This window comes from Gilliamella sp. Pra-s60 (assembly GCF_009795755.1).
Taxonomy (GTDB): domain Bacteria; phylum Pseudomonadota; class Gammaproteobacteria; order Enterobacterales; family Orbaceae; genus Gilliamella.
In genome coordinates this window covers 1-51,821 of record NZ_WTFA01000012.1, presented here as the reverse complement: position 1 = coordinate 51,821, position 51,821 = coordinate 1, and the positions used below count along the sequence as shown (strand labels likewise).

Sequence of the window (51,821 nt, the reverse complement as noted above, 5' to 3'; positions counted from 1 at the left end):
TTGTTCCAGACAAATTTGTCCGACGCCGTAACAAGACAACAACATAACCTTAAGTGGCTTTTATGAGTCACTTTTTTATAAAAAAAACTGCAAAAACCCCAAAAAATCGGTCAGGAAAGGTATTGATTTTATTGAAGTTTTTATTTGGCTATTTTTAAATAAAATCAAATAGTTACATACCATGTTAAAAGTTTCTTAAAACTTAGCAATGAATAAATTAAGCTAAGTATAAATAAAAGCTTACAATTCTTAAAAAAAAAAGTAGTGATTTAATCTTTAACAAACTATATGCTTTAAGCACTTTATAAACACTCACTAAAATAAGTGGCTTTTTATAAAAAACAAATAAAACAACAAGTTAATTGACGGAACAACTATTATGTGTTATTATACGGCAACCGGCAACCGCGTGGCATTGAAAGCCCTATTTCTAAATCTTATTCAATGTGTTGGTAATCAGAAACAAACTTCACTCCTATTTTCATCATTGAAGCGATTAAGCTTAGCTAAATCACCAAATTTATCGACAAGGTCTAAGTTTTTACCTAAATCTGCTTTGTTGTTTGTACCATTGCTATTATTGTTATATATGCAAGAAGCAATGGCGTTGTCGGCAAAAACATCTCATACCATTAAGGGTAGTGCACCATATTTAACGTTTGATAGTGGACAAACAAAGATAACTGATACAAATGAGTTGTTGTCTATAACGTTGCCAGACGGCACAAAAATATCACCATTGACAAATACAAGTGCAATAACTCCAATATGGATGCCATATGCAGGAAATAAATTGGGTGATATAACGATGGCGGTACCATCAGACACCAATTTAATTGATATAAAGGATTTGGTTGATCAAGGTTATTGGGGAGATGATGATGGCGATGGACAGGGTACAGATGGCATTACGGCTACGGGATCGATATTGGTAGATTTTACGGATAAAAACGGTAATCCCGTTAGTCGTAGTGATTCATTAAGTATATGTTATGCGCCTTATAGGATAAAGTTGAAGGCTTATGGAGGCTATTTGAAAACAAATCATGGTGTACCAAATAAAACTTACTTCAATAATGATACTGTGAATTATTATATCAATCCGTATTCAATGCAACCTCAAGTTTGTTCGGTTATGCCAAATCTACACGGTGGTTCTCTAGGTCCAGCTAATATATGGGATCGTGATAAAGGATTTTTAACCGAATTTCCAAATCCATCTTTCCCATCTTCTTATGCTCTTAATTTTCCAACTACAGGAGCTGATGGTTTATATTTTGATTTAGATATCGGTGGATTTGATGCAGGCCATTTGAGGTGGTCTGTAATCACAAGTGGTAGTATAAGAGCAACAGTGAGTAGGACAAGACCACATTCAGGGACATTCATAAACCCGCAAGGACGTACTATAGAAGCTGATGAATGGATTCTTGATAAATCAAAATATGTAACACGGGTAACGTTAAATGGTCCTAGGGCTACTGATAGTCAGATAAATTCAAGTAATCCTAGTCCACTTAATAAGCCAATTTTGCCACAGACATTTGAGTTGGAGGGAAGGGATAGTAATGATAATGTGATAGTGAGGTATGGATTTGTCTTAAAGCAGTGGTTTGTCTATCGTAGTAAACGTGAACGTCATAATGAACAGTCAGCATGGTGTAGTAGTTTGGGGTATCGCACGCCACAGGTAAGTGATTTAACTAATGCTACCAGAACGATGAATCCTCCTTTTTCGGGCGCCATACCATCGTCACCTTATAACAATTATCAACGACGAATAGGGGCTGGTTTTTTTACAGAGTGGGGCATCATGGGAGAATATCTCGATGCGAATTTTACGAGCGACTACGTCTTTACGATAGACACCTCTTTGGGTGGCCACAAGTTCGTTGTCAGTGCTCACAACGGTGCTATTGCTGATGGCGGTAATCTCATTTTTTATGCTGTTTGCATACCTTAACGTCTTCCCCTTAATCTTTAGGAGGCTGAGCAGGTAAGACCTATAATCCTTGTGGTTTAAAACTGTGGTCTATTTTATTACGGCAAGATTTCGGACGTTTTGGCTGTGGTGAATAAAATAACTGTTGTGATCACGTCCGATTTAGGGGATTTTTTGCGAAATCCCTAAAAACCCCTCGCAAGGCTGTATAATGTGTAATAGTTTTTATTTTGCTATTTTCAAAATATCTTCCTTTTAAGGGAGGCAATCAAGTTTTTTTTAACATCTATCAACAAAATAACGCATAATTCGATTATCTTTACTTAATTCAGGATGAAAAGCACATACTAAAATATTACCTTGTTGCGCCATAATGCAACGTTGCTGAACAAATGCAAGTTGCTCTACATTTTTTCCTGCATTGGCAATATAAGGAGCACGAATAAATATCGCAGGAATTTGTTGACCAATCGTTGGTATGTCTAACGTTGTTTCAAAGCTGTTAATTTGCCGCCCAAAACCGTTGCGTTCAACACAAATATCCATTAAATCCAGTAATTCAACCTCGTTATGAGTTGTGCTATTACCGCAAAGTACCAATCCTGCACACGTACCAAAAATACCTTTACCCTGCTCGGCAAATTGTTTTATTGGCTCGACAAGCCCATTTTGTTTGATTAAACGACTAATGGCGGTCGATTCGCCGCCGGGAATAATTAAACCGTTTAGCTTGGTTAATTGTTCAGGGCGTTTAACTAGCGTTGCTTGTACATTGTTGATGCTATTAAGCATTGTTATATGCTCACTGACTGCGCCTTGCAAATTGAGCACTCCAATGTGTTTAATATTGTTATGAGCAGAAGCCATCATTACCAACCTCGATCTTGCATTCTTTCAAACTGAGCAAGTGTACTGATTTCAATCCCTTTCATTGCGTTCCCCAAACCTTTTGAAAGCTCGGCTAAACGTGGATAGTCGTCAAAATAGGTGGTCGCTTGTACAATTGCTTTGGCAAACTTTTCAGGATTTTGGGATTTGAATATGCCAGATCCAACAAAAACACCATCAGCACCCAGTTGCATCATCAGTGCTGCATCGGCAGGGGTTGCTATGCCACCAGCGGCAAAATTAACAACAGGAAGTTTTTTTAACTGTTTGATTTGTAATACTAATTCATAAGGAGCACCTATCTCTTTGGCAAAGGTCATTAATTCATCTTTTGATTTATTAGCAACTTGGCGAATTTGTTCGTTGACTTTACGCATATGGCGTACGGCTTCAACAATATTACCAGTGCCGGGTTCGCCTTTGGTGCGTAACATCGATGCGCCTTCACCGATTCGGCGCAACGCTTCGCCCAGATCACGACAACCGCAAACAAATGGCACGGTAAATTCATCTTTAAGCAAATGATACTGTTCATCAGCAGGTGTTAATACTTCACTTTCATCAATATAATCAACGCCCATTGATTCTAAAATACGAGCTTCAACAATGTGTCCAATACGGGCTTTAGCCATAACAGGTATGGTGACTGCTTTCATAACTTGTTCAACAATGGTTGGATCAGCCATTCGTGCAACACCACCCGCGGCACGAATATCCGAGGGAACTCTTTCTAAAGCCATAACTGCAACAGCACCTGCTTGTTCAGCAATTTTGGCTTGTTCTGCGTTAACCACGTCCATAATCACGCCACCTTTTTGCATTTGTGCCATGCCGCGTTTAACGGTTTGTGTGCCTGTTATTTGGTTCATTTTTGCTCCTAATTGAATTGATAATGATGATATTGTTTTAACTGTGTTTACTTTTTTTATTATTCAAAAATTAAGCACAACAAAAAACAGCCAATTGGACTATAATAATGCCATCCAATTTTGTGGGGTGTTAACAAACATTTTTTAAACATCCCTCAAACAACTAATAACACCAGTTAGAGCAAGATCACTATGTGGGATCAACAAAAACTAGCCAACTTGTCTGGCGCGCTTTTTAAGAAAGTAGCACAATTGATTGAAGATTATATTGAGCAAGGCATGCTAATAGCTGGCGAAAGACTACCTTCGGAACGTGAACTGGCAAAAAAACTGTGTATTAATCGCTCAACGGTTGTTCATGCGCTAGATCTGTTAACTGAACGCGGTGTGCTTGTTCGGCGTCAAGGAAGTGGTACTTATGTTAATAATCAAAAATGGGGAATGCAGACATATTCATCGATTCATTGGCGCTTACCTGCACATTTTTATCAAAATAGGCAATCAGTTTATCAACAAAAAGTGACACAAATGCGTATGCAACGAGCAGATATTTGTGATCTGGCTAATGGTGATTTGCCAACGTATTTGATACCTAAATTTCAATTACCAAATATGTCGTTAAATGAATTAATTATGCACGAAAAAAACAGCGATATATTACAACTAGGGTTACCATCACTTAAGATGCAAATTGCTATTTACATGCAAAAACAATTTGCGATGCAAGTTGATACTGAGGAGATTTTAATTACATCAGGCACACAACAATCGTTATTTTTGATTACGCAGGGATTGCTTAAACCAGGGGATTCGGTGGGGATTGAGTCGCCATCTTATTTTTATTCGTTGCCACTATTTCAAGCAGCGGGATTGCGTTTATATGGTATTGAGTGCGATAACGAAGGTATCACGCTTGAAAGTCTTGCTAGTTGTGTACAACAACATCACATTAAATGGTTGTTTTTAAATCCTGTTTTTCAAAATCCGATGGGTTTTGTTATGAGCAATGAGCGTAAACAGGCAATATTGGCATTTTGTCGATCACGTTGCATAGGAATTGTTGAAGATGATGCTTATAGTAGTTTAGCTTTTAAGTGTGATTTACCCATATCGCCCATTAAAAAGTTTGAACAGTCTAATCAAGTTATCTATTTAGGGTCGTTATCAAAATATATTGGGCGCAATATTCGTGTTGGTTGGATGGTTGCACCTCGGGATATTATCGAAAACCTAGCCAAAATTCGACAACATATCGATTCTGGGTTAAGCATTTTGCCACAATTATTAGCTCAAGAGTATTTGCAACATCATCATGCAAGTCATCAACAACAATTACGACAAACGTTACAAAGTAAAGCCAAACAGTTGATGCTATGGTTAAAAAGCTATTTTGGTGATCAAATTACCTATCAAGCCCCATTAGGCGGTTTACATTTGTATGCCCATTTACCAGTAAACACAGTAGCGCAAGAATCAACCTTACTTAATCAACTGTTATTAGACGGCGTGATTGTGTCACAAGGTAGCCGTTTTGGCGATAAGCTAGGGTCAATTAGGTTAAGTTATGGGCATTTTGAAAGGTAACTAATATAAAATTTTGTTACATCCGTTTAATATTTGATCTTAATTAAAATTTGTTAATAATTATTATGTTACAGAGTTATCAACAGGCTTATTCAATACTTATTAAGTCATATAGTGAATAACTGTAGTAAATTTTTTAATAAAAATTAATTTTTATGTTGCCATTATCGATAAATTGTTAGTGACCAAAATAAATGGTATTAAAATAATTAACAAACTGTTAATAAATATTAAATGATTAACCAATTATTGAAATTAGTGGCACCTTGTAATTTGTTATTATGCAGTAAAATTTTATTTATTAACCATTTAATTAATAATAATTATTTTAAATTTGTTTCGTGCGCAATGATAGTTAACTTAATAAGTTTTTTTATTTTAACTCAATTTACAGTACGAGCCTTTAAACAGTGGATTGCTGGTGGTATTTTAACTCGCTATAATTGACCATCATAAGATGATAAATTATAAATAATATTGGAGGCAATTTTGCATCTTTCATCAAAGGCTTTTCGTATTTTAGGGATTATCGCTACGATAGCATCATTAGGGATGTATGTTTCTTATATTCCACAAATCATCGATAATTTAAATGGATTTAAATCGAATCCTACTCAACCATTAGCCGCAGCTATTAACTGTACTCTTTGGGTCTGTTATGGATTATTAAGAGAAAAGAAAGACTGGCCAATTGCGATAGCCAATTCACCAGGTGTCTTTTTTGGGTTAATTGCCTTTTTTACTGCTCTATAATTTGTGAAATATTATTAAAAGGGCTAATTAGTTATCTGTTTATAGTTTGTTTTATCGGCATTTTTGTTATTAATGACAATCAAATTCTTTTAATAAAATTAAAAAAAGAATTGCTATTTTTAGCAAAATAAAGTTGAAAATAACGTAGCTTAATATTTAACCTATAGCAAAAGCAATTATTAATTATGATGTTATTGAGTTATTAACAGGTTTGTTAAACAGTTATCAAATTGTACGGTGTATAAATCTAAATCAGGGAGTAATATTATCCAAAAAGTCACAGTTGGGTTGGTGATATAATGATACTAGTCGATTGTTTTGAATATATTAAAGGAAGATATACAGTTGAATGGATAGTTTTATAATGCATTTAATAATCAAAATCACATATAAAAGGGAAAGAAAATGAAAAAATTAATCGGTGTTTTTTTACTTAGTTTGCCAATGTTGGCTACAGCGTCAAATTGTGACGAAATTAGTGCCAAAATTGCCGAAAAAATCAAAAATAACGGTGTTGATCCGGCTCATTTCCAGCTTAAACTTGAATCAGCCGACAAATCAGAACAACAAATAGAAGGTAAAATAGTGGGGTCATGTGATCGAGGTCAACAACATATTGTATATGTTCGTTTAGATGGCGTAATCAAGGAACCATCACAGCCAACCCAACCAATGCAGCAACAAGAACCAGAACCAGAACAAACAACGCCAGTGCAGAGCGATGAATCAACTACAAATTAACTTCATCATAAATTAATTTAACACCACATTAATTAAAACCGTTTTTTAAACCAAAATAGGGCATAATGCCCTATTTTAGTTGGTGTTGGATTATAGCAAATCGCTGTAATTTGCTTTGATATCATCACTCCAAACACTGGCTTGTACTTGACCTATGTGTTTTTGCTTTAAAAGCAACATAGTCAAACGTGATTGCCCAATGCCACCGCCAATTGTTTGTAATAAATCGCCATTAATTAATGCTTTATGCCAATCTAATTGTAAGCGATCTTCATCATTAGTTAGTTTTAATTGACGTTTTAATGTTTCGGCATCAACTCGAATTCCCATTGATGAAATTTCAAATGCACTATTTAATATTGGATTCCACACTAAGATGTCGCCATTTAATCCTTTAGAACCCAAATCATTAGTGCTACTCCAATCATCATAGTCAGGAGCACGCACATCATGTTTTTCATTATTTGATAATTGACCACCAATACCGATTAAAAACACAGCGCCAAGCTCTTTGGTTATTGCGTTTTCACGCTCTTTAGGGGATAAATTTGGGTAACGCTTTAGTAACTGCTCGCTGTCAATAAAGGTGATCGATTCAGGTAAAAAACGGGAAATATGATACTGCTGTGACACTGCCTTTTCGGTCGCTTTAATGGCGGCATAAATATTTTCAACCGTTTGTTTTAAATAAGTTAAATTGCGATCTTCAGGACGAATCACCTTTTCCCAATCCCACTGATCAACATAAACTGAATGAATGGGCGAAAGCTGATCTTCGTCTGGACGTAAGGCTTTCATGTTAGCATAAATTCCTTCACCAGCTTGAAAATGGTGAACGCTCAAAATTTTACGCTTCCATTTTGCAAGCGAATGCACTACTTCATATTGTGCATTAGGAATTGCTTTTACCTTAACTTGCACAGCATGTTCAGTGCCAGACAAATTATCTTGAATACCATCACCAACTTGACTTAGCAATGGCGCTTGTACTTCAATTAGTGACAAATGCTCGGCAAGTTGATTGGCAAAAAATTGCTTAACAAAACTGATTCGTTGTTGCTGCTCTTTAAATGATATCGTCATGTTTACGCTCTAGTTATTTATCCTATTTTAGATAAGTAAAGTAAACTAGATGCACAAATTTTGCAAGATGAAGATAAAAAGCAATACATAGTAAAGAAAGTACCTGTGTTTGTTATGATTTTTTACAATATATTGTGGAGTGATGCATTTTATTGCGTCATTTTTATAAAAAACAAGTTATTACTCAAAAAATAGGTCAGGAAAGATATTGATTTTATTGTTTTTTTTACACCGAAAAACATTTCTCCAAAATCCCCCTACCAAAGCTAAACAAGCTTTAACTCTCATTGATAACAATTATTTACAATGAATTAACAAAGAACTGGCATATTATTCACCATCAAGTTATAATTTTTGGTCTTTTAGATGCAGGAGAATGCTTATTTTTTGAGTGGATATTTATAAAAATATAAAATAATAAACAAACTAATAGGGTGATCGAGATGCGTTATTTTTATTGGCATCTAATATGCAAAAACTGTGTCCTAAATATTTTCCAACACTATAGTAGTCGAAGTCAGACTGAATTCCTATTTTTATCACCAAAGTCATTAAGCTTAGCAAAATTGCAGTTGGTTTTTATACCATTACTATTATTGTTGTATTCGCATTGTTTACAGGCATTGTCGGCAAAAACATCAAAAGCTATAGAGGGAAATTCGCCTTATTTAACATTTGATGGTGGCATCACCAAATTAACTACAACTGATGATTTATTAAGTATTAAATTATCGGACGGTGAAGTGTTCACTCCGCAAAACAATAACTCAGCGATGACACCAATTCGGTTACTTAATGCCGGCGATACTCTTGCTAATATTGAAATGATCGTCCCTTCATCGACTGACTCGGTGAGTATAAGTAGCTTGGTAACTCAAGGTAATTGGGGAGATGATGATGGCGACGGGCAGGGAGCTAATGGTATTATTGCCACGGGGAGTATATCAGTATCGTTTATGGATAAAAACGGTAATGCTGTTAGTCGTGGTGATATACTAGATATTTGTAAGGCACCTTATAAAGTAACATTAAGTAGTTTAGGTGGTAGTTTAGCTACAGCGTATGGTGTGCCAAATAAACGTATTTTCAGCGGAAGTACGGTGTCGTATCATATCAATCCGCATTCGCAACAACCTAAAGTTTGTTATGCAAGACCTCGTTTGATATTTGGTGGCACTAATTCCTCTGGAGATAATCCTCGCTTCGCAGGTCCATCTAGTATATGGGATCCTACTAAAGGGTTTTTAACGCAGTCAATTAATCCATCTTTTTATCGCCTCAATTTTCCGACTACGGGTGCTGATGGATTGTATTTTGATTTAGATGTTGGTGGCGTGAATGCAAGTCAGTTAACTTGGTCTACTGTCACCAATGGTAGTGATATAACCGCAACGGTAAGTTGGGTAAGGCCACGTTCAGACTCATTCTCTATCCCGTGCCGATGGTGCTCGGGTACTACTACATACGATGATTGGATTTCTGATAAATCCCAAAATGTAACGAGGGTAACGTTAAATGGTCCTAGGGCAGATAATACTCAAATACAATCAAGTAATCCTAGTCGACTTATAGCCCCATCTTTGCCACAACTATTTGAATTACAAGGTAAGGATAGTAGTGGTAATGTGGTTGTTAAGTATGGATTTGAGTTAAGGCAGTGGTTTGTTCATCGGGGAGAGAAATATACTACTGTTCCTGAGCAAGCAACTTGGTGTAGTAGTTTGGGGTATCGTTTTTCTCGAGTAAGAGATTTAAGCAATGCGAAATGTGGTGTAAATAATACTGATTTTCCATGTATAGGTGATATAGATGGTTCTATGCCATCGTCAGGTACTCTATATTACCAACGTCGGATAGGCGCTGGATTTTTAAGTGAGTGGAGCGATGCGTCTTATTATGGTGATGTGGCAGGTTTTGGTCGTGGTGATATTTGGACAAGTGATGCAGTATCAAATACAAATCACTTCTATATTCACCGTAATGGTTATGTGGGTCAGTGGGGGAGCTATGGAGGGGGCTATGCTGTTTGTACCATGCCTTAGTTTTTAGCGTTTAGTTTCTAATTATTAAAGCGTGATGAAGTATGGTGCAAATAAAATAATAAATTAAATATCAAAATCCGGCATTAGTTTGAGCTTTCTAAACGATATCGTTATGTTTACGCTCTAGTTATTTATCCTATTTTAGATAAGTAAAGTAAACTAGATGCACAAATTTTGCAAAATGAAGATAAAAAACAATATATAGTAAAGAAAGTACCTATGTTTGTTATGATTTTTCACAATATATTGTGGAATGATGCATTTTATTGAGTTATTTTTATAAAAAGCAAATTATTACCCCAAAAAATCAGTCAGGAAAGGTATTGATTTTATTGAAGTTTTTTGAAATCCTTACATGAAAAAACAGCAGCCAAGTAGCTGCTGTTTTTTGTAGCTTTTACTATTATTTAATTGCTTTAGCCACGATTTGTTGGGCTTCTTGCTGTAGTGTATTTAAATGTTCGTTGCTTATAAAGCTTTCTGCATAGATTTTATAGGCGTCTTCTGTTCCTGATGGGCGAGCAGCAAACCAGCCGTTTTCTGCAATCACTTTAAGCCCACCAATTGCGGCATTGTTAGCTGGTGCAGTGGTTAGGCATTGGGTGATTTTTTCACCTGCTAAGCTGTCGGTCGTTAGTTGGCTAGCATCAAGTTTGGCTAGTTTTTGTTTTTCACTAAACGATGCAGGTGCTTGAATTCGTCCGTAATAAGATACGCCAAATTTCGCTTCAAGCTCTTGATATTGTTCTTGTGGGTTTTTGCCCACTTTTGCAGTCATTTCAGCAGCAAGTAGGCATAGGATTATGCCGTCTTTGTCGGTTGTCCAAACTTTGCCGTTGGTTCTTAAAAATGATGCGCCTGCGCTTTCTTCGCCTGCAAAGCCGAGTTTGCCGTTGTATAGACCATCTGCATACCATTTAAAACCAACAGGGTATTCTAGGTATTGTTTGTTTAGGCTATTTGCTACACGGTCGATCATTGAGCTTGTAACTAGTGTTTTTCCAATAGCGATATCTTTGTGCCATTGTGGGCGGTTTTGGAATAGGTAATTGACACAAGTTGATAGGTAGGCATTGGGGTTCATTAGTCCTTTTGGAGTGACAATGCCATGACGGTCAAAGTCAGTGTCGTTACCAAAAGCTAAATCAAATTGGTCTTTTAATGTTAACAATCCCGCCATTGCCCAACGGCTTGAGCAGTCCATTCGAATGATTTCATCATGATCTAGGTGCATAAAGCTGAATGTCGGATCGATTTTGTTGTTAACAATATTAAGATTGATACCGTATTTTTCAGCAATTCTAGGCCAATAAGTAATGCCTGCACCACCAAGTGGGTCAACCCCAATTTTTAGTGACGATGATTTGATCAGCGCAAGATCTAAGATGTTTTCAAGGTCGTTGATGTAGTCGGTTTCGTACTCTTTGGTATGAACGTAATTTGAATTTATAGCCTTGTCTAAGCTGATACGTTTTACGCCATTGAGTTTATTTTTTAGTAGTTCGTTAGCACGGTTTTCAATTTGTTTGGTGATGTCAGTATCCGCCGGCCCGCCATTAGTTGGGTTGTATTTTATGCCGCCATCTTCTGGTGGATTATGGGATGGGGTAATGACAATACCGTCGGCTAGCTGGGTTTGTTTGCCTTGGTTGTAGGTTAAAATTGCATGTGATATGACAGGCGTTGGGGTATATCCCCAATTTTGTGCGATAACAACGGTTTGTTCGTTAGCAGCAAAAACTTCAAGCACTGATTTTAATGCAAGTTCTGATAGGGCATGGGTGTCTTGACCAATAAAACATGGCCCTGTAATTTTGTTGGCTTTGCGGTATTCCGCAATGGCTTGAGCAACGGCTAATATGTGTGCTTCGTTGAATGTGCCTTTGTTTGAACTGCCCCGATGGCCCGATGTGCCAAATATGACTAGTTGGCTAGCGTTATCCGTATCAGGTTGAATTTGGTAATAGTTATTGCGTAATGTTTCAACATTAATGAGATCTGATGGTTGAGCTAACATTCCTGCACGGCTTTGCTTGGCCATTTTTTTATCCTCTTTCATTAAATATGTCTTTTTATAATAGCTAAAATGTGAACATGTTGTGTGTTGTCACATTTTAGCTTTATTTGTTTTTGTTTTTTCTGTTAAGGTAAGAATGCGTTAGTAACTTGGTTTATCATAGTTTCAGATATGCCCATGTCACTCATAATCGATTCTACAATATATTGTTTTCTAGCTGTATTTGTGTTGCTAATTACCCAATAAGGTGTGCCAGTAATTTCGCGGGGTTTGGTGTTTTTGCCCGATGCTTCAAGAGACTGTTTGTCTTTAGCTAGGTATTGTCGTTTACTACCATGCAGTGATGTTGCTGCAATAGCAAAAAGCGCTGGATTATAGTTATATAGTGCACTGAGCAATAATATAAAACGGCTGATAATGGATTTTTCGCTTATGAACGTGTCGCTAGTTAATAAATCGTTAAAAAGAGGGTAGTGGTTTTCTTTTTTGACGATGGTATTTTGTTTTGCTGAGGTTGATTGGTTTATATTCAATAAACGTCGTAATATACTTGATGCATCTTCACCAATGTGTTTGGTTTGACCAGCAATAAATTGGTATAATTCTTCGTCGATTTCTATCGTTTTCATTGTGTTACATGTGCCTATTAAATTATTTTACGGGACATCCTAAAGCAGGAATTTTGTTAAGATGCGAATCATGAGTTGATTCGTTATTTAAACAATCATTTGATGGTTGTTTAAATTCAACGCTCTCGCTTTTTTGGGGAGCTTGGTTTGCATCATGACAAGCCGTTATCATAACCGATAATATTAATTGAAAAAATAACCGTTTCATATACTCATTGTACGCTGAATAAACTATTGTGCTGAGTATAACCTAACTTAAGCATAAATTGTATTAGCTATTGATAAAATAATGAAAATGATATTGTCGTTTTTTCTTAATAATATTATTCTAAACAAGGTATAATAAAAAGATACCGATATTATATGAGGAATTAATTATGAAAAAAATCGTCACACTAACTATTTTAGCTGCAATTCTATCTGGATGTAGCAATAGTGATATCTATTCTGGCGATGTTTATACCGCTGATCAAGCCAAACAAGTTCAGCAAGTGAGTTATGGTACAGTTGTTTCAGTTCGACCTGTTAAAATTCAAGCTAATAACACAAATGGTAAAAACGAAAATATTATAGGTAGCTTAGGTGGTGCTGTTTTAGGTGGTGTTTTAGGTAATACTATTGGTAATGGTTCTGGCCAAGTTTTAGCGACTGCAACAGGTGCTATTGGTGGTGCAATTTTGGGGGATGTCATTCAAGATAAAACTAGCCAAGCAAGTGCTGTCGAGCTAGAAATCAAACAAGAGAATGGTTCAAACATTGTGCTTGTGCAAAAAGGTTCAGCTAAAGATTTCTTTGCTGGTCAAGCGGTTCGTTTAGTTACTAATGGTAAGCAAATTAGTGCTTCGCCACGTTATAGCAATCAATCAAGATAACCGCTAATCAAAATAATAAATCAAAAGATAATACTTAATTTTGCTCACTTTGATGGTGAGCAAAATGGTTTTTTAGGTATACGATTGTTGTTAGCTTTTGATTAAGTATCATAAAATATCCAATCAATAACAAAAATTTGCCGGTCTAAGCACTAACGTATAAACTCAACAAAATTTTTATTCTATTATTTTATTTATTATATTAAAGGAACAGTAAGCCGATGCGTATTTTACATACTATGATTCGAGTTGGTGATTTGCAGCGTTCGATTGATTTTTATACCCGTGTAATGGGTATGCGAGTGCTAAGAACCAGTGAAAATACACAATACAAATATTCATTAGCCTTTGTTGGTTATGGCGATGAGACAACGAGTTCAGTGATTGAGTTAACTTATAATTGGGATACCGATAACTATGATCATGGAACGGCGTTTGGTCATATTGCTATTGGTGTTAATGATGTGGCTAAAATGTGCGATGCCGTTAAGCAAGCAGGAGGCAAGGTAACACGCGAAGCAGGACCTGTAAAAGGTGGTTCAACGATTATTGCTTTTGTTGAAGATCCTGATGGTTATAAGTTAGAGTTGATTCAAAATGATCAGGCTGATCAAGCTTTAGGAAATTAAAGGCTTTTTTATAATATCGCCGATTGAAATTTCGGCGATATGATATTATTGGTGTTTTAATTTAAATCACTACCCAATAAATCTTTTAATAATTGCGAATTAATGGTTGCCTGTTTTGCTTGCTCTAAGCTAGCAGTGGTAATAATTGCACTTAAGGCACTTAATGAGGTGTCGAAATCGTCATTGATAATAACATAATCATATTCGTTATAATGCGAAATTTCGGCTTGGGCTTTTTGCATTCTTTTGGCTATAACACTACTGTTGTCTTGTCCACGTTTTATTAGGCGGTTTTCTAACTCTTTTAGTGATGGTGGTAATATAAAGATGCTTTTTGCTTGAGGCATTTTTTGGCGTACTTGTCTTGCTCCTTGCCAATCAATATCTAAAAACACATTAATTCCTTGTGATAAGCTTTGTTCTATTTCTGCTTTAGATGTGCCGTAATAGTGGTCAAATACGTTGGCATATTCTACAAAAGAATTTTTATCAATTAAGGATTCAAAAAGTTTATGATCCACAAAATAATAATGTTCGCCATGTAATTCGCCTGGTCGTGGCTGGCGAGTTGTATGTGAAATTGATACTTTTGCTTGTTTTGGATTTTGGTTTAAATAAGCTTGAATAAGGCTTGATTTTCCTGCTCCACTCGGTGCAGAGATAATAAATAAAGTTCCTGTATACATAGATATGTTTGCCACGTTGGTTGCTATTGCGTTATTTTATTGTCATTGATATAAATTAAGCGATATTATAACAAAATTTGGTAAAAAAATGTGGTTTATTGTGAGCCAATAAAATAATTTACTGTTTAATATTTTAGGTTATAGGACAGTATGATTGGTTTGCAATATCCACAATATTAATTTATAAAATCATGTATTGTTATTGTTAAGGAATGATTATGTCTTTGACTTTTAAAGATGGTGTTTATGCTTGTATTCCAACTTTATTAGGCTATATTGGTATTGGTATTGCTGCGGGTGTTGTAGGGAAGTCAGCAAATTTATCTGTACTTGAAATTACATTATTGGCTGTGATTGTTTATGCTGGTGCAGCACAGTTTATTATTGCCGGTCTAATGATGGTGGCTACACCTGTTTCAGCCATTATTTTTACTGTTTTTTTAGTTAATTCCCGTCATTTTTTAATGAGCATGGCAACTGCCCCCGCTTTTCGTAGATTCTCGTTTTTTAATAATATGGCTATCGGTAGTTTATTAACTGACGAGAGTTTTGCCGTTGTAATGAGTGCCATAGCCAATAAAGTTCCTGTCAATGCTGTTTGGATGCATGGGCTTAATGTAACAGCTTATTTGGCTTGGATTTTATCTTGTTTTTTAGGGGCAGTAATCGGTGAATGGTTACCTGATCCAAACTTGTTTGGTTTAGATTATGCCTTGGTTGCCATGTTTATTGGTTTACTTTATTTGCAACTGATTGGTGATAAAAGCAAAAGTCTTAAAAATCGACTATTAGTAATGTTAACCGTTGCAATTATGCTAATTTTATTAATGCGTTTTGTGTCACCCGAAATGGCGATTTTAATTAGCACTTTTGGTGGATGTTTTATGGGTATGGCTATGGAGCGTGATGCGTGACAATTTATAGTTTATTGATTATTTTAGGGTGTGGTTTAGTCACTTGGTTACCAAGAGTGGTTCCTTTTATGCTGGTTCGAAAGTTTCAGTTACCGAATGTGGTAATTCGTTTTTTGTCGTATGTACCTTTGTGTATTTTGACTGCTTTATTTGTGCAAAATTTATTTGTGGCAAAAGAGGGGCAGTTTCCTGATTTTCATGTGGAATATTGTTTGGCGACCATTCCAACAGTCATTGTTGCTGTGATCACTAAAAACTTAATGTGTATTGTGGTTGCAGGTATGTGTTTTATGGCGTTGATTCGTTATTTTATTATGTAATTTGAATTTATTAATAAATTGCTTTGGTTAATTTTTTATTGTTTGTTAAAACAAAAACAGGGCAGTTGCCCTGTTTTTGTTATGTTTTATTAAGTTCTTTCTTTTTGTTCAAGTTTGTTAATGGATTTTAATAGTTTTTCAGCTTCGCTATTTTGGCCGATTTGATTAAGATAGGTTGCCATCGCTTTTTGATATGTCATATTATTCAATATAGCTCGTGGTTGCGCATACCACCATTTGGTTAGTGCTTGCGTATCACTGTCAGTTGATAATTGTTTGATTCGGGCAATATAGGCTACCTGTTTAAATTGATCTAGTTGCGATTCATTATAAGCTTTAGCTTTATACATTGCTGGTAATAGATCGATAACCGCTTGATAATCACCAGTTTCGTAATAAAGTTGATCGGCTAATCGTAGCACTTCCACATTACGTGGTTTTTCGTTTAGTAGTTGTTCTAACACGATGCGTGCGGCTGTGTACTCGTGATTTTTTAGTTGCAATCGAATTTGTACTAATTGAAAGGCAAATATCTCTTTAGGTTGACAGGTTCTAGCCGCTTGTTCTAGCGATTGGTTGGCTTGAATTAATTCATCGTTGTCAATTTGTGCTTGTGCGGCAAGTAAATACGATAAAGTGGTATTTTTTGCCCCTTTGGCACTTTTTGTAAATAACTTTGCCGCTTGTTGATAATCACCTTCTAACAATAAAAATTGTGCTTGTTCAAGACGTTTTATTGATTTTTTAGGTGATTTTAAGCGTAACCAGTTGCCAAGCGTTGTTTTAGAGTTAAATATTTTATTGAAGATACAATAAATTAAATAAAGACAAAGTAAGCCAATTAATTCAAGTATCATAAATGAATTAAATGACATGCTGACACGATAGTTGGCAAATTCAAATACTGCTGAGCCTTGGTGTCCTTGCAATAATGGGCCAAGGAAAAATCCACCTACTAGCACTAAGAAAATAATTAGTATTCTTATCATGATTATTCTCCTATTTTGCCAACATTGAACGAACACGAGTTTGCATTAATTTTTCAAGTTCGCTGATGCTAGTTAGGTTTTCCGGTACACTTTGATTGCTGATTGATTGATTTTGTAAATTATCAAGCTCATTGATAAATGCTTTGACACTTGGTGCGTTACCATCAAAATAAGCATTAACCCAAGTTGCAGTGTCGTTAAGTGCGCGTTGGTAAATTAAGTCTTGGTGTCTTGGCACTGCTTGTGCGGCAATCAATAGGCGGAAACGGATGTTTTCACGTAGGTAAAGTGATTGTTCTATGCTTAATGGTGCTTTTAATATTTGGCAATGGACAATTTGTTTTTCATCTTGACCTGCTTGTTCTAAGCATGCTTTGAAGTTGTTATCTTTATTGTCCAGCTTTTCAATGGTGATAAATTTATCCATAAAAGTCTTAGCACTACTTAATAAATTGCTAGACCAATCGCCGGCTGATGATGTTATTTCATTCTCTTTATCTTCAGTTGTATTATTTGTATGTACTTGTTGATTGTTATCTGCGTGAGAATTTTCTGTGTTAGTGTTTTCTGTGTTTATGTTCTCGACTTGGACTGCTTTGTTCTCATTTTTATTGGCTGAGTCTTCGCTATATTGTGTCATTCCAAGGTCGATTTCTTGATAATGGCCAACTAGAGGTAATTCGGTAAGGGCATCTGACAATCCAATTAAATTAATAATAATGCCATCAGTATCAACAAAACTGACTTGAGCTAGTGAGTTAATATCTTTACTAATTGCTTGTCGTGCTGGTAATAGGCTAGGATCATCAGCTTGAGCTAGGCTTTCGTCGGCATTTTTAAGTAATAGTCGTGCTGATGTGTAATCTTGGTCATTCCAAATTTTACGCCCCGCTAAATGGACTAAATAATTTGCTTGCGAAATTAACCAAACTTTATGATCTGTGGTTGACATAGCCGCTAAACGCTCGTTGATGTTTTGTAGGCTTTGTTCATTGAGCTTTAATGTGTCATTCACTTGGTTGCTTAATTGTTGTTGTACTTTTTGTTGATCACTAAGTTGACGTTCTACTTGTTGTTCTAATTTGCTGAACTGTTGATTCTGTTTATTAACAGCATCTTCAATGCTGCTGTGTAAATCATTTGTTATGCTCTGCTTGGTTGTTTGTTTTAAATTGGCCAGTTCGGTTTGTAATGTTGAGATGGCCTTTTGTTGTTTTGCAAATTGCTGTTGGCCATAATAAAAACCAAATCCACCTAAGCAAGCGGTTAATGCTATAGCTATTATCGATAATTTTGAAACTTTTGTTTTGCCTATATTGTCATTATTACTATTAATGTTTTTGGTTTGGGCTTTCGATTCTACTGCAGGATTGGGTTGAGTGGTTGTTTGATCTTTTTTGTCTTTTTTCATAGTTTCATTCGCTTCATTTTCAATCGCTGTTATTGTTGGTTGACTAAATGAAGTTGTGCTTATTGTTGAAAGTGTCGCATTGGCACCATAATATTTTAACGGCATAAATGACCTCATTTAGATTTATTCGAAATTGATGTTGGCATTATGACATAGAGTTAACATTGTTTTAAATAAAATTTGATTATTCGCCCCCGCTATTTGTAAAATATTTTGCCAATTTAATTGTTGTGCTTTTTTTAAAATTCGTTCACTAGTAACAATGAGTTGAGCTTGCTGTTTGTGTTGTTTTTGACAATAAAGCTCAAGTCGCATTAAGTGCTCAACACTGGTAATAATAATGATTTGGCTGTTTATGTTGTTAGCTAAAATATTGTCACAATAGGTTATTGGTTTACGGTAATAACATTCTAGTATTTTAACCTGAGCTTGTTGGGTTATTAATGTGTCTGCTAATAAATTTCTTCCTGAATTACCCCGTAAAATCAGTACGGTACGATGTGCTAGTGCTACGCTCTTTAGTAAGTCTAATAAACCTTCGCTATCTTCTTGTTTAGGGTGATTAACTTTGGTTGTAGTTAGTTGGCTTAATAATTCTGCTGTTTTTTTTCCTATTGCAAAATAGTGCCTATTTGCTGGAAAAGATAAGTCGGGTAAATAGGTTTTGATGGAGTGAATAACTTGTGGCGATAGTGCAATTACAATGTCTGATGGTAAAAGACAATTAAGTTGTTGCTCTAAATCAACCAGTTCAGCTCCGGGTAAAATATCAAATAAAGGAAGGTGAGCGGCTGATAAATTGGCAAGGTTTAGTTGTTTAGCTAGCTCCTCGCCTTCTGGCGAGGGTCTTGTTACATAAATCATTCGCCATTTAATTCCTGTAATATTTTGTCGGCGCCTTGATTTAATAGTTGTATTGCGAGATTGTAGCCCAGTTGTTCTGCACGGTTTGCAGAGCCTTGTAATTTAGCTTTAATTATTTGCATACCATCAATACGTCCAACAAATCCTTCTAAAGTTAAAATATCATTGCTTAGTTGGCTATAGCAAGCAATAGGCACTTGGCAGCCACCTTGTAGCGCTTTGTTCATTGCTCTTTCTGCTTGAATACAAACGCGGCTATTTTTATCATCAAGCACGGAAAGAATATCTAATATTTTTTTATCATCTGTTCGAGTTTCAATTCCAATTGCTCCTTGACCAACAGCGGGTAAAATTAAGTCCGTATCAATATATTGTTTTATTCTATTTTCTAATTCTAGGCGTTTTAAACCGACAGACGCTAAAATAATAGCATCATATTCTTGATTATCGAGTTTAGCTAGGCGAGTACCTATATTGCCTCGAAGATCTTTAATTTGTAAATGTGGATATTTAGCTCTTAATTGGCATTGACGTCGTAAACTTGATGTTCCGATAATGGCATCATCTGGGAGTTCGCTTATGCTTGAATATTTATTTGAAATAAACGCATCACGAACATCGCCTCGTTTGCAAATGGTGGCTAGAGTTAATCCTTCTGGGAACTCGGTGGGAATATCTTTTATAGAATGAACAGCAATATCCGCGTCGTTATTCAATATGGCTTGTTCAAGTTGTTTAACAAATAGCCCTTTGCCACCAATTTTTGATAGGGGGCTGTCTAGCATTATGTCGCCTTTAGTAACCATAGGAATTAATTCCACTGTTAAATGGGGGTGAGCGGCTAGCAATTGTTGCTTAACAAAATTAGCTTGCCATAGCGCTAAAGGGCTTTTTCGTGTTGCAATGCGAATGTTCAATGGAATTTTCCGTTTTATTTTTGCTTAAATGGTTTGTGTTATTGCACAATTTGTATATCGGTACTGGTTAATTTAATCACTTAAAAATCAATATAGCCAAATACAGTGTAAACTGTATTTGGCTAATTAAATTTAAGTTATTAATCTAAATCATCAACAAAACTAACTGCATAACCAATATAATTAGCTGGTGTTAATTGTTTTAGTCGTGTTTTTTCACTTTCGGGCAGATCTAATGAGTCAATAAATTCTTGCATGCCTTTTGCATCAACACGTTTACCACGGGTTAGTTCTTTGAGTTTTTCGTAGGGTTTTTCAATGCCGTAACGGCGCATTACAGTTTGGATTGGTTCGGCTAATACTTCCCAGTTACGGTTAAGCTCGTCAAGTAAATAGTCTTGGTTAACTTCAAGTTTATTTAATCCTTTTAGTGTTGATTGGTAAGCAATAATAGCATAACCAATACCTACACCTAAATTGCGTAATACTGTTGAGTCGGTTAAGTCACGTTGCCAACGAGAAATAGGTAATTTGCTACCTAAGTGGTTCATGATAGCATTAGCAATACCTAAATTTCCTTCTGAGTTTTCAAAGTCAATTGGGTTGACTTTATGTGGCATTGTTGATGAGCCAATTTCGCCAGCAATGGTTTTTTGTTTAAAGTGATTTAACGAAATATATCCCCAAACATCACGATCAAAGTCGATCATAATGGTATTAAAACGAGCCACACAATCGAAAAATTCGGCAATATAATCATGAGGTTCGATTTGAGTAGTATAAGGGTTCCAATTTAACCCTAGTGATCTAACAAATTCTTCGCTAAATTGATGCCAATTCACTTGAGGATAAGCAACCATATGTGCATTATAATTGCCTGTGGCTCCATTAATTTTACCTAGTATTTCAACCGATTGTAGTTGCTTTAATTGACGTTTTAAACGGTAAGCAACATTGGCAAATTCCTTACCTATTGTTGATGGTGTAGCAGGTTGTCCGTGCGTTCTTGAAAGTAGCGGTAAATCACGATAAGACTTGGCTTGTGAGGTGATTTTTTCGATCAGTTTATTCCAATATGGAACTAAGACGGTTTCTCTGGCTGTTTTTAGCATTAATGCATAAGATAAGTTATTAATATCTTCTGATGTACAAGCAAAATGAATAAATTCGTTAACTGCATGTAATTCTTCATTAGTGCTGACTTTTTCTTTTAAAAAATATTCTACCGCTTTGACATCGTGATTAGTGGTTTTTTCGATTTCTTTGATACGATTAGCATCTTGCTCACTAAATTGCTCAACAATTTGGTTAAGGTGGTTGATGGCTGACTGGCTTAAGGTTGGTACCTCTAAAATATCTGCTTGTAAGGCTAGCTTTTGTAACCAACGAACTTCAACTTGAACACGGTATTTTAGTAAACCATATTCGCTAAAAATGGTGCGTAATTCTGTTGTTTTCTCACCATAACGTCCATCAATTGGTGAAAGGGCAGTAAGTGCAGATAATTCCATCGGTTTAACTCCGTTATTATTTTGAAATATCAGTTATAAAGTACAAATTAGTTTATGCGATTAATTTGGTCTAATAGTTGTTGGGCTGCATCACAAATGCGTTTACGGCTAAAAAGAAACTGAAAACGACTGCCGCCAACTTGGTACCATAAAATGGCTGATCGAACACAACCCAAAAGTGCTGTTCTTACTTTTGCTTGTACTAATGAGTTTTGTAGAAATTCAATTTTGCCAATAACTTTGATTTTAGTTGATATCGGGCTAATGATATCAGAATAGATTCCCGCTAATGAATAGGATATATCATCAACATTAATACCAACGGTTTGATCATTTATATCAGAATAAAGTCCTGAAATGCGTTTTAATCGTTGGTCTATCTTATCTAATGCGTCTTTATTTTTTAATAATTTGTTTGTAATACTAAGAGAGCCAAACAGGTAACGAATAGTTTGGACGTGCTCTTTTTGTCCTGACGACAATAATTGTATTAGTGTTTGTAATCCTATTTTGATATTTTTAATACCATCATAAACATCGTCCGTTGTTTTTGGCGAGGTTTTAAATATACTTTTTATTGCTTGTTCATAAAGTGTTGCACTACAAATACCTGTGTTAGCTAGTTGTGGTACCAATATTGCACTTTGTGTTGCACCGGCAAGGGCAATGGCAATATGATGGTATTTATTATTCACTTTAGTACTCCTTACTGCTTTTTATTTGTTCTTCAATAATACCGCCACCTAAGCATACTTCGTTTTGATAAAAGACAGCTGATTGACCTGGTGTAACAGCAGCAACGGGATTATCAAATATGACTTTTATTTTATCATCAGCTAATGGTACCACTTGGCACGCTATATCTTGTTGGCGATAGCGTGTTTTAACCGTACAATTGAATGGTTCGGTGACCACTTTACGGTCAACCCAATGTAGTTGTTGAGCAATTAATCCGTGTGAAAATAGAGCAGGGTGATCGTGACCTTGTGCCACAATTAACTCGTTATTTGTTAGATCTTTGTCAACCACATACCATGGCGTATCATCGGCTTGTTTTAAACCACCAATACCCAATCCTTTACGTTGTCCTAACGTATGATACATAAGCCCTTGATGTCTGCCAATAATTTCACCGTCAACAGTGCGAATATCGCCTGCTTGTGCTGGTAAATAACGAGCCAAAAAGTCAGTGAATTTTCGTTCACCAATAAAGCAGATACCTGTAGAGTCTTTTTTCTTAGCCGTCGCTAAACCAAGTTTTTCTGCAATTTGACGCACTTGTGGTTTTTCAAGTTCACCGACGGGAAACAGGCTTTGGCTTACTTGTGTTTCACTCAAGGTATAAAGAAAGTAGCTTTGATCCTTGTTGGTGTCTATACCACGTAATAATTCAACTTTTCCATTTGTTTCGCGTTTGCGAACATAATGTCCTGTAGCAATAAAGTCAGCACCAAGATCTTCAGCTGCATATTCTAAAAAAGCTTTAAATTTTATTTCTTTATTACATAAAATATCTGGGTTTGGTGTTCGGCCTGCTTTGTATTCTGATAAAAAATGTTCAAATACATTGTCCCAATATTCGGCAGCAAAATTAACTGTATGTAATTTGATGTTTAATTTATCGCAAACGGCTTGTGCATCAGCTAAGTCAATGGCAGCTGAACAGTATTCTTCAGTGTCGTCTTCTTCCCAGTTTTTCATAAACAACCCAACAACATCATATCCTTGTTGTTGTAATAAATAAGCTGAAACAGAAGAGTCGACGCCACCTGACATACCGACAACGACTTTTTTTCGAGAGTTTATATTTGTCATAATAGCTATATTAATAGGTAAAATTAATAAAAAATTTAGTTTCAATTTTAGCATAACTAAGGCAAAAAGCATAAAGTTATGCAGATAAAGAACACTATATTCAATTGTGATTTATATTAATTTAATACCAACTTTTGCTTTAAATTTATATTCAAAGGTGCTTTTACGATTTTTTTATTTTTATTTATTAAATATTCGCATAAAAAAACGAAATCATAAAATAATAACAGCCTTATTAAACAAAACTTATAAAACTGTTATTATTTAAAGATTAAATGGAAATTAGTTAAAGTCTTTTAAAAGATAAACAACAAGTCCTATAATTTTAAAGTCTTGTTGTTCATACTTATCACCAATAATTGCTGGGTATTTAGGATTATCACAAAGTAATGCTAAGTTAGCACCTTGATTTTGTATTCGTTTTATACTAATTTGGTCCTCATACTCAACAGCATACAAATAGCCATCAATCGGTTTGTTATGAGTCTTGTTGATGATAAGAATATCATGATTTGATATTGTTGGTTCCATGCTATCACCTTTAGCCCATACTGCGGTTAAGTCTTTGTGGTTACAGCCTTGATGTTTTATTAAGGATAGATCAAACGGAATTGATTCTATTTGTGGGTAAAATTTACTTGTTTCGTTTAAATGGTGAAATGGAATGTGGACTGAACCTTGGCATTCAGATTCTGACAATAACCTACATTCTCCTTTTCCTGTTGCTAGCCACTCTATAGGAATGTTGCATTTTTGAGCAATAATTGCAAGTCTATTTAATGCTGGATAGGTTTTTCCTGATAAATAATCTCGTATAACCGCCTCTGACATACCAACTTTTTTGGCAAAGGCATTACCTGATATACCTTCTAATACTAGATTTAGTCTATTCCTAAAACCAATTACACCTGTATCAATTAAAATCTGTATTTTTTCTTTTTCATTTTGTTTTTTTACTTTGTTTTCTGTCATTTTTTATTCCATTTCGTGTGTTTTTCGTTTTTTTTATTTTAATTCGTTTTTTTATGTGCTATTCTCTGCCCATATTTTCTTATCTTATGAATATTTATTTTTAACATTGTAAGACCGATAATCTTTACAATAGCAAAACTATAACCTATAGAGGATCTCATAATGAGAGAACAAGATCAAGACTGGACACCATCTAGAGTGGTGGGAGAAATTAAAATTAGAGGCGGAAATTTAAGAGCATTATCGAGATCCAGTGGATTACAGGCTGATACTTTAAGAAATGCTTTATATCGACATTGTCCAAAGTATGAGCGAATTATTTCTGATTATTTACAAGTCCCTGTTGAGCAAATTTGGCCTTCACGTTATCAATTAAAAACTAAAAAATAATATTAGTTTGAAAATAAAAAAGACGCTTATTAGCGTCTTTTTTATTATTTGCTATGCGACAATTTATTTTTTAGCTTGTTCGGCTGCTTTAACGATCGCTGCAAAAGCATCGGCTTTTAATGATGCTCCGCCTACTAATGCACCATCAATATCAGGTTGAGTAAAGAGTTCGGCTGCATTTTTATCATTAACAGAACCACCATATTGGATAATCACTTGCTGCGCTACTTTTTCATCTTGTTTAGCAATATGATCTCGAATAAATTTATGAACAGCTTGCGCTTGTGCTGGAGTTGCTGATTTTCCAGTTCCAATTGCCCAAACTGGTTCATAAGCAATAACCGCACCATTAAATGCTTGAATGCCAAGTGCCTTAATCACAGCATCAATTTGACGAGCACAGATAGCTTGTGTTTGACCTGCTTCGTTTTCAGCTTCAGTTTCGCCAATACATAATACTGGTACTAATCCTGCTTCTTTAATGACACCAAACTTTTTAGCAATAAATTCGTCTGATTCTTTATGATACGTACGACGTTCAGAGTGTCCAATAATAATGTGAGTTACACCAACGTCTTTTAGCATTTCGATTGATACTTCTCCAGTATAAGCACCAGAAAGATTTACGCCAACATCTTGAGCACCTAAAATGATATTAGAACCATCTAATTGATGTTTTACAAAATCAAGATAGACAACCGGTGGTGCAATTGCTACATTGCACGCAGTATTATTTGATAGCTCATTTCGTAGCCCTGCAACTAGGCTTTTAGCCATGTCTTTACTACCATTGAGCTTCCAGTTCCCCATAACAAGTGGTTTACGCATAATTTTCTCCAACTTAAAGTTTAAAATAGTGTTGATTTTAGAATGAATTCGGTATAATAGTTAGCATTATACACCAAATAAATTGAGCTTGAGGAAAAATATGTCATTAGAAATATTGAATCAATTGGAAAATAAAATCCAGCATACCGTTAATACTATCACCACATTACAACAAGAGATCGCTACTTTAAAACAAGGGAATCAAGAGTTGGAACAACTGATTAATGATAGTTCTGATGAAATGAAAGCATTACGTGATGAAAACGAAAAACTCAAACAAGATCAACAAATATGGCAACAACGTATTCAAACATTATTAAGTAAAATTGGCGAAATTACACAATAATTGATTCAAATTTTTTAGCGCGACTTAGGTCGCGTTTCTTTTATTCTTAATTGTTGATAATGGTAAAGGCTAAGTTTAATGCGACAAAAGCTAAAATCACTCTGGCTGACTGAAACTATCCATTTAATTGAAGCCGAATCTGGACGGTTTGCTGACCAAGATATTAACCGACAAGTAAGAGCTGAACAAATATCGCTCACAGATCGAATTGTGATGCGAGCAACGATGTTGTCAAAGCAAAATGGCCTATATTCTTCGCAAAAAATACTAATACAGTCTGTAAAGTTTTCTTTTGTCTTATTACTGTTATTCTCTGTATTTTTAGGTGGTTCCTTAGCCTTGGGAGCAGTAAACCAGAACCCCATCAATTTGTATTGGGCGCTTTTTAGCTTATTAGGTGTGCACTTAATTACATTATCTATTTGGCTTTGTTCATTTTTTTTCTTTTCTAATTTTGGTGGTAGTTTATTAATTCATTGCTGGTTGTGGTTAGCTAAAAAACTTTCTCAAAAAAAGACCATACAACAACTTTTTCCTGCATTTATTGAATTGTTTGGAACCCGCGTGCGTTGGCTTATCGGTTTTGTGCTTAACCTGTTTTGGACTGTGATTTTAAGTAGTGCATTGCTAGTGTTAGTAGTGTTATTTTCAACTAAGTATTATAGTTTTGAATGGCAAACTACATTACTTAGTTCTGATACTATTATTCGGTTAACGCACTATTTGGGCTATTTACCTTCATTATTTGGTTTTGATATCCCTAAAGATGACATAATAAAATTAAGCGAAAATGCTTTAAACACTGGCGAAGTTCGTTCGTCATGGGCTGTTTGGCTGTTGGGGGTGTTTATTGCTTATGGGTTATTGGTAAGGGTGTTATGTATGATATTCTGCGGTGTTAACTGGTTGGTTAGTTGTCGTTATATTAAACTCAATATTACACACCCTGACTATCAAGTATTAGCAAACCAATTGCAGCCATTAATTGTTAACATTGAAGATGCCGATAGATTAGGATACAGTAACCATCAATGGTGTTCTCCTGTACATCCAATTGAAGATGGTAAGGGCTCTTTTTTGGTTGCAGTAGATGTGCACGAAAGTTGGCATCATCCTGAGTCTGTTAAATTTTTAGGTTTTTTAAATACAAGAGAACAACGTAATAATATTTTAGATTACTTTCAATTAACACCAGCTAAAAAATTGCTAATTGCAATTGATACCGATAGAGCACCCGATAGAGGGTTATTGAATTTTATTAATCAGCTGATTAACAAATCACAACAAACCCGAATTTGGTTTATTAATCAAGGCAAACAGTATCATAATTGGCAATCGCTCTCTTTACAATTAGCTGAACCTGATTGGCTAAGTGAGGATATTTAGTATGCTATCAACATTAAAATTAGCCGTAGTTGGTCACGCCAATGTTGGTAAAACGTCATTATTACGCACCTTAATTCGCAATAGCCATTTTGGTCATGTATCTGACCATCCTGGCACCACAAGACATGTTGAATCAATAACTTTGCCGCTTGAGCAAAATAAATCGATTGTTTTTTATGATACACCAGGGTTAGAAGACAGTTTGGCGCTTTATGATTATATTAACCAACTTGTTCCTGCTAATAAAAAACTTGATGGTGTTGATAAATTAACTCTTTTTTTACAAAGTCCAGAGGCTGAAAACACTTTTAATCAAGAAGCCAAAGTCATCAAACAGCTACTAAATAGTGATGTGGCTATCTATGTGATAGATGTCAGAGAGCCAATATTGGCAAAGTATCACGATGAGTTATCTATTTTATCTAATAGTGATAAACCCATATTAGCAGTTTTGAATTTTATATCGGGTAATGACCAAAATGAAAAAGAATGGAAAAGATTGCTGTCACGAGTTGGGATTCATGCTATTATTAAGTTCGACGCTATATTCCCATCTTTAGATGGTGAAGAGCGATTGTATCATAGCCTTGCTTTATTGGTTGAACCTGCTAAAGAAATATTAGATAATTGGCTAGATAAAATCTCGCAAATTCGTGATTCTCGCAATAAAACAGCTAATCGAATTATTGCAGAAACGCTTGTTGATGTTACTGCTTTTTTCAAAATGGCTAAGTTAGACGATAACCAAGCTATTACTGATATGCAAAATAAAGTCAGAAAGCGAGAACAAACAGCGATTAACGAATTATTAAAATTGTATCAATTCGATTCAACTCAAGAGAGTGAAGAGAGCTTGCCTTTAATCAAAGGTCGTTATAATGCTGACCTTTTTAATGTTGATGCACTAAAAACGGTGGGCATGCATTTGACTAAAGGCTTTGTATCAGGCGCAACAATTGGTGCAAGCATTGATTTAGCAACAGGTGGTATTTCACTTGGCTCTGCTGCGTTGGTTGGCGCTGTAGTTGGTAGTTTACTGCAAACTGCAAAACATTATGGTTCTAGAATGCGGTATCAGCTTTCTGGATATAGTAAATTAAGTGTTGATGATGTTATTATTTGTTTTCTTTCTTTACGATTAATTCGCCTTAAAGAAAGTTTAAATCATCGCAGCCATGCGGACACGAGCCCAGTTAGGTTATCTAAATTAGATAAAAATGAATGGGAAAAAGGTGTGTTACCTAAAAGTTTAAAGGTAGCTAGACGTTATTCGCATTGGTCGACGTTAAATAAAGGAACAAAAAGAAATGACAAAAAAAGACAATCGACTATTAGGAACGTTGCTCAGCAACTGCTTTAATTTTAAGAGACGTTTTTTAATAACCACATTGATCTTTTCTCTCTTTGTGTTATTTGGTTGTAGTTCTAGTCAAGGGCAAGTTTCTGCCAAAAATACTAAGCCAGATCGTGCTATGTTAGCTAAAATAGAATCCCACTATAAAAAATGGCAAAACACGCCATATCGTTATGGCGGCACAACCTTATCTGGTAGTGATTGTTCTGCTTTGGTGATGAATTTTTTCAAAAACAGACTTTCAAAAAACTTACCAAGAAGTGCTGCTGAACAAGCTCAATTAGGTGTAAAGGTAAATACGCCAAAAGCAGGTGATTTGGTATTTTTTAAAACAGGTCGCAGTCGTAGTGGTTTACATGTTGGTATTTATTATACTGATGGTAAATTTTTACATGCTTCAACGTCAAAAGGTGTTATTTATTCAAGCTTAAATGAAGATTATTGGAAAAAGCATTACTGGATGACGCGCCGTGTAACGGGTAGTTAAATTATCTCTTTTGAAGAATAATTAATAATGAAAAGCTCTTTAAATTAATTAATATTAAAGAGCTTATTTTTTATCTGTAATAAAGCTATTGTTAGATTTGTCCTTTATTTTTTAATTCGTTCATTGTATTTGCTACATAGAGCATTTCGCTCGGTGAACCAAGTGATATTCGACACCAGTTTGTTGCTGGTTCAAAATCTCTTCCAATCAATATGAAGTTATTTTTCATTAATTCACGATAATCTTTTAAATTAATCGGACTTTTATGAAACATAAAATTAGTTTGTGATTTTAAATAATGTAATCCTAAGCCTGATAGTGCTTTTTCCATGATTTGACGTGATACATCAACCGCTTTTTTAGAATAAGTTAAAAATGGTTGATCATCCATAGAAGCAAGTGCGGCACAAACACCACAATAGTTGAGCTTTTCGCCTGCTACATATTGGGCCATGTTTTGAATATTTTCAATTGAGCTGACAGCATAACCGACTCGTAATCCTGCCATTGCATGGATTTTTGAAAATGTTTTAAGTAATATAATATTGTCACAACCTTTTGCAATTAATTCATCAACTGATTTAAATGCAGGATCATTAACAAATTCAGCATAAGCTTCGTCAATAATAAAGATCGTATTTTTAGGTTTGCTTTTTATCCAAGGTTCGATTTCGTTTGTTGCAAAAACAGTCGAAGTAGGATTATTTGGATTAACCAAATAAACAATTGAAAATCCATTATAATCTTCAGCAGCTTTTTGTATACCTTTTATATCTATTTGCCAATCAGGCAAACTTGGTACTTTAGTAATTTTTAAATTAAAGATCTTTGCAAAATGTTCTCCATCACCATAAGTAAGCTCTGGAATGACTAATTGAGTATCTGGCTTAACAAAAGCGGCAATAGCGCTTCGAATACCTTCCGATGAGCCTGCAGTTAATAAAATTTGAGAATCATCAACTTTATGATGTTGAGCTAATCGTTTATTAAGCATTGGCATTTCGGCTTTGGCATAGCGATTAGCTTTTGGTACGGCATCGATTGCTGCTTGTTTTGCGAGTGGTGACATACCAAGCGCATTTTCATTGAAATTGAGTCTTATTGGATTGTTAATATCTGGTGTTGCTACATTTTCAAGCATAGGTAGCGAGAATGAAATCGAGTTTTGCGCTTCCATCGCATGGGCTTTAGATAACAATTGATTAATAGATAGCCCTGCAATTGCGGCACTCGAAAATGTGATTAATTTTCTTCTACTGACATTTAAATTGGATATCATGATTCACCTCTCGCTTAATTAATATTTATGTGGTCAATTATTAACTAAGCAAAAATAATACCAAGTTTTTAAAGATTACTAAGATTACTAAGGTTACTTATTTGTACAGTATTAGATAACAAAAAGTTAACGATAAGATGGTTGTTATTTAGGACAGATTAATCTAAATACGCACAGATTTGGTGCTTTGTTGACCAAAAATAGTATGTAAAAAGGACTGTATTAATAACAGTCCTTTATAGTGATTTGTAAATTACCGTGGGTAACTGTTTTACCGTAGGTGATCATTGTTAGCTATCTGCTGGTGTTTCGATATCCGAATAGGTTGCCAGCATTTGCAAGAATTTATACTTAGAATCTGCCATTTTAGTTGAACGTTCATGCAGAGTGTTTGCAATTACAGGTTCAAGTGTTTCTAAGCGGCGAAAACGCTGTTCTTTTAGTAAGATACTAGTTAATAAATCACTGTTTGGTGCTTTAGAATCTAGTACTAAACCTGGTTTACCTTCAGCCATACGGCGTGGATCGTAACGATATAAAGGCCAGAACCCTGATTTAACTAAATCCTTCATTTGTTCGTGTGATTTAGCCAAATCATAGCCATGTTCTTCACAAGGGCTATAAGCGATGACTAAAGATGGCCCATTATAAGCTTCGGCTTCTTGTAGGGCTTTAAGAGTTTGGTTGAGTTGTGAACCTAATGCAACTTGTGCAACATAGACATGGCCATACATCATTACACTAACACCAAGATCTTTACGCGCTTTATGCTTACCTAAATCGGCAAATTTTGATACCGCACCCATCGGCGTGGCTTTTGATTGTTGACCACCGGTATTGGAATAACATTGTGTATCTAATACTAATATATTTACGTTATCGGTTAAGCTCATCACATGATCAAGCCCACCAAATCCAATATCATAAGCCCAACCATCGCCACCAATAGCCCAAACTGATTTATCAACCAAATAATTTGCATCTTGCATCAACTCTTGTGATTGAGCCGAGTCTAGGTGTGCAAGCTGCTCACGTAATAACTCAACTTGTTGACGCTTTTCAGCTATAGAGGTTTCTGATGATTTTAAGGCGATAATTATTTCGGGCGAAATGTCGCCGGCAACATAATCAAGTAAACGTAACGCACGTTTTTTATGTTGATCATAAGTAATGCGATACCCTAATGCAAACTCAGCATTATCTTCAAATAATGAATTTGCCCAAGCCGGTCCACGCCCATCGCGATCGGTCGTATAAGGTGATGATGGCAGATTACCACCATAAATTGATGAACACCCAGTGGCATTGGCTATGGCTAAATGGTCACCATAAAGTTGTGTCAATAATTTTATGTATGGAGTTTCGCCACAGCCAGCACAAGCGCCTGAATATTCAAATAGCGGTGTAAGCAATTGTGATGTACGTACATCAATACGTTCAAGTGTATTAATATTTCGATCTGGCAATGCTGTAAAGTACTCAAAATTGGTACGTTGTGTATCAAGATTGTCGATACGTGATTGCATGTTAATTGCTTTAATTTCAAAATTATTGCGATCGCGAGCAGGGCACACTTCGACACATAAGTTACAGCCAGTGCAATCTTCTGGTGCCACTTGTAACACATAGCGTTGTCCTTTCATATCACGAGCTTTAACTTCAAGCGAGCTTAATGAATCTGGAGCGCTTAGCATATCGTCAGGATCAACAACTTTGGCGCGAATAGCCGCATGAGGGCAAGCAACCGCACAGTGGTTACATTGAGTACATAGTTCTGGTTGCCAAATCGGGATTTGCTCTGCAATATTGCGTTTTTCCCATTTTGTTGTACCGATAGGCCATGTGCCGTCGGGTGGAAATGCTGATACAGGTAAATTATCACCTAAACCAGCTAACATTGTAGCTGTCACTGCTTTAACAAAATTAGGAGCATTAGCTGGTACAATAGGAGGCATAGTTGAGCTACTTTGATCAACACAACTAAGCGGTATTTGTACTAATGAAGCAATAGCTAAATCAAGTGCTTTCCAGTTATTTTCAACCAAATTTTGCCCTTTACTACTATAACTTTTGGCAATGACCTCTTTTAATTGAGCAATACTAAAATCATTTTTAAATATTTCAGCAAGATGAAAAAATGCAGCCTGCATAACGGTATTAATTCTAGCTCCTAAATTACATTCACGAGCAATTTTTGCCGCATTTATAATGTAAAAGTGTGCACGCTTTTTAATTAATTGCACTTGCACTTCTTTTGGAAGTCTATGCCAAATTTCATCTTTGCTATATGGTGTATTAAGTAAAAAAATACCATCGTCTTTTAACTTATCAACAATTTGATATTTATCGATAAACTGATCTTGGTGGCAGCCAATAAAGTGTGCACTGGTAATTAAATAAGGGGAATCAATAGGATCTAAGCTAACTCGTAAGTGCGAAGTGGTTAAGCCGCCTGCTTTTTTCGAGTCATATACAAAATACCCTTGTACATAAAAAGGTGAACTATCACCAATAATTTTAATATTATTTTTAGTTGCTGATACAGTGCCATCACTACCAAGCCCATAAAATAGCGCTTCGAGTGAAGATTTTTGTGGAATAGATTGATCCGGCAATGGTAAAGACAGCCCTGTAATATCATCATAAATACCAACAGTAAAGCGTGGCTTTGGTTTTGCTAAGTTAAGTTCAGCAAAAATGGCAAGTACACATCTAGGATCAAACTCTTTAGAGGATAACCCATAACGTCCACCTATAATAAGTGGCATAGTTGTGCGTTCCCCTCGTGATAAGCTTTCAGAAAATGCGGTTATAATATCTAAATAAAGTGGCTCGGCTTGCGCTCCAGGTTCTTTAGTTCTATCAAGAACAGCAATTTTATTAACAGTATTAGGAATAACACTTAGTAAATGGCCGGCTGAAAAAGGACGAAATAATCGAACGTTCACAACACCAACTTTTTCATTTTGTTTAAGTAAAACATCCACAACTTCTTTGGTGGTGCTTGCTCCAGAGCCCATAATGACAATAACACGTTCAGCATCACAAGCTCCATAATATTCAAAAGGTTGATACCTTCTGCCTGTTTCTGCCGCAAAGGAATCCATAGCATCAACAACATGTTGATAAGTACTATCATAATAACTATTTATCGCTTCTCGGCATTGGAAATAGGTATCAGGGTTGGCTGATGTGCCACGAGTCACAGGTTTGTCGGGTGTTAAAGCTCGTTCACGATAAGCTTTAATCGCCTCATGCGGTAATAAATTATGAATTTGTTCATCACTTAGTGGATAGATTTTATTGACTTCGTGTGATGTCCTAAATCCATCAAAAAAGTGAACAAAAGGAACTCGGCTATTTAAGGTTGCCATTTGTGAAATTAACGCAAAATCTTGTGCTTCCTGCACTGAGCTTGAACAAAGCATTGCAAAACCAGTTTGCCTAATTGCCATCACATCAGAATGATCACCAAAAATAGAAAGTGCGTGAGTTGCAACAGTTCGAGCGGCAACATGCAAAACAAAAGGAGTAAGTTCGCCAGCTATTTTGTATAGTGATGGGATCATTAAAAGCAAACCTTGCGACGAAGTAAACGAAGTTGCTAGCGCCCCAGTCATTAATGAACCATGAACAGTTGCAATGGCTCCTGCTTCGGACTGCATTTCAATCACTCTTGGTGTATCACCAAATACATTTGGTTTATTAAACTCTGCCCAAGTGCTAGCTTGCTCGGCCATGGTTGAGCTTGGTGTGATTGGGTATATGGCAATGACTTCGTTTGCACGATAAGCGACGGATGACACCGCACTGTTAGCGTCTGATATGATCATTAAAAAACCTTGTATTTTATAGTGTTATGGCATTACAAACTTATTATAAATTTATATTATTGTATCAGAAACTAATATAGCTTTTCGTTATTTTTATGTTAAATTTTTTGTCATTACTGTTTTAGACAAAAGTATTGATAAAAAAACAAAAATAAATTAATTTAACATGTTAAGTATATTTTAGTTAAATAATAAACAGATAAAATAATACAAAAAAGTTACTAAAATAGGGTAGTTATAGAAGGACTATCTAAAGAAGGTCTGAAAAAATTTTATTGGAATCGTCTACCTCAGGATAAAATGGACAAATTTAGTAATAAACTTGAGTGAGAAAAATTTGCTGATTTATGCGAAGAATTAACCGAGAGGCATCAAGTACTACAGGAGACCTTTTAATATGTACGTTGGTGAATTTTTATTATTGTTTGGCAGTGCCATAAAAACCGAAACTCGCAAAAAATTAAAAATGGGTTATACTAGGCAATAATGATCTTCAAAGGTGCATATTATCCATCTAATTCATTATGTTAAGATGGATAATATGAAAATAAAATTTATTTTATTACAACACGCTCGCTTGACGTGGTGTGTTTAATTTCACCTAATAACCATGCTTTTTCGCCATGGTTATTTAGCAAGTTAATTGCTTTATCGGCTGACTGTTTTGGTAAGGCAACAATTAAGCCAACACCACAGTTAAAGGTACGGTACATTTCATGACGGCTGACATTACCTGCTTTTTGTAGCCAATTAAATATCTCAGGCCATTGCCAGCTTGCTTCGTTAATCACGGCTTGTGTATTATCGGGTAATACACGAGGGATGTTTTCCCAGAATCCACCACCAGTGATATGGGCAATGGCGTGCACATCAACTTGAGCAATAAGGTCAAGAACAGACTTAACATAGATCTTAGTTGGTGCAAGTAAGTGATCGGCAAGTGGTTTTCCATTTAATTGTTCGGTAGCCGGGTTTACGCCACTGACTTCAATAATTTTACGCACTAATGAATAGCCATTTGAATGAGCACCACTTGATGCTAATGCAATTAATACATCGCCGTCTTGCACCTTGCTACCGTCGATCATGGCTGACTTTTCAACAACACCCACGCAAAATCCTGCCAAATCATAATCATTACCATGATACATACCCGGCATTTCAGCTGTTTCACCACCCACTAAAGCACAGCCTGATTGCTTACAACCCTCAGCAATGCCTGTAACTACGGTAGCGGCAACATCAACATCAAGTTTACCAGTAGCATAATAATCAAGGAAAAATAAAGGTTCAGCGCCTTGAACAATCAGATCGTTAACACACATTGCGACTAAATCGATACCAATTGATTCATGGCGATTTAAATCCATTGCTAGACGTAATTTGGTACCTACACCGTCGGTACCAGATACTAAAATAGGCTCTTTATATTTTTGTGGAATAGCACATAGTGCACCAAAGCCACCCAGTCCACCCATAACTTCAGGTCGTTTGGTTTCTTTAACAACAGATTTAATGCGATTAACAAGTTCATTGCCGGCATCAATATCGACACCAGCGTCCTTATAACTGAGAGATTTATTATTTGACACAGCAAGCAATCCTTACAATAAATAGTGGGCTACTATTTTAGCAAGGATGAAATTTAATGGCGATTAATTATTTACAAAATAACCAATTAATTAAAACTACTAATTATTTTCAAACCAGCTTTCCAAAATAATAATGGCAGAAGTTGCATCAACATATCCCTTTTCAAGTGCTCGATAACCTCGTGAAGCAAAAATATGTGATTTTGCTTCAACGGTTGATAATCTCTCATCTTGCAAATGTACTTGATAACCAAATCTGCCATGTAAACGATTAGCAAATTTACGAGCTCGCGCGGTTAAGGGTTGCTCGGTGCCATCCATATTTAGGGGAAGCCCGACGACTAAAAAATCAGGTTTCCACTCATTTAACACCTTTTCTATGGTTTGCCAGTTAGGAATACCATCACGCGCTTTAAAAGAACATAAAGGATTAGCTGTTTTAGTTATATCTTGCCCAATTGCTGCGCCAATACTTGCCGTACCAAAATCAAATGCAATAATTGTAGCCATCGATTATGCATTGCCCATTTGATGTGAAATAGTTTTGATATTAATACCAAGTGATTCGGCTGCCTTTTGCCAACGCTCATCAATTGCTACCTCATAAATAATTTTAGGCACAGCATGAGTCACTAACCAATCATTACGGGCAATTTCACCCTCAAGTTGCAATGATTGCCAGCTTGAATAACCTAAAGACAAAAAGATATTTTGCGGTTGTTCAGGTGAGCCGATTGATTTGAGTGCATCGAGCGACGTGGTAATCATCACCTCGTCAGAAATCTGAATGCTAGAAGCAAATCCTTGTTGAGGAGTGTGTAGAATAAACCCTTGCTCCTCTGCAAGTGGGCCGCCACAAAATACGGGATGTTCTAATTCAGCACAACTTTTTGGTGAAGTAATTTCCAATCGTGTAAGCACCGTTGCAACATTAAGATCAACAATCGGTTTATTAATCATAATGCCCATGGCGCCATCACGATTGTGTTCACAAATATAAATAACAGAACGACTAAAGAAGGAGTCATCCAAAGTTGGCATAGCAATAATAAAATGATCTTTTAAATTCATAAGCTCACATTTAGGTAACTTTTATAATGCGCATTTGCCAATTTTAACGTTATGTTCAACATTACAGCGCATTAATAATTCTGGTTCGTTGGTTTCTTCATTGATTGATTCTGAAACAATATTAAAATTTTGAGAAAGATAAAAATCAATCGCTGCAGCATTTTTTTTATAAACATGTACTAACAGTTCATTATGGCGCTGTTTTGCTTTATTGACTAATGCTTTACCGACGCCTTGGTGGCGGTAATTTTGATCAACAAATAGCCCTGAAATATAGTTTTCAGTTAAACCAATAAAACCTTTTACGCCGTTAAGATCTTGTACATATAACCTAGACATTGGAATTAGCATTTTTACTAAATCATAATTTTGTTTAAAAAAATCAGGGTTAATAAAATCATGCGCTTGCAAATTACCTTGCAACCATATTTCCATTACGCTGTCTAAATCTTCTGCTTTATATTCTCTAATCATGATTTAACTCTTCTTATTTAATCGATATTCGATTGCATTCATTAACATGCCAGTGATTGAAAGATCGGGATTGGCAGCTTCAATTTCACGGACACAAGTTGGACTAGTGACATTAATTTCGGTTAATTTATCACCAATAATATCAAGTCCTACAAACAGTAAGCCCTTTTCTTTTAAAACAGGGGCGATGCTTTTAGCTATATACCAATCACTTTCGCTTAATGCTCTTACTTCACCATGGCCGCCAGCAGCAAGGTTACCGCGAGTTTCGCCTTTTTGTGGAATTCGAGCTAAACAGTAAGGAACGGGTTCACCATCAACCACTAAAACGCGCTTATCGCCGTCTTTAATCTCTGGAATGAAGTTTTGAGCCATGCAATAACGTGTATTATGTTCGGTTAATGTTTCAATAATGACCGAAACATTAGGATCATCTTGTTTGATTCTAAAAATTGACGACCCCCCCATACCATCCAATGGTTTTAAAATGATGTCGTGATGTTTTTGGAAAAATGCTTTAATTTGTGTTGTTTGGCGTGTAACTAGTGTCTTCGGAGTAAACTGTGCAAACCAAGCAGTAAACAATTTTTCGTTACAATCGCGCAGGCTTTGTGGTTTATTGACCACTAATACACCTTTTTCTTCGGCGCGTTCTAAAATATAAGTGGCATAAATAAACTCAGTATCAAAAGGCGGATCTTTACGCATTAAAATTGTATCAAGGTCACTGAGTGCAATGGTTTGTTCTTGCCCAAACTCAAACCAATGATCCTTATCGTTATAAACGGTCAAAGCACGAGTTGTGGCATAAGCTTCGCCTGTGTCTAAAAAAAGATCGTTCATTTCAATATAAAAAAGCTCATAACCGCGTTTTTGTGCCTCAAGCAACATAGCAAAACTAGTGTCTTTTTTTATATTGATATGACTAATTGGATCCATAACAATACCAAGCTTAATCATAGTGACTCCTTACTGATTCTTTTGGTTTTAGCGAATAGTCGATTGATAATATGTATTACTTTATATGTGTTCATTGGGGTATTTTGAACATATAACAGCTAGTGTGCTAAATCATTATAAAAAATGTATTTTCAACTATCATACTCGTTACCGATTAAGATGCAAAGCAAACATTGCTCATATCGAGTTAATTTATATTATCCCAAATCACCAAAATGCACTTGCAAAGCGGTTATCGCGGTTAATGCTGCTGTTTCGGTGCGTAAAACACGCGGGCCGAGTAAAATATCGGTAAATTGATAGCGATGAGTCATACTAATTTCACTGTCTGATAATCCACCTTCTGGGCCAATCAATAAGCTAATATCCTGTTTACCACTAGGTATCTGCTTAATACCATGCTTTGCTTTGGGGTGAAGATTTAAGCGTAGCTGCGTTGTTAAACTTGCGCACCAAGTTTCAAGTTTGGTTACAGGATGAATGATAGGCACGACATTACGACCACATTGCTCACAAGCTGATATCACGATCTTTTGCCATTGTTGAACTTTTTTATCTAGTCTTTCGGCATCAAGTTTCACACCACAACGTTCAGAAAGTAGGGGGGTAATACTTTTTACACCTAATTCAACTGATTTTTGAATTGTAAATTCCATTTTCTCACCACGAGAAATAACTTGCCCTAAATGAATGTTTAAAGGTGATTCACGGTCATCAGTTATTGTCAAAGCTGTTTTCACCGTGACTGATTTTTTATTAACTTCATGGATAACGGCAGGTGTGATTTGATTCGAACCATCAAATAAAATAATATTTTCGCCAACTTTCATCCGCAAAACGCGAACAAGATGATTAAAGGCGTTATCATCTAACGTAATAATACTATTTTGGGTAATTGTAAATGGTTGAAAAATTCGTGTCATAATTGCTAGTCTTAAAATATATTGCAATAAATTATAGCGTAATTTACTAAGATTCGGTAATCTCTATTTAAATAAACTAAGCTTTTGGAATCTAGCATGAATACATCTAGCATGAATACGTATAGTAACGATAGGGTAATAATTGAAGGGTTAACTGTTTTAACCACTATAGGTGTTTACGAGTGGGAAAAGACCATCAAACAAAAACTCATACTCGACCTAGAAATGGCATGGGACAATAAACCAGCAGGTGAAAGTGATAATGTTTCACTTTGTTTAGATTATTTTCTAGTTAGCCAAGCTATCACTCAATTTATTGAATCAAACCAATTTGAATTGATAGAATCGGTAGCTGAAAACGTTGCCAAATTAATCATACAAAAATTTGCGGTACAATGGCTAAAAGTCAAAGTTTCTAAACCGAGCGCAATTGTTAATGCTAATAATGTTGCTGTGATGATTGAACGATTTGCTAATTAGCCCAAAAGATATGAAGTTATGAAAACAAAAACGCAACGCAAAACGCGCCGTTTTAAAAACAGTGAACCTTTTAAAATTAAGCTATTTGATGCATGGCGATGGCATCGTCATCGTAAAGTATTACCACCTAAAACAGGCTACTTAACTTTTAATCAAACTTGGTTTGAAAAAATTGATTTAACGTTGGCGGGAGATAGAGTATGGTGGATAGGTCATTCAACCACATTAATGCGTTTAGCAGGTAAAATGATCTTAACCGATCCCGTGTTTTCAAAACGAGTATCACCAGTTCAGTTTGTTGGTCCAAAACGTCGTACGCCACCTGCTTTATCGATTGAACAACTCCCTCAAATTGATTTTATCGTGATTTCGCACTCTCATTATGATCATCTTGATTATCAGAGTATGAAAAAATTAATTACACGTTTTCCCAACATGGTCATTATGGTGCCATTAGGATTAAAGCGTAAATTAGAAAGGTGGGGAGCCAAGCAGGTTATTGAACTCAATTGGTGGGATTTTGTTACTATTAACGGTATCAGCTTTACAGCTGTACCTGCACGGCATTGGAGTAATCGAGGAATATTTGACACCAACAAAAGTCTTTGGTGTGGTTGGATTATTCAATCAAAAGTAACGGATGAAAAACAAACTAAAACCGTCTATTTTATGGGGGATACGGGCTATTCATCGAGTTTAAAAGAAATTGGTGAACGTTTTTCAAGTATTGATTTAGCCTTGATTCCAATCGGTGCTTACGCACCACGCTGGTTTATGCACCTTCAACATATTGATCCCAAACAAGCTGTGCAGTTATATGATGAACTTAATTGTCATTGCGCAATAGCCATCCATTGGGGAGCATTTGAGCTAGCGGATGAACCACTAGATGAACCTCCGCAATTATTAAATTCCTACAAAGGCAATCGTCCTTTTCATCTAATAAAAATAGGCGGTAACCAAGCTATTAATCGTATTGATTCTGGAGTAGAATAATCTAAATAAAAACAAACGTAATACCGTTAATTATTTCGATGTATTTGCAAAAAAGAGAGGGGGAATAAATGAAATCAGCCATTATTGGGTTGTCTTGCTTAATGTTTAGCGTGATATTAGTCGGATGTGGCGGTAAAAACGACGAAGGTAAAACTTATCATTGGTCAAAAGCCCACGGCGTTTTAGAAGATTGTCGTGGTGTAATGAATAAATCACAACAATGTGAAGCTAATTCAAATAATCAACAATATCTAATCAAAATAGACAAGTATTAACATGAGTACTTGGCTTATTTATGCGCTACTTTCCGCTATTACTGCTGCAAGTGTTGCTATCTTAGGAAAAATTGGCTTACAACATCTTGATGCAAACACCGCAACAGCCATTCGTGCTATTGTTATGGCCATTTTTTTAGTTGGTGTTGTGGTTGTTCAAGGTAAGCTCAACCTTATTAGTACCTTTTTTAACGACAAAAAAGCTTTACTCATTATTGCGCTTAGTGGTATTGCTGGTGCGCTCTCTTGGTTATTTTACTTTATGGCAATTAAAGAAGGTAAAGTGTCACAAGTTGCGCCAATTGACAAATTAAGTGTTGTATTTGCGGTGGTGTTTGCTGTGGTTTTATTTGGTGAAAAGATCTCGTTATTAGCCGGAATTGGTGTTGCGATGATTGCGGCTGGTGCGATATTAGTTGCACTATTTTGATATTCAAAATAGTGCATTAGTCTAAATATAGGCTACTTTAATAGCGCATTAAATAGCTCAACAGTAACAAGTTCACCTTTAGCTACATTGCCTCGTTCTTGTTCAAGCACAATAAAACAGTTTGCTTGATTAAACGATTGAGTAATATGCGAACCTTGCTGTCCAGTTGTGCTCACTTCTAATTCGCCTTGAGTATTAATTTGCAACACACCACGTTGAAAGTCTAATCTACCTACGCTTTTTTTAAGATTTGTTGCTGTTTTAACTTTAAAGCTTAAATCCATGGATGAATCTTCAAGTCCTGAAAGCGCCAAAATCAAAGGCTGCACTAATTGGTAAAATGTCACCAAAGTTGAAACAGGATTGCCCGGCAAACCACAAAATAGCGCATTGCCAATTTTACCAAAGGCAAAAGGTTTGCCCGGTTTTATTGCCATCTTCCAAAAGTTGATTGTGCCCAGATCCTCTAAAGCGGTTTTGGTATAATCAGCGTCGCCAACTGAAACTCCGCCACTGGTTATCACCAAGTCCGCTTGACTTGATGCACTCATCAACGCTTGTTTAATTTGGTTTGGATCATCAGCAATAATACCCAGATCAATAATTTCACAGTTAAGTTTGCTCAGTAATAATTTCAGCGTAAAGCGATTACTATCATAAATAGCACCATTGCAAGGTAAGCTTTCACCAATGGGGGTTAATTCATTCCCAGTTGATAAGATAGCGACTTTTAACTTTTTAAATACCACAAGTTCGCTCATGCCCAGCGTTGCCAGTGTCGATAGGGTTGGTACTGTTAATTTAGTCCCTTTGTTGACGATAATTGCACCTTGCTTAACATCTTCGCCTATACGGCGGATGTTATCGCCAGCTTTTACCTGATTCAAAAAAGCAATACCCAAATCTGATTTTTTGGTCTGCTCTTGCATAACAACTGCATCGGCATCATTGGGTACAGGAGCGCCTGTCATAATGCGTAAACAGGTTCCTTTTGGCCAATAAAGATTGCTTATATCATCGCCTGCAAAAATTGCACCTGCTAACGGTAATAAGGTTGATTGCTTAAGATCCGCTAATCGAACAGCATAACCATCCATCGCAGAATTATCGAATCGTGGCACATTAATCGGCGAAATCACATTCTCAGCAGTGATCCGATCTAGCGCATCAAATAACCTGACTTTTTCGTAAGAGAGAGATTTTATGGTTGATACGCTTTGCAGTACTTGCTGTTTGGCTTGTTGAAAAGTGAGTAACATAAAAGTGAGCAGTCCTTGTGTATATCAATCCACTACAGATTAGCAGGTTTGACAAAAGTTGTAGATAAAGGTTAACGTCCTCTTTACCCACATAACAACGTCGCCAAAAGGCGACGTAAAATAATCAACTACACATTAAATAAGAAATTCATAATATCGCCATCTTGCACGATATAATCTTTACCTTCGGCACGCATTTTACCTGCTTCTTTAGCCCCTTGCTCACCGCCGTATTTAATAAAATCATCAAAAGCGATAGTTTGTGCACGGATAAAGCCTTTTTCGAAGTCAGTATGGATCTTACCTGCCGCTTGCGGAGCCGTATCACCAACCGAAATTGTCCAAGCACGAACTTCTTTAACGCCAGCGGTAAAATAAGTTTGCAGATTAAGCAAACTATACCCAGCACGAATTACACGGTTTAAACCGGGTTCGGTTAAACCTAAATCTTGCATAAACTCATCACGATCATCGTCATCAAGTTCAGCAAGCTCAGCTTCAATTGCTGCACAAACCGGCACTACAACTGCCTTTTCTTGTTCTGCTATTGCTTTGACTTTATCTAAATAAGGATTATTTTCAAAACCATCTTCATTAACATTGGCAATGTACATAGTTGGTTTTAGTGTTAAAAAACTAAGGTATTTGATAGCTTCAAGTTCTTCTTTACTAAAATCTAATAAAAGTAGCTTTTTGCCTTGTTCAAGATGAGGTAAACATTTTTCAAGAATTTCCACCTCAAATTTAGCGTCTTTATCGCCACCTTTAGCGCGTTTTTGTTGGCGAGTGATTGCCCGTTCACAGGCTTCAAGATCGGCTAATGCTAGCTCGGTATTGATAATTTCGATATCTTCAGCCGGATCGATTTTACCCGCAACGTGGACGATGTTCTCGTTTTCAAAACAACGCACAACATGCCCAATGGCTTCGGTTTCACGAATGTTGGCTAAAAATTGATTACCAAGGCCTTCACCTTTTGATGCACCTTTAACAAGGCCTGCAATATCAACAAATTCCATCGTTGTTGGCAAAGTACGTTGTGGTTTGACAATTTTAGCCAGCTCATCTAAACGTGGATCGGGCATCGGCACAACCCCAGTATTTGGCTCGATAGTACAAAAAGGAAAGTTAGCTGCCTCAATGCCTGCTTTAGTTAGTGCGTTAAAAAGCGTTGACTTACCTACATTCGGTAATCCGACAATCCCACATTTAAATCCCATACTGTTTGTTACCTTTATCATAAAATGTTATAAAAATTGCGGGGGATTATATCAAATAACGCACTTAGTACCAATGATCTTGTTACTGATTTTACGTTGTTTCGTATTTTAACCGCAACGGCTTAATATCAACTTGGTAAAATTGCTAAAGTTATTTTTCTTGCACTAATCCAATTTGATAAAGTTGATTCTTTTTCAGTCCATGGATTTCAGCAGTAATAGCAGCCGCTTTTTTAAGAGGTAACTCTTTTTGCAATAATTTAAGGGTATTAATGGCTTTCTGATCAATGTCATTATCTGTTTTTACATGGCCTTCAACAATCAAAACAAATTCGCCTTTTTGCCGATTAGTATCTTCGTTTAGCCACGCAATTAGTTCGCTTATGGTAAAACTGACGATAGTTTCCCATGTTTTGGTGAGCTCTTTCGCCAAAACAATATGCTTATTTGCACCCAAAACGGCTTGCATATCTTGCAGCGTATCTAACAAACGATGAGTTGATTCATAAAAAATCATAGTCCGTGGCTCATCAATTAATCTAGTTAAACTATCTTGCCGTGCTTTGCTCTTAGCGGGTAAAAATCCTTCATAACTAAATTTATCAGAAGGCAATCCCGCGACCGACAATGCAGCAATAGCAGCACAAGCCCCTGGAATGGGAACGACTTGAATATTATTGTCACGACAAGCTTTAACCAAGTGATAACCAGGATCGTTAATTAATGGTGTACCGGCATCTGAAATTAAAGCAATAGACAAGCCCGATTTTAATTTTTCAATCAAAAGGTGAGACTTTTCTTGCTCATTATGATCATGCAAAGCAAACAGCTTTGCTTTAATGCCAAGATGTTGTAAAAGTAGACCGCTATGGCGAGTATCTTCAGCCGCAATAAGATCAACGCTTTTAAGTGTATTGATCGCTCTAAGCGTAATATCATCTAAGTTTCCGATTGGTGTTGCAACAATATATAAAGTCATTATTTTAAATCACATTAAATTTTTATAGAAATACGGTAAAGATACTGTACGAAAGCCTATTTTATTGTATATACTCATTACTTTCAAAATAAATTGGACTGGCTAGATTAAATAGCAAATCGTGGGTTAGCAAACTAACTCATTAATAATAACATTATTTGCATTTTATTTTTAATTAATAGCCAATTAATAATGGATTAATACAGATAAATAGATAACGGTATGACACCAAATTAGTATTATAATCATGGTTATTGAACACAAAAATAGAGTAATAACCTTAATAAACCAAGATGATAAACAAAAATAGCAGTCATAATCGGCAAATTCTTGATGAATTTGTTGCTTTAATCAATAAGTAATCCATATAATAACTTATTTGATAATAGCTTTTTGCTACAAAAACGCTAAAATGCTCTAATAAAAACGCTATTGAATACAAAATAGCTAAAAATAAAATTTACGAATGAAAGGTGTTGCTTTGAAAAAAATACTGACATTAAGTTGCTTAAGTTTGTTAATTGCCGCTTGTACACAAACCGAGCAGGCTGAAATTGAAGATATTTCTGGTGCAGGAGGGGCATCAACATCCTCAGTCTATACCAAACCACCTACGAATATTTCAACAGGTGGAAGTAGAACTTCTGCTACGCCTAGTACTTACAATCCACCTTCATCAAGACAGACAACGGCGGCAAACACAAATACAACTCACACTACTACTAGCAGTAATGGCACCGTAGTTAGTAACGAACGGATTGTTTACAACCGTAATTACGACGACATTCCCAAAGGGGGCTACAAAGGTGATACTTACACAGTTAAACGTGGAGATACATTATTTTACATTGCATGGGTAACAGGTAATGATTATCGCTCGTTAGCGGCTAAAAACAACATCAAAGAACCTTTTGCTGTAAATGTTGGGCAAGTGTTAGACGTGAGTGGTGGAACAGTTGTAGTAACGCAAAAAACTACAACAAGTCACACAACGACAACTAAAACCAACAGTGATGACTCAAGTATTGCAATTGGTCAAACTAAAACCAAACCAACAATAACTAAAACAACGACGACTTCGGTAACAACAACGAATCCGAATCAAAAACCAACCACGACCGAAACAACTGAAACCGTTACTGAACCATTAGATTCGACTAACAACATACCAAGCGCAAGTTCATCAACATCGAGCGTTGCTAACATTACATGGCAATGGCCATCAAAAGGGAAAATTATTGAAAAGTTTTCTAATGCAAGCAAAGGTATTGATATATCAGGTTCACTTGGTGACAAAGTCATGGCAGCGGCAGATGGGCGAGTTGTGTATTCAGGTAGTGCATTACCGGGTTATGGCAATTTAATTATCATCAAACATAACGATGACTACTTAACCGCTTATGCGCACAACCAATCTATATTAGTTAAAGAACAACAAACCGTGCGTGCGGGTGAACAAATTGCCACAATGGGGGCAACGGGATCATCGTCAGTTAGATTACACTTTGAAATTCGATACAAAGCGCAATCAGTCGACCCATTAAAATATTTACCAAAATAATAAACATTTTGCGTTAATTAATTACCGCAAAATCAAAGGCTGTGCAGGCAAGGACTAAGCATAGCCATAAAACAGAATATACTAAAAATTTAATCTACGTAACTAAGGAGTTATACTCATGGCAGTAAAAAAACTAGTGCTTATTCGACATGGCGAAAGTGTATGGAACCAAGAAAACCGTTTTTGCGGTTGGACTGATGTTGATTTATCTGACAAAGGCAACCAAGAAGCCGCTGAAGCAGGTAAATTACTTAAACAAGAAGGTTTTGAATTTGATTATGCCTACACATCAGTATTAAAACGCGCAATTCACACATTATGGCACGTTTTAGACGAAGTCGACCAAGCATGGTTACCAGTTGAAAAAAGCTGGAAATTAAACGAACGTCACTATGGTGCATTACAAGGCTTAAACAAAGCTGAAACAGCGGCAAAATATGGTGATGACCAAGTAAAATTATGGCGTCGCGGCTTTGCAATTACGCCTCCAGCGCTTGAAAAATCAGATGAACGCTTCCCTGGTCACGATTCACGTTACAGCAAATTACCTGAATCAGAACTACCATTAACTGAAAGCTTAGCATTAACGATCAAACGAGTATTACCTTACTGGGAATCAACCATCGCACCACGTGTAGCTAAAGGTGAACGTGTTATTATTGCCGCACATGGTAACTCACTTCGTGCGTTAGTAAAACACCTAGACAACATTAGCGATGACGACATCATCGAACTTAACATCCCAACAGGTGTACCATTAGTGTATGAATTTGACGACAATATGAAAGTCATCAAACACTATTACCTAGGCAACGCAGATGAAATTGCAGCAAAACAAGCAGCAGTTGCAAACCAAGGTAAAGCAAAATAATTATTCCTTAAACAAACAAAAAGGTAGGTTGTTTAACTTACCTTTTTTATTATCTGCATAATAGCTGTTATTCATTGATTTTTATGTTTTATTTATTTTAATTTTGAGAGCGTTATTTTGTCTAAGATCTATTACATATATGGCGTAATGAATGCCGGTAAATCCACCGAACTCCTACAAATTGACCACAACTACCTAAGTAACAACATGCAAACGTTACTGCTTAAATCATCGGTTGATACGCGTGATTCGGCGGTTGAAATTGTCTCGCGCTTGGGGCTACGCAAAAAGGCGCTACAGCTTGACGATACAACGGTTGATGGCATCATTGAGCACATCAAACAAAGTAACTACGCTTGTATACTTATTGACGAAAGCCAATTCTTATCTCGTAACACTATCTGGAAACTATCCGATGTTTGTGATGAAAAAGGCGTGCCTATTATGTTTTTTGGCATCAAAACCGACTATATGGGGCACCTATTTGAAGGATCCAAAACACTGCTCGAAATTGCCGACAATTTTAGAGAGCTAAAAACCGTCTGTTGGTGTGGTAAAAAAGCCACCATGATCTTATTAGAAGGTGAAGACGGACAAATTGTAAAATTTGGTAACTCTATCCATCTAGGTGACAGCGAATACCACTCAGTATGTCGAAAACACTGGAAAGCAGGGCAAATCAAACCAACACAGTCCAAAACAAACTAACCCCAAAATAATAGAGAACAAACATGACACAGCAACGGATAGTGATTGGCATTAGTGGCGCAACCGGGTTTGCGTACGGAATAAAAGCCCTAACGCTTTTAAAACCACTCAATATCCAAACACATTTAGTGATCTCAAAAGCGGCGCATATCACACGTACTCACGAAGCACCAGACATAAGTTTAGCTCAAATAGAATCACTGGCAGACAAAGTCTATTCTATTAATAACATTGGTGCCGCCATTGCAAGTGGCTCATTTAAAACCATAGGTATGCTGATCGCTCCTTGCTCAATGCGAACGCTCGCAGCTATAGCGCAAGGGCTATCGGATAATTTACTTACCCGTGCAGCCGATGTTGTATTAAAAGAGCGTCGTCGCTTAGTGCTAATGGTGCGCGAATCACCATTAAATCTAGCACACCTAAAAAATATGGAAGCAGTCACCCTTATGGGCGGTGTTATTTGCCCACCCGTGCCTGCGCTATATCAGCATATTAATAGTATTGATGACATCATTACCCACAGCGTAGCTCGAGCACTTGACTTATTTGGTCTTGATATTCCAACACTACCACGCTGGGGCGAAGATTTGCACCTAAATCACAAACCCGAATGACTAACACAAATTTAACCCATGCAAGTCGATCCTAAAATTATTAAGTTTATCAAAAAGCATCATGTGCTGACACTCAGCGTTATTTTGCCCGACAACACACCATGGGCATGTAATGCTTTTTATGTATTTGATGAACAACCAATGCATTTATATTTCCTTTCTGAACTAAAAACCCAACACGCTAAAGCCATGCTAATACAACCCCAAGTGGCAGGAACCATTAGCGTTACCCCCAAAACTATTGCACAAATCCAAGGCATCCAATTTCAAGCTAAAGCAACTCAATTACAAAATGAACAAGCCAAGCAAGCCTATGGGCAATATTATCGAGCGTTTCCTTTTGCAAGAGTTATCAAAGCACCAATTTGGGAATTAGAACTACAAAGCATAAAAATGACCAACAACTTATTAGGATTTGCTAATAAAACGTACTGGATAAAACAACAAAACACGTAAAACCAAAAAACCGCTTACCTTTAAAAGCGTTTAAAGTGTTTTTTGCTAAAAAACGGCTCAACGATCACCTAAAAATCAGTCAGGAAAGGTATTGATTTTATTGAAGTTTTTTGAGGTGTTTTTTACCAAAATCGCGATTAAAAACCGCTACCTAAAACAGCGACTAAAAACGACCACTCAAGCACCCATAAAAAATGCCACTTCCCCAAAAAAACAAAGCAACCCCTCCTCACGCCCTAACAATTCTTTACAATAAATTAACAAAAAAAGTGGCAGATTATGCACCATCAAGTTATAATTTTCCTGCTTATTCAAGCAGGGAATCGCTCAAAAATAAAGCGAACTGATGGAAAAATTGAGAAAAAACAATAAATTACTTGACAAGGGAATAAAAATGCATTACCATGGTTGGCATCTGGCATCTGGCATCTGGCCTGCCAAACCTATGCCCTAAATCTTATTGATTCGCACAGTGGTCAAAATAGAGCGCCACAGTTATTTTCATCACCGAAGTCATTTCGCGTAGCGAAATCGACGCCGTCATCGGCAAAATCTTCGGCAAAATTACCGCCGATATCCAAGTGGTTATTAAAACCGCCGTTATTGTTTAAGTCTCCGTTATTACGTAAATCGGCATTATTCTTTGCGCCATTGTTGTTATTGTCATACACGCAGGGTGTACAGGCATTATCGGCACAGACATCAAATGTTATTCGTGGTTCCGCCCCGTATTTTACATTTGATGGAGGGGTAACTAAATTAACTGATACAGACAGTTTATTGTCAATAAAGTTGCCGGATGGCAGGGTATACACAAGGTCAACGAACCCATCAACGCCAACAAATCCAATCAGGTTGCCGAATTGGAGGGGTACTTTCAATGATATAGAGATGATAGTACCGCCACCAAGGAGTAACTCAATATCAAGGAGTTCAATCACGATGAATGATTTGGTCAGTCAGGGATATTGGGGTGATGATGATGGAGACGGACAGGGAGTAGGTGGAGTAACGGCATCGGGGAGTATATCGGTGGAGTTTAGGAATAGAAACGGTTATACGGTTCATAGTGCTCTTGGACCTAATCTATGTAGTGCACCTTATAAGGTAACTTTAACAAGTTCAGATGGCACATTAAGCACGCAGTATGGGGTACCAAGAAGTAGTAGTTTTAGTCGTGCTACGGTGGATTATTATATTACCCCATATGAGTATACCAGTATTTGTTGGGCCAGACCGAATTTGTTGTATGGTGGAGCAACTGACATTGATTCTTCCGACAACTACCGCCATGCAGGTCCATTTGGCATGTGGAATTCTAGCCAGGGCTTTTACCTTCAGTCAACGAGTCCATCATCTTACGACGGGAACTTTCCAACGACTGGTGCAGATGGCTTGTATTTTGACTTGGAGATTCCTACTGGTATTGACGGAAGTCAGTTAAGTTGGACGGTTAACACAAGTGGAAGTCTAAGTGCAACGGTGAGTTGGACAAGGCCGCGTTATGGTACATTCACATCCTCAGATAACCGTACTATCGAAGCTGATAAATGGATTACTGATAAATCCAAATATGTAACACGGGTAACGTTGCATGGTCCAAGGGCAAGTAGTAGTCAAATAGGCTCAAGTAATCCTAGTCCACTAACACGTCCATCTTTGCCACAGACTTTCGAGTTGGTCGGTAGGGATAGAAGTGGTAATGACGTTCGTTATGGATTTGTGTTAAAGCAGTGGTTCGTCAATCGTGGTAATAGACAAGATACCCCTTCTAATCACACAGCATGGTGTAATAGTTTGGGTTATCGTATGGTACGGGTAAGGGATTTAACCAATGCGGTTTGTTCTGGTTGGAATATGAATAATGGTTATCCTTGTACTGGTGCAGTAGGCGCTACGCCGTCGTCTGGTAATAATGTTTACAAGCGTTACATAGGCGCAGGCCTTTTCACGGAGTGGGGCCACATGCGCTACTACGCTGATGCGGACTTCGGCTCCTACCACTACCCCACCTACTGGACGAGCGACGCTACGGGTAGCTACCAGTTCAGTGTCTACTCGAGCAACGGCGGCGTCAGCAGCTTCAATACCAGCGACCGCAGATGGGGCCTTTGCACCGCACCTTAGCTTTTAGCGTTTAGTTCTTAATCCTTAGGGCGCGGAAGGGGGTTATGGAGTCTGAGAGGACAATCTAACAAAGAATAACGCCCCCGCGCAAGTTGGGGCGTTTTCCCTTAGGGTTGCGCCGTTGTGGCAAAGCCACAATAGCGCCGCCCCCCCGCCGCCGACGCTGAAAGCGTGGGTTGTCAGAGAATTCGCTTTAATTCCCTGACTCAGACGTGGTCACTGTGGCTATTTTATTCGCAAAAAGTCAAAACGTCCGAAACCACCACACCCAATTTATTCTATTCACCAAAACAAAAAAACTAATTTTCCACCAAAAAATTGTTCAGGAAAGGTATTGATTTTATTGAAGTTTTTTTTGGTCATTTTTATCAAACAAAACCACCCCAAAAAAAAATCCAAAGCAACGCACTCAACCTTCTAACAAATCTTTACAATAAATTAACAAAAAAAGTGGCAGATTATGCACCATCA

General features: G+C 36.5%; 51 protein-coding genes. 24 read left to right on the top strand and 27 right to left on the bottom strand.

Annotation, left to right across the window (positions count from 1 at the left end; all coding sequences use genetic code 11):
* Positions 1 to 379 precede the first annotated feature (379 nt).
* A complete protein-coding gene (locus GQ596_RS08675; RefSeq protein WP_160401281.1) occupies positions 380 to 1,963 on the top strand; it encodes a hypothetical protein in 1,584 nt (527 codons plus the stop codon).
* 258 nt (positions 1,964 to 2,221) lie between these two features.
* On the opposite strand, the gene pdxT is transcribed toward GQ596_RS08675, so the two are convergent.
* Both pdxT and pdxS read right to left on the bottom strand, forming a co-directional pair.
* A complete protein-coding gene (gene pdxT, locus GQ596_RS08670) occupies positions 2,222 to 2,809 on the bottom strand; it encodes a pyridoxal 5'-phosphate synthase glutaminase subunit PdxT (protein ID WP_160401286.1) in 588 nt (195 codons plus the stop codon).
* 2 nt (positions 2,810 to 2,811) lie between these two features.
* A complete protein-coding gene (pdxS, locus tag GQ596_RS08665) occupies positions 2,812 to 3,699 on the bottom strand; it encodes a pyridoxal 5'-phosphate synthase lyase subunit PdxS (RefSeq protein ID WP_160401280.1) in 888 nt (295 codons plus the stop codon).
* A 192-nt stretch (positions 3,700 to 3,891) separates the two neighbouring features.
* Between pdxS and GQ596_RS08660 the strand changes: the two genes are divergently transcribed.
* From GQ596_RS08660 to GQ596_RS08650, 3 genes are all read left to right on the top strand, one after another.
* Positions 3,892 to 5,283 (top strand): PLP-dependent aminotransferase family protein, encoded by a 1,392-nt coding sequence (locus GQ596_RS08660; RefSeq protein WP_160401279.1) that lies wholly within the window; start codon positions 3,892 to 3,894, stop codon positions 5,281 to 5,283.
* 489 nt (positions 5,284 to 5,772) lie between these two features.
* Positions 5,773 to 6,036 carry a SemiSWEET family transporter gene (locus GQ596_RS08655; protein WP_160401278.1) on the top strand — a complete coding sequence of 88 codons (264 nt, stop codon included), beginning with the start codon at positions 5,773 to 5,775 and terminating at the stop codon, positions 6,034 to 6,036.
* A 405-nt stretch (positions 6,037 to 6,441) separates the two neighbouring features.
* Entirely contained in the window at positions 6,442 to 6,777 is a 336-nt protein-coding gene (locus GQ596_RS08650) for a DUF1161 domain-containing protein (RefSeq protein ID WP_160401277.1), read from the top strand.
* 90 nt (positions 6,778 to 6,867) lie between these two features.
* On the opposite strand, the gene asnA is transcribed toward GQ596_RS08650, so the two are convergent.
* Positions 6,868 to 7,860, bottom strand: coding sequence for an aspartate--ammonia ligase (asnA, locus tag GQ596_RS08645; protein ID WP_160401276.1), 993 nt, complete (start codon positions 7,858 to 7,860; stop codon positions 6,868 to 6,870).
* Positions 7,861 to 8,303: 443 nt separating this feature from the next.
* Between asnA and GQ596_RS08640 the strand changes: the two genes are divergently transcribed.
* Positions 8,304 to 9,902 (top strand): hypothetical protein, encoded by a 1,599-nt coding sequence (locus GQ596_RS08640; protein ID WP_160401275.1) that lies wholly within the window; start codon positions 8,304 to 8,306, stop codon positions 9,900 to 9,902.
* A 403-nt stretch (positions 9,903 to 10,305) separates the two neighbouring features.
* On the opposite strand, the gene pgm is transcribed toward GQ596_RS08640, so the two are convergent.
* The 3 genes from pgm to GQ596_RS08625 form a co-directional block, all read right to left on the bottom strand.
* Positions 10,306 to 11,943, bottom strand: a complete 1,638-nt coding sequence (gene pgm / locus GQ596_RS08635) for a phosphoglucomutase (alpha-D-glucose-1,6-bisphosphate-dependent) (RefSeq protein WP_160401274.1) — start codon at positions 11,941 to 11,943, stop codon at positions 10,306 to 10,308.
* A 101-nt stretch (positions 11,944 to 12,044) separates the two neighbouring features.
* The gene (locus GQ596_RS08630) at positions 12,045 to 12,548 is read right to left on the bottom strand and encodes a replication initiation regulator SeqA (RefSeq protein ID WP_160401273.1); all 504 of its coding nucleotides are present in this window, start codon (positions 12,546 to 12,548) and stop codon (positions 12,045 to 12,047) included.
* A 22-nt stretch (positions 12,549 to 12,570) separates the two neighbouring features.
* A complete protein-coding gene (locus GQ596_RS08625) occupies positions 12,571 to 12,756 on the bottom strand; it encodes a hypothetical protein (protein ID WP_160401272.1) in 186 nt (61 codons plus the stop codon).
* Between the two features lie 166 nt (positions 12,757 to 12,922).
* On the opposite strand from GQ596_RS08625, the gene GQ596_RS08620 reads away from it, so the two are divergent.
* Complete coding sequence (locus GQ596_RS08620) at positions 12,923 to 13,420, top strand: glycine zipper 2TM domain-containing protein (RefSeq protein ID WP_160401285.1); 498 nt, start codon at positions 12,923 to 12,925, stop codon at positions 13,418 to 13,420.
* Between the two features lie 221 nt (positions 13,421 to 13,641).
* Positions 13,642 to 14,049, top strand: coding sequence for a lactoylglutathione lyase (gloA, locus tag GQ596_RS08615; RefSeq protein ID WP_160401271.1), 408 nt, complete (start codon positions 13,642 to 13,644; stop codon positions 14,047 to 14,049).
* A 56-nt stretch (positions 14,050 to 14,105) separates the two neighbouring features.
* On the opposite strand, the gene gmk is transcribed toward gloA, so the two are convergent.
* Complete coding sequence (gene gmk / locus GQ596_RS08610; protein WP_160401284.1) at positions 14,106 to 14,735, bottom strand: guanylate kinase; 630 nt, start codon at positions 14,733 to 14,735, stop codon at positions 14,106 to 14,108.
* Positions 14,736 to 14,953: 218 nt separating this feature from the next.
* Between gmk and GQ596_RS08605 the strand changes: the two genes are divergently transcribed.
* Both GQ596_RS08605 and GQ596_RS08600 read left to right on the top strand, forming a co-directional pair.
* Positions 14,954 to 15,649, top strand: coding sequence for an AzlC family ABC transporter permease (locus GQ596_RS08605; RefSeq protein ID WP_237398392.1), 696 nt, complete (start codon positions 14,954 to 14,956; stop codon positions 15,647 to 15,649).
* Positions 15,646 to 15,969, top strand: coding sequence for an AzlD domain-containing protein (locus tag GQ596_RS08600; protein WP_160401269.1), 324 nt, complete (start codon positions 15,646 to 15,648; stop codon positions 15,967 to 15,969). The genes GQ596_RS08605 and GQ596_RS08600 overlap by 4 nt, the downstream gene beginning before the upstream one ends.
* 89 nt (positions 15,970 to 16,058) lie before the next feature.
* Here GQ596_RS08600 and GQ596_RS08595 read toward each other — a convergent pair whose 3' ends face one another.
* From GQ596_RS08595 to GQ596_RS08560, 8 genes are all read right to left on the bottom strand, one after another.
* A complete protein-coding gene (locus tag GQ596_RS08595; protein ID WP_160401268.1) occupies positions 16,059 to 16,958 on the bottom strand; it encodes a heme biosynthesis HemY N-terminal domain-containing protein in 900 nt (299 codons plus the stop codon).
* Positions 16,959 to 16,968: 10 nt separating this feature from the next.
* On the bottom strand, positions 16,969 to 18,474 hold the full coding sequence (locus GQ596_RS08590; RefSeq protein ID WP_160401267.1) for a uroporphyrinogen-III C-methyltransferase: 1,506 nt from the start codon (positions 18,472 to 18,474) through the stop codon (positions 16,969 to 16,971).
* An 18-nt stretch (positions 18,475 to 18,492) separates the two neighbouring features.
* Positions 18,493 to 19,233: a uroporphyrinogen-III synthase gene (locus tag GQ596_RS08585; protein ID WP_160401266.1), complete on the bottom strand. Its 741-nt coding sequence runs from the start codon at positions 19,231 to 19,233 to the stop codon at positions 18,493 to 18,495.
* Positions 19,230 to 20,150, bottom strand: a complete 921-nt coding sequence (hemC, locus tag GQ596_RS08580) for a hydroxymethylbilane synthase (RefSeq protein ID WP_202113778.1) — start codon at positions 20,148 to 20,150, stop codon at positions 19,230 to 19,232. Before hemC ends, GQ596_RS08585 begins: the two co-directional genes overlap by 4 nt.
* A gap of 140 nt (positions 20,151 to 20,290) precedes the next feature.
* The gene (gene purB, locus GQ596_RS08575; RefSeq protein WP_160401265.1) at positions 20,291 to 21,661 is read right to left on the bottom strand and encodes an adenylosuccinate lyase; all 1,371 of its coding nucleotides are present in this window, start codon (positions 21,659 to 21,661) and stop codon (positions 20,291 to 20,293) included.
* Positions 21,662 to 21,708: 47 nt separating this feature from the next.
* Entirely contained in the window at positions 21,709 to 22,356 is a 648-nt protein-coding gene (gene hflD, locus GQ596_RS08570) for a high frequency lysogenization protein HflD (RefSeq protein ID WP_160401264.1), read from the bottom strand.
* A 1-nt stretch (position 22,357) separates the two neighbouring features.
* Positions 22,358 to 23,476, bottom strand: a complete 1,119-nt coding sequence (gene mnmA / locus GQ596_RS08565) for a tRNA 2-thiouridine(34) synthase MnmA (RefSeq protein ID WP_160401263.1) — start codon at positions 23,474 to 23,476, stop codon at positions 22,358 to 22,360.
* Positions 23,477 to 23,758: 282 nt separating this feature from the next.
* Positions 23,759 to 24,448 carry a S24 family peptidase gene (locus GQ596_RS08560; RefSeq protein WP_160401262.1) on the bottom strand — a complete coding sequence of 230 codons (690 nt, stop codon included), beginning with the start codon at positions 24,446 to 24,448 and terminating at the stop codon, positions 23,759 to 23,761.
* Positions 24,449 to 24,610: 162 nt separating this feature from the next.
* On the opposite strand from GQ596_RS08560, the gene GQ596_RS08555 reads away from it, so the two are divergent.
* The gene (locus GQ596_RS08555; RefSeq protein ID WP_160401261.1) at positions 24,611 to 24,838 is read left to right on the top strand and encodes a helix-turn-helix domain-containing protein; all 228 of its coding nucleotides are present in this window, start codon (positions 24,611 to 24,613) and stop codon (positions 24,836 to 24,838) included.
* A 63-nt stretch (positions 24,839 to 24,901) separates the two neighbouring features.
* On the opposite strand, the gene tpiA is transcribed toward GQ596_RS08555, so the two are convergent.
* Positions 24,902 to 25,666, bottom strand: a complete 765-nt coding sequence (gene tpiA / locus GQ596_RS08550) for a triose-phosphate isomerase (protein ID WP_160401260.1) — start codon at positions 25,664 to 25,666, stop codon at positions 24,902 to 24,904.
* A gap of 100 nt (positions 25,667 to 25,766) precedes the next feature.
* On the opposite strand from tpiA, the gene zapB reads away from it, so the two are divergent.
* From zapB to GQ596_RS08530, 4 genes are all read left to right on the top strand, one after another.
* Positions 25,767 to 26,012, top strand: a complete 246-nt coding sequence (zapB, locus tag GQ596_RS08545; RefSeq protein ID WP_160401259.1) for a cell division protein ZapB — start codon at positions 25,767 to 25,769, stop codon at positions 26,010 to 26,012.
* A 78-nt stretch (positions 26,013 to 26,090) separates the two neighbouring features.
* The gene (locus GQ596_RS08540; protein WP_160401258.1) at positions 26,091 to 27,398 is read left to right on the top strand and encodes a DUF2868 domain-containing protein; all 1,308 of its coding nucleotides are present in this window, start codon (positions 26,091 to 26,093) and stop codon (positions 27,396 to 27,398) included.
* A 1-nt stretch (position 27,399) separates the two neighbouring features.
* A complete protein-coding gene (locus tag GQ596_RS08535; RefSeq protein WP_160401257.1) occupies positions 27,400 to 28,758 on the top strand; it encodes a DUF3482 domain-containing protein in 1,359 nt (452 codons plus the stop codon).
* Positions 28,706 to 29,239, top strand: a complete 534-nt coding sequence (locus GQ596_RS08530; protein WP_160401256.1) for a C40 family peptidase — start codon at positions 28,706 to 28,708, stop codon at positions 29,237 to 29,239. Before GQ596_RS08535 ends, GQ596_RS08530 begins: the two co-directional genes overlap by 53 nt.
* Positions 29,240 to 29,330: 91 nt before the next feature.
* Here the strand turns inward: GQ596_RS08530 and GQ596_RS08525 are convergent, their stop codons facing one another.
* The 8 genes from GQ596_RS08525 to rsmE form a co-directional block, all read right to left on the bottom strand.
* Entirely contained in the window at positions 29,331 to 30,518 is a 1,188-nt protein-coding gene (locus GQ596_RS08525) for a histidinol-phosphate transaminase (RefSeq protein WP_160401255.1), read from the bottom strand.
* Between the two features lie 290 nt (positions 30,519 to 30,808).
* A complete protein-coding gene (nifJ, locus tag GQ596_RS08520) occupies positions 30,809 to 34,351 on the bottom strand; it encodes a pyruvate:ferredoxin (flavodoxin) oxidoreductase (protein ID WP_160401254.1) in 3,543 nt (1,180 codons plus the stop codon).
* A gap of 554 nt (positions 34,352 to 34,905) precedes the next feature.
* A complete protein-coding gene (gene purM, locus GQ596_RS08515) occupies positions 34,906 to 35,943 on the bottom strand; it encodes a phosphoribosylformylglycinamidine cyclo-ligase (protein ID WP_160401253.1) in 1,038 nt (345 codons plus the stop codon).
* A gap of 99 nt (positions 35,944 to 36,042) precedes the next feature.
* Complete coding sequence (gene ruvX / locus GQ596_RS08510) at positions 36,043 to 36,453, bottom strand: Holliday junction resolvase RuvX (RefSeq protein WP_160401252.1); 411 nt, start codon at positions 36,451 to 36,453, stop codon at positions 36,043 to 36,045.
* Positions 36,454 to 36,456: 3 nt separating this feature from the next.
* A complete protein-coding gene (locus GQ596_RS08505; RefSeq protein ID WP_160401251.1) occupies positions 36,457 to 37,014 on the bottom strand; it encodes a YqgE/AlgH family protein in 558 nt (185 codons plus the stop codon).
* A 21-nt stretch (positions 37,015 to 37,035) separates the two neighbouring features.
* Positions 37,036 to 37,488 (bottom strand): GNAT family N-acetyltransferase, encoded by a 453-nt coding sequence (locus tag GQ596_RS08500; RefSeq protein WP_160401250.1) that lies wholly within the window; start codon positions 37,486 to 37,488, stop codon positions 37,036 to 37,038.
* Positions 37,489 to 37,491: 3 nt separating this feature from the next.
* Entirely contained in the window at positions 37,492 to 38,448 is a 957-nt protein-coding gene (gshB, locus tag GQ596_RS08495) for a glutathione synthase (protein WP_160401249.1), read from the bottom strand.
* A 197-nt stretch (positions 38,449 to 38,645) separates the two neighbouring features.
* Positions 38,646 to 39,371 carry a 16S rRNA (uracil(1498)-N(3))-methyltransferase gene (gene rsmE, locus GQ596_RS08490; protein ID WP_160401248.1) on the bottom strand — a complete coding sequence of 242 codons (726 nt, stop codon included), beginning with the start codon at positions 39,369 to 39,371 and terminating at the stop codon, positions 38,646 to 38,648.
* A 96-nt stretch (positions 39,372 to 39,467) separates the two neighbouring features.
* Between rsmE and folB the strand changes: the two genes are divergently transcribed.
* The 4 genes from folB (at position 39,468) to GQ596_RS08470 (ending at position 41,552) form a co-directional block, all read left to right on the top strand.
* A complete protein-coding gene (folB, locus tag GQ596_RS08485; protein WP_237398391.1) occupies positions 39,468 to 39,851 on the top strand; it encodes a dihydroneopterin aldolase in 384 nt (127 codons plus the stop codon).
* Between the two features lie 18 nt (positions 39,852 to 39,869).
* Positions 39,870 to 40,847, top strand: a complete 978-nt coding sequence (locus GQ596_RS08480; RefSeq protein ID WP_160401247.1) for an MBL fold metallo-hydrolase — start codon at positions 39,870 to 39,872, stop codon at positions 40,845 to 40,847.
* A 68-nt stretch (positions 40,848 to 40,915) separates the two neighbouring features.
* Entirely contained in the window at positions 40,916 to 41,122 is a 207-nt protein-coding gene (locus tag GQ596_RS08475) for a hypothetical protein (RefSeq protein WP_160401246.1), read from the top strand.
* Between the two features lies 1 nt (position 41,123).
* Positions 41,124 to 41,552 carry an EamA family transporter gene (locus tag GQ596_RS08470; protein WP_160401245.1) on the top strand — a complete coding sequence of 143 codons (429 nt, stop codon included), beginning with the start codon at positions 41,124 to 41,126 and terminating at the stop codon, positions 41,550 to 41,552.
* Positions 41,553 to 41,584: 32 nt separating this feature from the next.
* On the opposite strand, the gene moeA is transcribed toward GQ596_RS08470, so the two are convergent.
* From moeA to rsmI, 3 genes are all read right to left on the bottom strand, one after another.
* Positions 41,585 to 42,811 (bottom strand): molybdopterin molybdotransferase MoeA, encoded by a 1,227-nt coding sequence (moeA, locus tag GQ596_RS08465; RefSeq protein ID WP_160401244.1) that lies wholly within the window; start codon positions 42,809 to 42,811, stop codon positions 41,585 to 41,587.
* Between the two features lie 128 nt (positions 42,812 to 42,939).
* Positions 42,940 to 44,031, bottom strand: a complete 1,092-nt coding sequence (gene ychF / locus GQ596_RS08460; RefSeq protein ID WP_160401243.1) for a redox-regulated ATPase YchF — start codon at positions 44,029 to 44,031, stop codon at positions 42,940 to 42,942.
* A gap of 151 nt (positions 44,032 to 44,182) precedes the next feature.
* Positions 44,183 to 45,010, bottom strand: a complete 828-nt coding sequence (gene rsmI / locus GQ596_RS08455) for a 16S rRNA (cytidine(1402)-2'-O)-methyltransferase (RefSeq protein ID WP_160401242.1) — start codon at positions 45,008 to 45,010, stop codon at positions 44,183 to 44,185.
* 466 nt (positions 45,011 to 45,476) lie between these two features.
* On the opposite strand from rsmI, the gene nlpD reads away from it, so the two are divergent.
* The 6 genes from nlpD to GQ596_RS08425 all read left to right on the top strand — a co-directional run bounded on the left by nlpD (position 45,477) and on the right by GQ596_RS08425 (position 51,350).
* On the top strand, positions 45,477 to 46,571 hold the full coding sequence (nlpD, locus tag GQ596_RS08450; RefSeq protein WP_160401241.1) for a murein hydrolase activator NlpD: 1,095 nt from the start codon (positions 45,477 to 45,479) through the stop codon (positions 46,569 to 46,571).
* 118 nt (positions 46,572 to 46,689) lie between these two features.
* Complete coding sequence (gene gpmA, locus GQ596_RS08445; RefSeq protein ID WP_091123425.1) at positions 46,690 to 47,442, top strand: 2,3-diphosphoglycerate-dependent phosphoglycerate mutase; 753 nt, start codon at positions 46,690 to 46,692, stop codon at positions 47,440 to 47,442.
* A 117-nt stretch (positions 47,443 to 47,559) separates the two neighbouring features.
* Positions 47,560 to 48,150 (top strand): thymidine kinase, encoded by a 591-nt coding sequence (locus GQ596_RS08440; protein ID WP_160401240.1) that lies wholly within the window; start codon positions 47,560 to 47,562, stop codon positions 48,148 to 48,150.
* 23 nt (positions 48,151 to 48,173) lie between these two features.
* The gene (locus GQ596_RS08435; RefSeq protein WP_160401239.1) at positions 48,174 to 48,767 is read left to right on the top strand and encodes a UbiX family flavin prenyltransferase; all 594 of its coding nucleotides are present in this window, start codon (positions 48,174 to 48,176) and stop codon (positions 48,765 to 48,767) included.
* A gap of 18 nt (positions 48,768 to 48,785) precedes the next feature.
* The gene (locus tag GQ596_RS08430) at positions 48,786 to 49,223 is read left to right on the top strand and encodes a pyridoxamine 5'-phosphate oxidase family protein (protein ID WP_337189510.1); all 438 of its coding nucleotides are present in this window, start codon (positions 48,786 to 48,788) and stop codon (positions 49,221 to 49,223) included.
* A gap of 408 nt (positions 49,224 to 49,631) precedes the next feature.
* On the top strand, positions 49,632 to 51,350 hold the full coding sequence (locus GQ596_RS08425; RefSeq protein ID WP_160401237.1) for a hypothetical protein: 1,719 nt from the start codon (positions 49,632 to 49,634) through the stop codon (positions 51,348 to 51,350).
* Positions 51,351 to 51,821 lie beyond the last annotated feature (471 nt).

Coding starts and splice junctions, on each gene's coding strand:
- GQ596_RS08675 (WP_160401281.1), top strand. CDS start 380: ATGTGTTATTATACGGCAACCGGCAACCGCGTGGCATTGAAAGCCCTA.
- pdxT (WP_160401286.1), bottom strand. CDS start 2,809: ATGGCTTCTGCTCATAACAATATTAAACACATTGGAGTGCTCAATTTG.
- pdxS (WP_160401280.1), bottom strand. CDS start 3,699: ATGAACCAAATAACAGGCACACAAACCGTTAAACGCGGCATGGCACAA.
- GQ596_RS08660 (WP_160401279.1), top strand. CDS start 3,892: ATGTGGGATCAACAAAAACTAGCCAACTTGTCTGGCGCGCTTTTTAAG.
- GQ596_RS08650 (WP_160401277.1), top strand. CDS start 6,442: ATGAAAAAATTAATCGGTGTTTTTTTACTTAGTTTGCCAATGTTGGCT.
- asnA (WP_160401276.1), bottom strand. CDS start 7,860: ATGACGATATCATTTAAAGAGCAGCAACAACGAATCAGTTTTGTTAAG.
- GQ596_RS08640 (WP_160401275.1), top strand. CDS start 8,304: ATGCGTTATTTTTATTGGCATCTAATATGCAAAAACTGTGTCCTAAAT.
- pgm (WP_160401274.1), bottom strand. CDS start 11,943: ATGGCCAAGCAAAGCCGTGCAGGAATGTTAGCTCAACCATCAGATCTC.
- GQ596_RS08630 (WP_160401273.1), bottom strand. CDS start 12,548: ATGAAAACGATAGAAATCGACGAAGAATTATACCAATTTATTGCTGGT.
- GQ596_RS08625 (WP_160401272.1), bottom strand. CDS start 12,756: ATGAAACGGTTATTTTTTCAATTAATATTATCGGTTATGATAACGGCT.
- gloA (WP_160401271.1), top strand. CDS start 13,642: ATGCGTATTTTACATACTATGATTCGAGTTGGTGATTTGCAGCGTTCG.
- gmk (WP_160401284.1), bottom strand. CDS start 14,735: ATGTATACAGGAACTTTATTTATTATCTCTGCACCGAGTGGAGCAGGA.
- GQ596_RS08605 (WP_237398392.1), top strand. CDS start 14,954: ATGTCTTTGACTTTTAAAGATGGTGTTTATGCTTGTATTCCAACTTTA.
- GQ596_RS08595 (WP_160401268.1), bottom strand. CDS start 16,958: ATGATAAGAATACTAATTATTTTCTTAGTGCTAGTAGGTGGATTTTTC.
- GQ596_RS08590 (WP_160401267.1), bottom strand. CDS start 18,474: ATGCCGTTAAAATATTATGGTGCCAATGCGACACTTTCAACAATAAGC.
- GQ596_RS08585 (WP_160401266.1), bottom strand. CDS start 19,233: ATGATTTATGTAACAAGACCCTCGCCAGAAGGCGAGGAGCTAGCTAAA.
- purB (WP_160401265.1), bottom strand. CDS start 21,661: ATGGAATTATCTGCACTTACTGCCCTTTCACCAATTGATGGACGTTAT.
- mnmA (WP_160401263.1), bottom strand. CDS start 23,476: ATGACAAATATAAACTCTCGAAAAAAAGTCGTTGTCGGTATGTCAGGT.
- GQ596_RS08560 (WP_160401262.1), bottom strand. CDS start 24,448: ATGACAGAAAACAAAGTAAAAAAACAAAATGAAAAAGAAAAAATACAG.
- GQ596_RS08555 (WP_160401261.1), top strand. CDS start 24,611: ATGAGAGAACAAGATCAAGACTGGACACCATCTAGAGTGGTGGGAGAA.
- tpiA (WP_160401260.1), bottom strand. CDS start 25,666: ATGCGTAAACCACTTGTTATGGGGAACTGGAAGCTCAATGGTAGTAAA.
- zapB (WP_160401259.1), top strand. CDS start 25,767: ATGTCATTAGAAATATTGAATCAATTGGAAAATAAAATCCAGCATACC.
- GQ596_RS08540 (WP_160401258.1), top strand. CDS start 26,091: ATGCGACAAAAGCTAAAATCACTCTGGCTGACTGAAACTATCCATTTA.
- GQ596_RS08535 (WP_160401257.1), top strand. CDS start 27,400: ATGCTATCAACATTAAAATTAGCCGTAGTTGGTCACGCCAATGTTGGT.
- GQ596_RS08530 (WP_160401256.1), top strand. CDS start 28,706: ATGACAAAAAAAGACAATCGACTATTAGGAACGTTGCTCAGCAACTGC.
- GQ596_RS08525 (WP_160401255.1), bottom strand. CDS start 30,518: ATGATATCCAATTTAAATGTCAGTAGAAGAAAATTAATCACATTTTCG.
- nifJ (WP_160401254.1), bottom strand. CDS start 34,351: ATGATCATATCAGACGCTAACAGTGCGGTGTCATCCGTCGCTTATCGT.
- ruvX (WP_160401252.1), bottom strand. CDS start 36,453: ATGGCTACAATTATTGCATTTGATTTTGGTACGGCAAGTATTGGCGCA.
- GQ596_RS08505 (WP_160401251.1), bottom strand. CDS start 37,014: ATGAATTTAAAAGATCATTTTATTATTGCTATGCCAACTTTGGATGAC.
- GQ596_RS08500 (WP_160401250.1), bottom strand. CDS start 37,488: ATGATTAGAGAATATAAAGCAGAAGATTTAGACAGCGTAATGGAAATA.
- gshB (WP_160401249.1), bottom strand. CDS start 38,448: ATGATTAAGCTTGGTATTGTTATGGATCCAATTAGTCATATCAATATA.
- rsmE (WP_160401248.1), bottom strand. CDS start 39,371: ATGACACGAATTTTTCAACCATTTACAATTACCCAAAATAGTATTATT.
- folB (WP_237398391.1), top strand. CDS start 39,468: ATGAATACATCTAGCATGAATACGTATAGTAACGATAGGGTAATAATT.
- GQ596_RS08480 (WP_160401247.1), top strand. CDS start 39,870: ATGAAAACAAAAACGCAACGCAAAACGCGCCGTTTTAAAAACAGTGAA.
- GQ596_RS08475 (WP_160401246.1), top strand. CDS start 40,916: ATGAAATCAGCCATTATTGGGTTGTCTTGCTTAATGTTTAGCGTGATA.
- GQ596_RS08470 (WP_160401245.1), top strand. CDS start 41,124: ATGAGTACTTGGCTTATTTATGCGCTACTTTCCGCTATTACTGCTGCA.
- moeA (WP_160401244.1), bottom strand. CDS start 42,811: ATGTTACTCACTTTTCAACAAGCCAAACAGCAAGTACTGCAAAGCGTA.
- ychF (WP_160401243.1), bottom strand. CDS start 44,031: ATGGGATTTAAATGTGGGATTGTCGGATTACCGAATGTAGGTAAGTCA.
- rsmI (WP_160401242.1), bottom strand. CDS start 45,010: ATGACTTTATATATTGTTGCAACACCAATCGGAAACTTAGATGATATT.
- nlpD (WP_160401241.1), top strand. CDS start 45,477: ATGAAAGGTGTTGCTTTGAAAAAAATACTGACATTAAGTTGCTTAAGT.
- gpmA (WP_091123425.1), top strand. CDS start 46,690: ATGGCAGTAAAAAAACTAGTGCTTATTCGACATGGCGAAAGTGTATGG.
- GQ596_RS08435 (WP_160401239.1), top strand. CDS start 48,174: ATGACACAGCAACGGATAGTGATTGGCATTAGTGGCGCAACCGGGTTT.
- GQ596_RS08430 (WP_337189510.1), top strand. CDS start 48,786: ATGCAAGTCGATCCTAAAATTATTAAGTTTATCAAAAAGCATCATGTG.